The 41,145-nt window shown below is 73.4% G+C and carries 35 protein-coding genes and 3 pseudogenes; 30 read left to right on the top strand and 8 right to left on the bottom strand.

Features of this window, described 5'->3' with window-relative positions; translation table 11 throughout:
* The 5 genes and pseudogenes from BU198_RS01520 to BU198_RS01500 all read right to left on the bottom strand — a co-directional run.
* A pseudogene (locus BU198_RS01520) lies at positions 1-273 on the bottom strand (hypothetical protein); the annotation flags it as partial.
* 1 nt (position 274) lies between these two features.
* Complete coding sequence (locus BU198_RS01515) at positions 275-1,429, bottom strand: acyl-CoA dehydrogenase family protein (protein ID WP_188294973.1); 1,155 nt, start codon at positions 1,427-1,429, stop codon at positions 275-277.
* 10 nt (positions 1,430-1,439) lie between these two features.
* Entirely contained in the window at positions 1,440-5,570 is a 4,131-nt protein-coding gene (locus tag BU198_RS01510; protein ID WP_188294972.1) for a non-ribosomal peptide synthetase, read from the bottom strand.
* A complete protein-coding gene (locus tag BU198_RS01505; protein ID WP_188294971.1) occupies positions 5,567-6,691 on the bottom strand; it encodes a M20/M25/M40 family metallo-hydrolase in 1,125 nt (374 codons plus the stop codon). Before BU198_RS01505 ends, BU198_RS01510 begins: the two co-directional genes overlap by 4 nt.
* Entirely contained in the window at positions 6,688-7,563 is an 876-nt protein-coding gene (locus tag BU198_RS01500; protein ID WP_188294970.1) for a RimK family alpha-L-glutamate ligase, read from the bottom strand. Before BU198_RS01500 ends, BU198_RS01505 begins: the two co-directional genes overlap by 4 nt.
* Before the next feature lie 223 nt (positions 7,564-7,786).
* On the opposite strand from BU198_RS01500, the gene BU198_RS01495 reads away from it, so the two are divergent.
* The 7 genes from BU198_RS01495 (at position 7,787) to BU198_RS01465 (ending at position 14,820) form a co-directional block, all read left to right on the top strand.
* Positions 7,787-8,572, top strand: coding sequence for a sulfotransferase family protein (locus BU198_RS01495; RefSeq protein WP_317619909.1), 786 nt, complete (start codon positions 7,787-7,789; stop codon positions 8,570-8,572).
* A gap of 324 nt (positions 8,573-8,896) precedes the next feature.
* Positions 8,897-9,364 (top strand): hypothetical protein, encoded by a 468-nt coding sequence (locus BU198_RS01490; RefSeq protein WP_317619908.1) that lies wholly within the window; start codon positions 8,897-8,899, stop codon positions 9,362-9,364.
* Position 9,365: 1 nt separating this feature from the next.
* Entirely contained in the window at positions 9,366-10,418 is a 1,053-nt protein-coding gene (locus BU198_RS01485) for a BtrH N-terminal domain-containing protein (protein WP_188294967.1), read from the top strand.
* Between the two features lie 40 nt (positions 10,419-10,458).
* Complete coding sequence (locus BU198_RS01480) at positions 10,459-11,757, top strand: DegT/DnrJ/EryC1/StrS family aminotransferase (protein ID WP_223243764.1); 1,299 nt, start codon at positions 10,459-10,461, stop codon at positions 11,755-11,757.
* Positions 11,754-12,596 (top strand): transketolase, encoded by an 843-nt coding sequence (locus BU198_RS01475; RefSeq protein ID WP_188294966.1) that lies wholly within the window; start codon positions 11,754-11,756, stop codon positions 12,594-12,596. Before BU198_RS01480 ends, BU198_RS01475 begins: the two co-directional genes overlap by 4 nt.
* The gene (locus BU198_RS01470) at positions 12,593-13,561 is read left to right on the top strand and encodes a transketolase family protein (protein ID WP_188294965.1); all 969 of its coding nucleotides are present in this window, start codon (positions 12,593-12,595) and stop codon (positions 13,559-13,561) included. The genes BU198_RS01475 and BU198_RS01470 overlap by 4 nt, the downstream gene beginning before the upstream one ends.
* Positions 13,558-14,820 (top strand): biotin carboxylase, encoded by a 1,263-nt coding sequence (locus BU198_RS01465; RefSeq protein WP_317619907.1) that lies wholly within the window; start codon positions 13,558-13,560, stop codon positions 14,818-14,820. Before BU198_RS01470 ends, BU198_RS01465 begins: the two co-directional genes overlap by 4 nt.
* Before the next feature lie 152 nt (positions 14,821-14,972).
* Here BU198_RS01465 and BU198_RS01460 read toward each other — a convergent pair whose 3' ends face one another.
* Positions 14,973-16,178: an acetyl-CoA carboxylase biotin carboxylase subunit family protein gene (locus BU198_RS01460; RefSeq protein ID WP_188294964.1), complete on the bottom strand. Its 1,206-nt coding sequence runs from the start codon at positions 16,176-16,178 to the stop codon at positions 14,973-14,975.
* Between the two features lie 316 nt (positions 16,179-16,494).
* Here BU198_RS01460 and BU198_RS01455 point away from each other — a divergent pair, with 316 nt between their 5' ends.
* From BU198_RS01455 to BU198_RS01355, 21 genes are all read left to right on the top strand, one after another.
* Positions 16,495-16,668 carry a lysine biosynthesis protein LysW gene (locus BU198_RS01455; protein ID WP_223243763.1) on the top strand — a complete coding sequence of 58 codons (174 nt, stop codon included), beginning with the start codon at positions 16,495-16,497 and terminating at the stop codon, positions 16,666-16,668.
* Positions 16,669-16,838: 170 nt separating this feature from the next.
* The gene (locus tag BU198_RS01450) at positions 16,839-18,074 is read left to right on the top strand and encodes an ATP-grasp domain-containing protein (protein WP_317619906.1); all 1,236 of its coding nucleotides are present in this window, start codon (positions 16,839-16,841) and stop codon (positions 18,072-18,074) included.
* 47 nt (positions 18,075-18,121) lie between these two features.
* On the top strand, positions 18,122-19,363 hold the full coding sequence (locus BU198_RS01445) for an MFS transporter (RefSeq protein ID WP_188294962.1): 1,242 nt from the start codon (positions 18,122-18,124) through the stop codon (positions 19,361-19,363).
* A 192-nt stretch (positions 19,364-19,555) separates the two neighbouring features.
* A complete protein-coding gene (locus BU198_RS01440; RefSeq protein WP_188294961.1) occupies positions 19,556-20,329 on the top strand; it encodes an SDR family NAD(P)-dependent oxidoreductase in 774 nt (257 codons plus the stop codon).
* A 45-nt stretch (positions 20,330-20,374) separates the two neighbouring features.
* Entirely contained in the window at positions 20,375-21,310 is a 936-nt protein-coding gene (locus BU198_RS01435; RefSeq protein WP_188294960.1) for an alpha/beta hydrolase, read from the top strand.
* Between the two features lies 1 nt (position 21,311).
* Positions 21,312-22,262 carry a 3-oxoacyl-ACP synthase gene (locus BU198_RS01430; protein ID WP_188294959.1) on the top strand — a complete coding sequence of 317 codons (951 nt, stop codon included), beginning with the start codon at positions 21,312-21,314 and terminating at the stop codon, positions 22,260-22,262.
* A gap of 102 nt (positions 22,263-22,364) precedes the next feature.
* Positions 22,365-22,643 carry an acyl carrier protein gene (locus BU198_RS01425; RefSeq protein WP_188294958.1) on the top strand — a complete coding sequence of 93 codons (279 nt, stop codon included), beginning with the start codon at positions 22,365-22,367 and terminating at the stop codon, positions 22,641-22,643.
* A gap of 224 nt (positions 22,644-22,867) precedes the next feature.
* Entirely contained in the window at positions 22,868-23,548 is a 681-nt protein-coding gene (locus BU198_RS01420) for a 2OG-Fe dioxygenase family protein (protein WP_188294957.1), read from the top strand.
* 256 nt (positions 23,549-23,804) lie between these two features.
* Positions 23,805-24,956, top strand: coding sequence for an acyl-CoA dehydrogenase family protein (locus tag BU198_RS01415; RefSeq protein ID WP_188294956.1), 1,152 nt, complete (start codon positions 23,805-23,807; stop codon positions 24,954-24,956).
* Positions 24,957-25,021: 65 nt separating this feature from the next.
* Positions 25,022-26,362, top strand: a complete 1,341-nt coding sequence (locus BU198_RS01410) for a lysine N(6)-hydroxylase/L-ornithine N(5)-oxygenase family protein (RefSeq protein ID WP_188294955.1) — start codon at positions 25,022-25,024, stop codon at positions 26,360-26,362.
* Positions 26,350-27,417, top strand: a complete 1,068-nt coding sequence (locus tag BU198_RS01405) for an NAD(P)/FAD-dependent oxidoreductase (RefSeq protein WP_188294954.1) — start codon at positions 26,350-26,352, stop codon at positions 27,415-27,417. The genes BU198_RS01410 and BU198_RS01405 overlap by 13 nt, the downstream gene beginning before the upstream one ends.
* Complete coding sequence (locus BU198_RS01400; protein ID WP_188294953.1) at positions 27,414-29,390, top strand: class I tRNA ligase family protein; 1,977 nt, start codon at positions 27,414-27,416, stop codon at positions 29,388-29,390. The genes BU198_RS01405 and BU198_RS01400 overlap by 4 nt, the downstream gene beginning before the upstream one ends.
* 93 nt (positions 29,391-29,483) lie before the next feature.
* Positions 29,484-31,010 (top strand): AMP-binding protein, encoded by a 1,527-nt coding sequence (locus BU198_RS01395; protein WP_188294952.1) that lies wholly within the window; start codon positions 29,484-29,486, stop codon positions 31,008-31,010.
* Positions 31,000-31,263, top strand: a complete 264-nt coding sequence (locus BU198_RS01390; protein ID WP_188294951.1) for an acyl carrier protein — start codon at positions 31,000-31,002, stop codon at positions 31,261-31,263. Before BU198_RS01395 ends, BU198_RS01390 begins: the two co-directional genes overlap by 11 nt.
* Positions 31,264-31,268: 5 nt before the next feature.
* A complete protein-coding gene (locus BU198_RS01385) occupies positions 31,269-31,886 on the top strand; it encodes a GNAT family N-acetyltransferase (protein ID WP_223243762.1) in 618 nt (205 codons plus the stop codon).
* Positions 31,883-32,905: a C45 family peptidase gene (locus BU198_RS01380; RefSeq protein ID WP_317619905.1), complete on the top strand. Its 1,023-nt coding sequence runs from the start codon at positions 31,883-31,885 to the stop codon at positions 32,903-32,905. The genes BU198_RS01385 and BU198_RS01380 overlap by 4 nt, the downstream gene beginning before the upstream one ends.
* Positions 32,906-33,117: 212 nt before the next feature.
* Positions 33,118-34,149, top strand: a complete 1,032-nt coding sequence (argC, locus tag BU198_RS01375; RefSeq protein ID WP_188294948.1) for an N-acetyl-gamma-glutamyl-phosphate reductase — start codon at positions 33,118-33,120, stop codon at positions 34,147-34,149.
* Positions 34,150-34,170: 21 nt separating this feature from the next.
* Positions 34,171-35,043, top strand: coding sequence for a [LysW]-aminoadipate kinase (locus BU198_RS01370; protein ID WP_188294947.1), 873 nt, complete (start codon positions 34,171-34,173; stop codon positions 35,041-35,043).
* Complete coding sequence (gene cysC / locus BU198_RS01365; RefSeq protein ID WP_188294946.1) at positions 35,040-35,603, top strand: adenylyl-sulfate kinase; 564 nt, start codon at positions 35,040-35,042, stop codon at positions 35,601-35,603. Before BU198_RS01370 ends, cysC begins: the two co-directional genes overlap by 4 nt.
* Before the next feature lie 17 nt (positions 35,604-35,620).
* A complete protein-coding gene (gene cysD, locus BU198_RS01360) occupies positions 35,621-36,562 on the top strand; it encodes a sulfate adenylyltransferase subunit CysD (protein WP_317619910.1) in 942 nt (313 codons plus the stop codon).
* Positions 36,563-36,564: 2 nt separating this feature from the next.
* Positions 36,565-37,869 (top strand): sulfate adenylyltransferase subunit 1, encoded by a 1,305-nt coding sequence (locus BU198_RS01355; protein WP_188294945.1) that lies wholly within the window; start codon positions 36,565-36,567, stop codon positions 37,867-37,869.
* An 84-nt stretch (positions 37,870-37,953) separates the two neighbouring features.
* On the opposite strand, the gene BU198_RS01350 is transcribed toward BU198_RS01355, so the two are convergent.
* Positions 37,954-38,616, bottom strand: coding sequence for an HAD-IA family hydrolase (locus tag BU198_RS01350; RefSeq protein ID WP_188294944.1), 663 nt, complete (start codon positions 38,614-38,616; stop codon positions 37,954-37,956).
* 75 nt (positions 38,617-38,691) lie between these two features.
* A pseudogene (locus BU198_RS41715) lies at positions 38,692-39,833 on the bottom strand (dihydrofolate reductase family protein).
* Positions 39,834-39,997: 164 nt separating this feature from the next.
* Here BU198_RS41715 and BU198_RS01335 point away from each other — a divergent pair.
* On the top strand, positions 39,998-40,816 hold the full coding sequence (locus BU198_RS01335; RefSeq protein ID WP_188294941.1) for a methyltransferase domain-containing protein: 819 nt from the start codon (positions 39,998-40,000) through the stop codon (positions 40,814-40,816).
* Between the two features lie 149 nt (positions 40,817-40,965).
* Positions 40,966-41,145, top strand: a pseudogene (locus BU198_RS01330) (hypothetical protein); the annotation flags it as partial.

Here is a 41,145-nt window from a genome sequence, read left to right as displayed (position 1 = left end):
CACCGCGTCGGCCCGGTAGGAGTTCCCGCGGGCCGCGCGGCCGAGCTCCTCGCCGACGAGCACCCCGGCCGTCAGGCCGAGACCGAGGCCGCCGGCGGCGGCCGGCCGTTCGAAGGCGGCCGCGTCCAGCGCGTCGAGCACCGGCCGGGTCGGGCCGCAGGCCCCGTCGGCCACCGGCGCGCCGTGGATCCCGTCCAGGGCGGGGAGGCCGTCCAGGCCGGTGCGCAGCGCCCTGCGCAGCTGGATGAAGAGCGGGTCGGGGGTGAGGTCCATGTCAGTGCTCCTGCGGTCCGATGGAGTCGAACGCGGCGGCCGTGATCTGGAGCATCACCTCGGAGGTGCCGGCCGACAGCGTGAGCCCCGGCGCCTCCCGGAAGGCCGAGTCCAGGGTCTGCGCCGCTCGGGTGCGGTCGGCCCGCTGCTCAGGGGTGGGGACGCCGGCGGCCCAGGCCGCGACGCTCTGGGCGAGTTCGCTGCTGTGGTACTTCGCGACGGCGGCCGCGACCTGGTCGACCCGGTCCGCCGCCAGGCCGGTGAGCACCTCCCAGGCGAGGACGTGGTCGGCGGTGAGCGCGCCGTACCAGCGCCCGATCCGTTCGAGGTCCGCGTCGTGCGGGTCGTCCGCCCCGCCGTCGGCCAGGGCCTCCAGCGCGGCCTCCAGCCAGTGTTCGGCCTTGAGGTAGTAGTCGAGGCCGGTGCGCTCGATGGCCAGCGCCTGGTTGAGCAGCGGCCACCCCTCGTCGCGCGGCCCGAGGAGGGCGTCGCCCGGCACCGCGACCGCGTCCAGGTCGATCCGGTGGAAGTGCTCGTCGCCGATGCCGGGGATGACCGACACCGCGACGCCGGGAGCGGACATGTCGACCAGGAACAGGCTGATCCCCTGGTACTTCCCCGCGCCCGGCGTCGTGCGGGCCGCGCACAGGCCGAGGTCGACGAACCGGGTCTTCAGGCTGAACACCTTGGTGCCCGTGATCCGGTAGCCGTCGCCGTCCGGTTCGGCCACGGCCCGCAGCGCGCCGAGGTCGGACGCCGCGTCCGGCTCGGTGTAGAGCACCGAGGCGAAGCTCTCGCCGCGGGCCAGCGCGGGCAGGTACCGGCGCTTCTGCTCGTCGCTGCCCGCCATCAGCAGGAACTGGCCGACGATCTGGATGGTGTTGACGTGCAGGGTGTCGGGGACGCCCGCGCGCACCAGCTCCTCGGCGACGATCGCCGCGTCGGTGAGCGGACGGCCCGCTCCGCCGTACTCGGCCGGCCAGTGCACGGCGAGCAGTCCCAGCTCCCCGAGCAGGCGGTAGAGCGGGCGCTGGTCCGGCTCGACGCCGTCGGCGCCGGTGGCCGCCGCCGCGGCGGTGCGCACCTCGGGGGAGCGCAGCGTCCTCCGCACCTCCGCGCGGAACCGCTCTTGGTCCTCGGTGAACCCGTACCGCATCTGCGTCTCCTCAAGGGGCGAGCATCTCTTCGATCGCCGCGACGACCCGGTCCAGCGCCGGTTCCGTGAACAGGGTGTAGTGGTCGGCGGGCACGCTCCCGGCCCGGAACGGGCCCGTGCACACCGCCCGCCACTGCTCCTCCATGGCGGGGTGGGGCGAGGCGGTCAGCACCGTGACCGGGCCACCGTACGGGGCCGGCGGGCGGTACTCCTGCATCGACAGGGCGCAGGACCGGAAGGTGGCGAAGCGGGAGTCCAACTCCTGCTCGGTGAGCTCCAGTTCGACGCCGAGCCCGGCCAGGGTCCGGCGGACGGCGGCCACCCCGGCGGCCGGGTCGTCCAGCACCGCGTGCACCGCGGGGCCGGTGCAGCCCGCGAGCCTGGCGACGTCGTGCACGAACCGCTGCCGCACCGTCGGCTCGTCCAGGGGGACGGTGTCCTCGTCGTACGCGGCGTCCAGCAGGACGAGCGGCGGGCGCTGCCCGGTCTCCAGCTCGATCTGCCGGGCGACCTCGAAGGCGAGCACGCCGCCGTAGGACCAGCCGGCCAGGCAGAACGACCCCGGCAGACCGCTCGCGGTCAGGGACCGCGCGATCCTGGCGGCGGTGGCCGCCATCGCGTCCGGTGGAGCGACGGCGGCGTCCAGCGGGTCGGCGGCGAACCCGGCCACCCCGATGTCCGCGCGCAGCGCCCTGGCCAGCGGCATGTAGCAGAACAGCTCGCCGCCGGAGGGGTGCAGCAGGACGACCTGGGCCGGGCCCGACGCGCGCATCACCACCGGTGCCCGGTCGTCCGCCCGCGCGGCCGTCCCGGCGCCGTCCTGCCCGGACAGGCCCGCCAGCGCGTCGAGCGGGTCGCCGTCGTCGCGCCGGGCGGCGCGGTCGGCGTCGATGACGGAGGCCAGGTGCGAGACGGTCGGCGAGGCGAAGAAGTCGCCGAGCGTGATCTCCACCCCGAACCTGCGGCCGATCGCCGACATCAGCTGGACGGCCTGGAGGCTGTTGCCGCCGGCCAGGAAGAAGTCGTCGCGCACGCCGATCCGGCCGCCGCGCAGCAGGGGGGCGAGCACGTCGTCCAGCAGCCGCCGTTCCGTCACGGTGAGCGACTCGTCGCCGGGGCGGTCGTCGGTGCGGCCGCGGTCGGGCGCGGGCAGCCGGCGCCAGTCGACCTTGCCGCTGCTGGTGAGCGGCAGTTCGTCGAGGACCACGAAGTACGACGGGATCATGTACGACGGCAGGCGGGTGCCGAGGTGCTCGCGGACCGCGGGCACCTGCTGCTCGGTGATCCCGGTCAGGTAGCCGACCAGGTACTTGTCCCCGCCGTCGTCGGCGCGGGTCCGCACGCTGACCGGTCCGATGCCGTCGAAGGCGGTCAACGCCGACTCCACCTCGCCCAGTTCGATCCGCAGGCCGCGGATCTTGACCTGCTGGTCGAGCCGGCCGAGGAAGACCAGCCGGCCGTCGGCCAGCCGCTTCACCAGATCGCCGGTCCGGTACAGCCGTCCACCGGGCGCGGTGCCGAACGGGTCGGCGACGAACTTCTCGGCGGTCAGCTCGTCCCGGTCGAGGTAGCCGCGCGCCAGTCCGGCGCCGCCGATCACCAGTTCGCCGGGCACACCGACCGGCACCTGGCGCAGGTCGCGGTCCAGCACGTGCGCCACGTGGTTGGCCATCGGCAGGCCGATCGGCGGCGAGGCGTCCCAGGTGCCGGGGCACTCCTCCACGATCACCGTGACCGTGCACTCGGTCGGCCCGTAGCCGTTGAACAGCCGACGGCCGGGGTTCCACCGGTTCACCAGCTCACCGCTGAACGCCTCGCCGCCGACGAACGCGATCCGCAGGTCGGTGAACTTCTCGGGCGCCAGCAGCGGCATGACGGTCGGGGGCAGGTCGATCACGGTGATGCCGGCCCGCTCCATCAGCGCCTGGAGCCGGTCGACGGACAGCCGTTCGTCGTCGGTCGCCAGGCACAGCCGTGCTCCGGTGAGCAGCGCCGAGAACGTCTCGAAGACGGAGACGTCGAAGGTCACCGAGGCGAACCCGAGCACCCGGTCGGCCGGGGTCAGCTCGAACAGGTCCCGGGTGGAGTCGACGAAGTTGACCACGCCGCGGTGTTCGAGCAGCACGCCCTTCGGCTTGCCGGTGCTGCCCGAGGTGTAGATGACGTACGCGACGTCGTCCGGCCGCGCGGCGAGCGGCGGGTTCCCGCCGGGCATCGCCGCCAGCTCCTCGCGGACGTCGTCCAGCGTCACGACGGGCGCGCCGGCCTCGGCCACGGCCCTGCCGGTCCCGGTGTGCGCGATCACCGCGCGCAGGTCCGCGTCGGAGGCGATCTCCGCGACGCGGGCGGGCGGATGCGCCGGGTCGAGCGGCACGTAGGCCGCGCCGGTCTTGAGCACCGCGAGGATCGCGGTCGGCACGTCCACGGTCCTGTGCAGACAGAGGCCGACCCGCATGCCGGGCCCGACGCCGCGCCCGCGCAGCAGGGCGGCGAGCCGGTTCGCCCGGGTGTTGAGCTCGGCGTAGCCGGTCTCGACGCCGTCGACGAGGACCGCCACGGCGTCCGGAGCCTCCCGGACGCGCGCCTCGAACTCCGCCACGACGGTGGATTCGCGGATCGGCCGCACCGGCCCCCGGCCGACCTCGGCCAGGAACGCCAGGTCCGCCGGGCTCAGCACCTCGGCGGCGGACAACGGGGTGTCCGGGGCGGCGGTCAGGGCGCGCAGCAGCCCGTCGTAGTGCCGGGCGAACCTGGCGACGCTCGCGGCGTCGAACAGGTCGGTGTTGAACTCGACGCGCAGCACGGCGTCGGCGCCGGGAGCGGTCCGCTCCGCCAGGCTCCAGCTCATGTCGAACCGGGAGCCGCGGCCGCGGACGCTCTCGCGCGAGGTCTCGATGCCCGGCAGGGCGGTCGCGAGGTCCGGGGCCTGGTCCTGGTCCGGGTCCGGGTCCGGGGAGGCCACGCCGAACACGATCTGGAAGACGGGGGAGCGGGACGGGTCGAGGACCGGGTCCGCGGCGGCGACCAGCCTGTCGAGGGACAGGCCGCCCCTCTGGTACGCCTCGGACGTCACGCGCCCGACCCGCCGGACCAGTTCGCGGAAGGTCGGGTCGCCGGAGAGGTCCGTGCGCAGCACCCGCAGGTCGGTGAAGGGGCCGACCACCGAGGACACGGCGTCGTGCGGCCGGTCCGGGTCAGGCGAGCCGATCACCAGGTCGTCCAGGCCCGAGTAGCGGTGCAGCAGGGTGAGGAACGCGGCGGTGAGGACATCGGACGGGCTCGCGCCCTCCTCCCCGGCCAGCTTGCCCGCCCGCTGCACGCCCTCGTGCCCGACGGGGAAGCTGTCGGCGCCGCCCGCGAAGGTCCTGGCGTCGCCGCGCGGCCGGTCGGTCGGGAACTCCAGGACCTCGGAGCCGGCCAGCTTCTCCCGCCAGTACGCGGCCGCCGCGTCCAGGTCGGCGGTGCGCCGCCGGGCGCGCTGCCACACCGTGAAGTCGGGGTACTGCACCGGGAGTTCAGGAAGTCGCGGGGCGTCGCCGGCGAGCCGTGAGCGGTAGCACTCGGCGAGGTCGCGGGCCAGCACCTCCCGCGAGCGGGCGTCGCACACCACGTCGGGCAGGTCGAACAGGAAGAGGTGGTCGTCCGGCGCCACCCTGACCAGCAGCGCGCGCCACACCGGCATCCTGGCCGGGTCGAACGGTGCCCCGCTCCGCGCCTCCACCAGGGCCCGCGCGGCGGCGAGCCGCTGCCCGTGGTCCGCGCCCTCGGCCTCGACCAGCGGCAGTTCGACCGGGACCTCGGGCACGACCACCTGCATCGGGCCGCCCTCGCGCTCCACGATCACGGTCCGCAGCGCGTCGTGCCGGGCGACGACCGCGGCCAGCGCGGAGCGCAGCGCCCGCGCGTCCAGGCCGCCCCGCAGGCGCAGGCACAGCGGCATCCCGCCGACCGGGGCGTCCGGTGCCGGGCCGTCGAGGAACCGGAGGGTCTCCTGCGCGGGCGACAGCGGCACAGGCCCGGTGTCGCCGCGCGGCGTCGGGCCCCGCTCCGCCGCGGCGCGCGCCTGCTCCCGCAGCCGGGCGAGGAACCGTGTGCGGCGCTCCGCCGGCAGCGCGGCGAGGCGCTGGGTCAGGTCGGTCACCGCAGGCTCCTCTCGGGCCGGGGCGCCGCGGTCTCCGGGGTGTCCGCGCGCACGGGCAGCTGCGCCAGCTCCGTGACGGCGAGGGTCAGCACGTCGATGCCGCGCAGGTAGTCGGACAGCACGATGTGCTCGTCGTCGGCGTGGTCGAGGCTGCTGTCGCCCGGGCCGTAGGTGGCCATCGGGACGTCCCAGACCTCGGCCAGGGTGTTCATGTCCGAGGTGGCCGTCTTCACCACCAGGCGCGGCTGGGCGTGCAGTCGCCTGACCCCGGACACCAGGGCGCGGACCACCGGGTCGGACCTGCCCACCCGGCAGGCCGCCACCGAGTTCACCACGTCGAGGTCGCCGGCCGTCAGCCGCTCGCGCAGCGCGCCCACCAGGGCGTCGACGTCGAATCCCGGCGGGATGCGGATGCTGAGGTCGGCCGTCGCCGAGGTCATGTCGGCGTTGAGCCGGCAGAGCGTTGCGCCCGGCTGGGCGAACACGCCGTGGCTCGCGTCCGGGCCGAGCAGGTCGACCAGCGCGTCCCAGCAGGCGACGGCCAGTTCGGAGGCCTTCGGCGCCGGGTTGCTCGGGTGGGTGGCGGGGCACTTGACGGTGTAGCGCAGGTCGAGCTTGCCCTTGTAGCCGAGCACCACGCTCGACCAGCCGCTGGGTTCGCCGATGACCAGCGCGTCCGGCCGCTGGTGGGCGGCCCGGATCGCCATCGCGCCCCGGGAGCGCGGGGTCTCCTCCTCGACGACGCCGATCACCACCAGTCGGCCGGCGAAGTCCACCGCGCCGGCCGCGGCGCAGATCATCGCGGCGAGCGGGCCCTTGGCGTCCACCGCGCCGCGGCCGTACAGCCGGCCGTCCTCGGAGCGGACCCGGACCTGGCCCGAGACGGTGTCCATGTGCCCCAGCAGCATGACGGTCGGGCCCTCACCGCGTTCGATGACGCCGATGACGTTGCCCACGCCGTCGATGTGGGTCAGGAAGCCCAGGTCCGTCATCGCCTCGGCCAGGTAGTCGGCCAGCGCGCGCTCCTGGTAGGACGTGGAGGGGATCTCCAGCATGTTGCGCAGCAGTCCGACGGCGTACGTCTCGGTGACGCTGCCGGAGGATGTGAACGCCCAGTTCATCGTTGCGCTCGCTCCAGTAGGTGGTCGACGATGTGGTCCGCGACGTCGACCCGGTCGCCGAGCGCGGATTGGAAACCGGAGAACTCGACCCGGTGGTTGACCTCCAGCACCAGCAGCCGGCCGTCCCGGTCCTCGATCAGGTCGACACCGGCGATGTCCGCGCCGACGGAGGAGGCGGCGGCGAGCGAGAGCTTGGTGATCTCCGCCGTCGCCTCGCACGGCCGGGTCTGCCCGCCGAGGGCCACGTTGGTGCGCAGGGCCTCACCGCTCCGGTAGACGGCCCCCAGCACCTCGCCGCCGACCACGATCACCCGGATGTCCCGGTCGGGCTTGTCGATCAGCTCCTGCACGTACCCGAGGTGCGACTGCGGGCCCGGCAGCGCGGCGACGTACTCGAGCACGGCCTCCGCGGTGGCCCGGTCGGCCAGCGGGACCACCAGCCGGCCCCAGGAGCCGACCAGCGGTTTGATCAGGGCCGGGTAGCCGATGGAGTCCAGGGCCTCCAGCGTGGCCTGCGGCGTGAGGCCGAGCGCGGTGCGCGGAGTCGGCACCCCGGCCGTCAGGAAGGCCAGGGTGGTGCGCCACTTGTCGCCGCAGACCTCGGTGGCGTCCGGGCTGTTGACCACCTCGACGCCCGCGGCGTCGAGGCAGCGGGCCGCGTACTCGGCGCGGACCTGGCCGATCTCCCGGTTCAGCGCGAGCCCCCAGGGCAGGCCGTGCTGCCCGGCCGGGAACCACTGCCGGCGGGTGTCGACGTGCTCGAAGGGGACGCCGCGCCGGTCGAAGGCGTCGAACAGCCGTTTCTCGTCCGCGCCGATCCTGCTGGCGAGTACCGCGATCCCGCGGTCCCCCGGGCGCTCTGTCGCTGACACGTGACCTCCGTATTAGGGGCACTGATTGACCGGACGGTACAACCGGCCTGACGCGTGAATAGGAAACTACGAGCAGGCCGGCCCCGGGCGCGTCCGCGACAAGTTCAGGCCAGGGGACGCACCGTGATGACTTTCACCGCCGGCGACTGCGAAGTCTGCTTACCCGGGTCCGGTCGCACCCGTGCCACGCTGGACCGGATTCGCATACCTGCCGCATTGACCGGTGCGCGCTTTTCGTTCGGCTGCGTCCAGCCGCGTCGGAGACGAGGGGGAAATCGTGGGACACACATCGGACCGGATACCGGTGCTCGCATTGTGGAGCGCGCCGCGCTGCCGATCCACCGCGTTCGCGCGGATGATGACGGAACGGGACGACCGCGTCGTCGTGCACGAGCCGTTCTCCCGGGTGGTCGACTTCGGCGAGGTGGAGGTCGGCGACCGGGTCGCGCACACCGAGCAGGACGTGCTCGCGCGGCTGCGCGCCATCGCGGCGGAGAAGCCGGTGTTCTTCAAGGACACCACGGACTTCCACTACCCGGCGCTGCTCGCCGACGAGGACTTCCTCGCGGCCGCGACCCACACCTTCATCATCCGGCACCCGGCCGAGGCCATCGCGTCGCACCACGCGCTCAACCCGGACCTCGGCCGCGACGAGATCGGCTTCGCCCGGCTGTACGAGATCTTCACCGCCGTGCAGAACGCCACCGGGACCACGCCGGTCGTGGTCGACTCCGACGACCTGCTCGACCGGCCGGCCGAGACCGTGCGGGCGTACTGCGCGGCGGTGGGCATCCCCTTCGTCCCGGAGGCGCTGAACTGGGGGGCGGGGATGCGGTCGGAGTGGCGGACGACCAGCAAGTGGCACCAGTCGACCAGCGAGACCACCGGTTTCGCGCGCGGCCGCAGCGACGGCGCCGAGAAGGTCGCCGCGGACCCGGTGCTGCGGGCCCACCGCGACTTCCACCTGCCGTACTACGAGAAGCTGCGCGCCGCCGCGATCCGGCCCTAAGGCCGAGAAGCCGAGAGGCCGTGAGGCCGTGAAGGTGCGAAGTCGTGAATCCGGGAGCGGCCGGCCGGAATACCCGGCGGGACCGCCCGTCGGCCGTCCCGGTCCGGCGGCCGGGACATTCGAAGGCAATCGCGGGACGGACGGACACCGCGAGCCAGTCATCCAGTGCGGAATGCAAAAAGGCTTTCCAGTGAGGTGGGTCACTTGACGGGCATTTCGGTGTCCTCCGCCCGAGCCGGACTGTGCGAACCGGTCGACATATCCGGCCATCGCAACAACACGGCCATCTCCGCGGCGACGGAGACCAGGGCGGGGAAATTCAATGTGTGGGGAAACTCGTTCGCCGCCGAGTACCTGCCGGAGGGCAAGAGCCTCGTCCACGTGGACGGAGTCCCCTTCGAGTTCCCTCCGGTCTGCGAAGGACCGGACAACGTCCGCTGCGCCGGACAGTTCATCCGCGTCCCCGAGGGCCGCTACGACTGGGTGCACGTCCTGGCCGCGTCCGAACGGCGCTGCGAGGACACCGTCGAGCTGAACTTCGCCGACGGCTCGGTCGACGCGGAACCGCTGCGGATCTCCGACTTCTGGGCGGCGCCCGCGTGGTTCGGCGAGGTCAAGGCGTTCGAGAGCCTCGTCATGCACTACCCGCACCACGTGCAGCGGGGCGTTGCCGCGGTCATGTGGGCGCAGCGCGTGCCGGTCACCCGGCGGGCCGGCCTGACCGGCATCCTGCTGCCCCGCAACGTCGCGGTGCACGTCTTCGCGGTCACCCTCCAGCGGACGGAGCCCTGACATGACCGTCGAAGCGACGGCCCGGACGTACCACATCACCGGCCCCGAACCGGAGTTGTGGTACCGCGACCTGGTCAGCTGCCTCCAGGCCACCTTCGGCTCGCTCCTGATCCGGGAGGGCGCCGACCCGCTGGCCGTGCTCGGGGCGAGCTGGCGGTTCCTGCACCTGCCGGGGGACGTCAGGTCCGAGGAGTTCTACTACCCGTGCCCCGACCAGGAGTCCGGCGGCCCCGACCTCGGCGCCGCCCTGGCGCCGCACCACGGACTGCACTCGCGCTGGTGGCAGCCCGCCGACGAGAACGACGTCTGGCGGGAGGTGCGCGAGTCGCTGGCCGACAACCGGCCGGTCATCGCCGCCGTGGACAACTTCCACCTGCCGTTCCGGCCCGCGTACGGCGACGTGCACGCCGCCCACCTGGTGGTGGTCTACGGCCTGGACGAGACCCGCGGGGTGGTGTACGTCTCGGACGCGATGCCGCCGGCCTTCCGCGGCGCCGTCCCGATCGAGGAGTTCCTGCGCAGCTGGGGCTCGGCGAACCCGACCGACGTCCAGGACGCGTTCTTCAGCGACTCGCGGATCGGCCGGCGCTGCCTCGACGTCCGCCTCGACGCCCCGCCCGCGCCGCTGACCCCCGAACTGCTCGGCGGCTTCCTGCGCACCGACGTCGAGGGCTTCACCACGGCCGGCCCGGCCCGTACCGGCCTCGCCGGGTACGACGAGTTCGCCGCGGAACTCCTCGACCGCTGCCGGGCCGGGGACGCCGGCGCGCTGCGCGAGCTGTACCCGTTCGGCTGGGGCATGCAGGCGCAGGCCTCGCTGCACGGCGAACTGCTGCGCCGCTGCGGCCGGCAGTGGGACGACCCGGCGCTCGCCGGCGCCGGACGGGCCGTCGAGGCCGTCGCGCACGCGTGGACCGGGCTGCGGTTCACCGGCGCGCACGGCCTCCAGGACCCCCGTGCGGCCGCAGCCGACATCGCGCACCACGCCACGGTGCTGCGCGGCGCGTACGCGCGTGCGGTCGACGCCGTCGGCGCCGTGGCGGCGCGACTGTGACCGCCCGCAGTTCGACCACCGTGACGCTCTGGACGGGAGAATGATGAGCAAGCTGGCAGCATTGGGCGGTACCGCGGCCGTGCCGAGGGAGCGGCGCCGGGTGGAGTGGCCGCTGATCGAGGACGAGGACCGCAAGGCCGTCCTCGACGCGCTCGACGGCCCGCGGCTGGTGTCTGACACGGACGGCGTGAACGCCGTCTCCATCCTGGAGGAGAGCTGGGCCCGGCGCTTCGGCTTCGGGCACTGCGTGGCGGTGTCCAACGGCACCGCGGCCCTGTCCCTCGCGCTGGCCGCGCTCGGCATCGGGCCCGGGGACGAGGTGATCGTGCCCGCGCTCAGCTTCATCGCCACCGGGCTCGCCCCGGTCCACCAGATGGCCGTGCCCGTGTTCGCCGACATCGACCCGGTCACCTTCAACATCGATCCGGACGACATCGAGCGCCGGATCACCGACCGGACCAGGGCGATCATCCCCGTGCACCTGCACGGCGCGCCCGCCGACATGGACCGGATCACCGGGATCGCGGCCAGGCACGACCTCAAGGTGGTCGAGGACGCCGCCCAGGCGCCCGGGGCGACCCACCGCGGGCGGCCGGTCGGCGGGATCGGCGACGCGGGCTCGTTCAGCCTCCAGGTCAGCAAGAACATCCCGACCTGCGGCGAGGGCGGCCTGCTGGTCACCGGCGACGACGAGCTGGCCGGGGCGATGCGCCGGGGCCGGCAGTTCGGCGAGGTGATCGAGGCCGGCCGCGAGCGCGACTACGTCTCGTACGGCCTGGGCTGGAACCACAAGATGAACGCCCTCCAGGCCGCGTTCACCGTCGCGCAGCTCGCCCGGTTCGACGAGTACGAGCGCGCGCGGCAGCGGAACATCACCGGGTTCCTCGCGCGGCTCGCGAAGCTGCCGGGGCTCCAGGTGCCGACCGCGCTCCCCGACACCACCCACGCCTGGCACATCCTGCGGTTCCGGTTCGACCCGGCCGCGTTCGGTCTGGACGGGGTGCGGCCGGAGGCCCTGCGCTCGACCGTGCGGCGGCTGCTGCGCGCCGAGGGCGTGCCGATGTCGCAGTACCAGCTCATGCCGCTGCCCGACCAGAAGGTGTTCGTGGACCGCGTCGGCTTCGGCTCGGGCCACCCGTGGGCCGTGACCGGCGCGCCCGGCACGGTCGCGGGGGAGGACTACCCGGTGACCCGCGCGGTCATCGCCGACTCCCTGACCATCCAGAAGCGCCACCTCCACCCGGGTTCGGGGGACCTGCTCGCCCTGTACGCGGACGCCTTCGAGAAGGTGTGGCAGAACCTCGACATGGTGGCCACGCTCGCGAAGGCGGCGTCGTGACCACGGGTCAGCTCCTGGAGCGGGACTCGCTGGAGGCGGTCGCCGCCCGCATCCGCGCGCACGTCGTCGACATGTGCGCGGGCCCCGAGGGCGGTCACCTCGGCGGCGCGTTCTCCTGCGCCGACGTGCTCACCGCGCTGTACTTCTCGGTGCTGAACGTGGACCCGGAGCGGCCGGACGACCCGGACCGCGACCGCTTCCTGCTCAGCAAGGGCCACGCCGCCGTCGGCCTCTACGCGACGCTGGCCGAACGGGGCTTCTTCCCGGTCGCGGAACTCGCCGGATACGGCCGCCCCGGCAGCAGGCTGATGGGCCATCCGGTCCGGGCGGTGCCCGGCGTGGAGCTGCCGACCGGATCGCTCGGCCACGGCCTCGCGCTGGGCTGCGGCTTCGCGCTGGCCGCCCGCTACGCCGGCCGCGCCTCGCGCAGCTTCGTGCTGCTCGGCGACGGCGAGCTCCAGGAGGGCTCGGTGTGGGAGGCGGCCATCGCGGCCGCGTCGCTGCGGCTGGACCGGCTGGTCGCCGTGGTGGACCGCAACGGACTGCAGCTGACCGGCGCCACCGACGGCATCGCGCCGATGGAGCCGCTGGCCGACCGCTGGCGCAGCTTCGGCTGGGCGGTCCGTGACGTGGACGGGCACGACCCGGCCGCACTGGCGGAACACCTCGCCGCCGCCCCGTGGGAGCCGGGCAGGCCGAGCGTGCTGATCACCCGCACGGTCAAGGGCCAGGGGCTCCCGTTCCTCGCCGGCCGCAGCGCCAGCCACTACGTGACGCTGTCGCCGCGCAACCACGCGCGGGCGATCCGCGCCCTGCAGGCCACGGAGGCCGCCGAATGAGCCGTGCGACCCGCGAGGCCTACCGGGACAGGCTGCTCGCCCTGCTGGGCGGGCACCCCGAGCTGATGTGCCTCGATTCCGACACCGGCCTGTTCAGCGCCGAGCACGCCGCCGCGGCCGGCGACCAGTACCTCAACCTCGGCATCGCCGAGCACAACCTGATGGGCATCGCGGCCGGGATGGCCGCGTCCGGGCGGATGCCGTTCGTCAACACGATGGCCGCCTTCGCCACGTCCAGGGCCCTGGAACCGATCAAGATCGACATCGCCTACAACAAGCTGCCGGTCCGCATCGCGGCCACCCACGGCGGCCTGGCCGCGGGCCACCTCGGCCCGACCCACCAGGCCCTGGAGGACCTCGCCGTGATGCGGGTCCTGCCCGGGATGACCGTGGTGGTCCCGGCCGACGCCGCCGCCACGGAGGCGTTCGTCGAGCAGAGCCTGGAGCTGGCGGGACCGCTCTACCTCCGGCTCGGCCGCAAGCCGTCCCCGGCGCTGCCCGCCGCCCCGCCGCCGGTCATCGGGAAGGCGCAGACGCTGCGGCAGGGCGGCGACGTGGTGCTCGCGAGCTGCGGCCCGTACCCGGTGCTCGCCTGCCTCGCCGCGGCGGAGCTCCTCGCCGGGCAGGGCATCGAGGCGACCGTGCTGAACATGCACACGCTGCGGCCGTTCGACACGCGGACGCTGGTGGCCGCCGTCCGGCCGGCCTCGCTCGTGGTGACCCTCGAAGAGCACTGGTGCAGCGGCGGCCTGGGCGGCGCGGTGGCCGAGGCGGTGGCCGAGGAGGCGCCCACCCGGGTGCTGAGGCTGGGCATGCCGGACCGGTTCGTCGACGAGGTCGGCAACCAGGAACACCTGGTCGCGCACTACGGCCTCACCGCGGAGCGGGTGGTGCGGACCGTCCGCACCGCCCTCGACGCGGCGGCCCGCGCCGGGCGGACCGAGCGAGTGGACGTCACCGCGTGACCACGGCACGGGAGTCGGGGCCCGTCACGACCGAGCTGCCACCGTCGTCGCACGTCGTCGTGGTCAACCGCTGGGGTGAGCGGTACGCGGAGTACGCCGGCTACATCGACCACCGGTACCACCGGGTGACGTACGTGAGCACCGAGGTCGGGCTCGCCTCGGTGCCCGGGTCGGCGGCCGGCGTCGCCGTGGTGAAGGCCACCGACGACCTGCCCGAGGTCACCGCGGCCGTCGAGGACCTGGTCCGGCGGTACGGGCGACCCGAGCGGATCGTCGCGCTCAAGGAGGACGACCTCCTGGCCGGGGCCGCGCTGCGCGAGCGGTGGCAGGTTCCCGGGCCGCGGACCGACCAGCTGCTGCCGTTCCGGGACAAGCTGGTGATGGTCGCCAAGGTCGCCGCGGCGGGCCTGTCCGTCCCGGACTTCGCCCCGGCCCCGGACGCCGGCAGCGTGCTGTCCTTCGCACGGGTCCACGGGTGGCCGGTGGTCGTCAAACCGACGATCGGCAGCTCCAGTTCGGGCGTCGTCCGGATCGACACGCCCGAGGAGCTGGACGGACTGAGCTTCGACGACGGGCCGTACCTGGTCCAGACGTTCGACCCGAACCCGATCTTCCACGTCGACGGTTCCAGCGACGGCGACACGGTGTCCGTCGTCCGGGCATCCCGTTACCTCAACAACTGCATGGACTTCCGCGGCGGCACCGTCCTGGGCTCCGTCGAGGAGAGCGATCCGGCGCTGGAGCGGCTCGTCGCCGACTTCGCCGGGCGGGTCCTGCGCGCGCTCACGGACCGGCCCACCGTGTTCCACCTGGAGGTGTTCGTCGACCGTGCGGCGGGGACGTGCACCTTCCTGGAGATCGGCGCCAGGGTCGGGGGAGCGGAGATCCCGCTGCTGTGGCGGGAGGTCCACGGCCTCGACCTGATGGAGGTCGCGTTCCGCAACCAACTCGCCCTGCCCCCGCGGGCGTTGCCCGCGCTGCGCGGCGAGGAGGTCGGCGGCTGGCTGCTCGTCCCCGCCCCGGAGAGCAGGCCGTGCCGGATCACCGCGGTGACGTCCATGCTCGGGCGCTCGCCCGGCCCGTACGCGGAGGTGGTGCTGGAACCCGGCGAGGTGCTGCCGGAGGCCGACTCCTACTACGAGCACGTGGGCGGCAGGTTCCGCTTCCGCGGCGCGTCCACGGCCGCCGTGGAGGAGGCCGTCCAGCGCACCGCGGCGGCGTTCCGGGTGGAGGCGGAGCCGCTGATCCAGGTGTGCTGACCCGTGGACCGGCGCGTGGCCGGTGGCTCAGGGCGTGTCCCGCGGACCCGGAAGGGGCCTCGGGGCACGCCCTGTCGGCGTTCCGGGCCGGCCGGGTGCCGGACGGGCCGTGCAGCCGACGACGCCCCGGCCCGGGGCGTCGTCGCGTCGGCTCAGTCCGCCCGCGGCGGCGCGGTGATGCGGTAGTCGAGCGCGCCCAGGACGGTCTCGGCCCGGGCCCGCAACTGGCCCACGGAGTCGGCGGTCATCGCGAAGCGGATGAAGTAGTTCTCCTGCTCCAGGCTGTGGACCAGGTAGCCGTCGACCAGCTCCGCCTTGATCACGCCCGGCAGTCCGAGCAGGTCGTCCTCCGTCGTGCGCATCTCGACCCGGCCGAGCTCCTCGGCCTCCACGTCGACCCAGCCGACGATCGCCCGGTCGCGGACCGGGCCCAGCCGGTCCAGGGAGAACTCGCCCAGCGCCATGGAGACCACCGCCTCCATCGGGTCGATCCCGCTGACCTCGCGGATCGCCGTGGGGTACATGCCGCCGCCGAACCTGAGGTTGATCTCCACCAGTTCCGTGCGGCCGTCCTCGTCGGACCGGCCCTCGACGTGCAGCCAGTGCTGGTCGAGGCGCAGGTCGGCGCAGAACGCGCTGACCGCCTCGGTCAGGGCGCGCACGCCCGCCCGCACGTGGTCCTGCTGGGGCGGGTGGACCCGCAGCCCCGCGTCGTGGTGCCTGACGTCGTCGTGGTCGGGCTTCTCGACCGCCAGGACCGGGTGGAAGCGGCCGTCCACGACGGGGCCGTCCACGGAGAACTCGACGCCGGGCAGGAACTCCTCGTAGACCATCTCGGTGCCGGAGTGCCCGCCGTCGGCCAGGTGGCGCTGCCAGGCGAGGAGTTCGTCCGGGCCGTCGACCCGGTGGACCAGCCGCGAGGCCGCGGAGTCACGGGCGGGCTTGACGATGGCGGGGAAGAAGTCCACCTCCGCCGGGTCGCCGCAGTAGCGCATGGCGGACAGCCCCAGGGCCCGCATCCGGTCCCTGACCAGCGTCTTGCTGGCCAGCACCTCCAGGCCGGCGCCGGCTCCCGGCAGGCCGTAGTGGGCGGCCAGCGCGTCCTTCCAGGGGATCAGCGCCTCGATCAGGCTGACGACGGCGGTGGGGACGATCCCGCGCTCGTCGAGCCGGGCGATGAGCGCGGGCACGTCCTCGCCGTCCCAGTCCACCAGGACGTGGTCGTCGCAGTCGTCGCGGTGGCGGTTGTCCGCGAGTTCGGAGACCAGGACCGAGCGCAGGCCGCGGGCCCGCAGCTGTTCGGCGGCGAGGAGGACGCCGCCGGCCTGCCACTTGGAGAGGATGAGTACGGATTTCACGCGCCGCGACCTCCGGGCCGAGTTCCAGGGCTGGTGCCGAGAAGCACCCAGACCAGCACGAGGGTGGCACGGGCGGGTCCGCGCCGAGGTAAGCGAGGTGCGTAGCCGAAGGACGGCGAGGTCAACGCGGTGCGTCCGCACGGATGAGCTTGTCGCGGACGCACCCGGCGCCGACACGGCCGTACCGTCCTTTTCGATGCGGCAGACCGACCGGTACCGCACCGGGACACCACCGGAACCGAGGGTGCGGACCGGTCCCCACCGCCGTCGACACGGCGTTCCGCCCCGGAACAACCGATGGAAAGGAAACCGTCACATGAGCACCATGCTGGCCTGTCCGGAGTGTGAGGACGAGGTGCAGATCAGTCAAACGGCGCGGCTCAACGAGATCGTCGACTGCGCCGGCTGCCGGAGCGAGCTGGAGATCGTGGCGCTGAGCCCGGCCGTCCTCGCCCTCGCGCCCGAGGTCGAAGAGGACTGGGGCGAGTAGGCGATCAGGCAGGTGGGCGCGGTGGCGCCCCGGTTCCCCGGCAAGCGGGTCGGCGGTGCGCAGCCGCGACCAGGTCTCCGGCCCGCCAGGAACCTCCGTCCGGGGTTCGTTCCGACTCACAAGGGAAGTAGCTGACGATGCCAACCAGTTCCCGCGCGCGAACGAGGCGCGTGGCGTTCGTCGACGCGTTCTCGATGGGGCGCCACCTCCTGCCCGTGCTGCACCGGCTCGGCGTGGAGTGCGTGCACGTCCAGTCGCCGAGCCCCGACGTCCACATGGCCCGGCTGCCGTTCCCCGAGGGCTTCGTGGCCGACATCCGGCACGACGGCGACATCGACGCGACGGCGGCCGCGCTGCGCGGGCAGGAGGTCGCCTGGGTGATCGCGGCCGGCGAGTCGGGCGTCGAGCTGGCCGACCGGCTCTCCGCCGAACTCGGCACTCCCGGCAACGGGATGAGCAGGCCGACGGCCCGCCGCAACAAGTACGACATGGTCCTGGCCCTGCGCGATGCCGGACTGGAGCACGCGGACACCATGGTCTCGTCCGACGCCGACGAGATCGTCGAGTGGGCCGAGAAGACGGCGGGCTACCCGGTCGTCCTGAAGCCGGTCGCCAGCGCCGGCACCGACAACGTCGTGGCGTGTACGTCCGCGGAGCAGGTCCGCGCCGTCCACGAGAAGATCATGACCAGCACCGACCGCCACGCGATGCCCAACACCGTGGTGCTGGCGCAGGAGTTCCTGGACGGGGACGAGTACTTCGTCAACACGGTCAGCCGGGACGGCGGGCACCACACCGTGGAGATCTGGCGGTACTACAAGACCCGCCTGCCCGGCGGCAACATCATCTACGACTACAACGAGCCCCTGGCACCGGACGATCCGGTCGCCAAGGAGGTGGAGTCCTACGTCCACCGGGTGCTCGACGCCCTGGAGATCAGGAACTGGGCCGGCCACACCGAGGTCATGGTGACCGCCAGGGGGCCGGTGCTGGTCGAGTGCGCCGCACGCTTCGGCGGGGGGCAGGTCCCGGAGATCCTCGACCGCTGCTTCGGCACCAACCAGGTCGACCTGGTCGTCCGGGCGGTGACGGATCCGGACGGGTTCGACCGACTGCCCACCACCGCCTACCGGTTGCTGGAACGCCTGCGTTTCGTCCACCTCATCAACCGGAGCGAGCGCGGGGTGGTCCCGTCCGAGGAGGCGCTGGCCGCCGTCCGCGGGCTCCCGTCCCACGCCCGCACCGTCCTGTGGCACCCGGAAGGACAGCCGCTGCCCCGGACGATCGACGTCGCGACCCAGGTGGGGTACGTCCTGCTCATCTCCGAGGACCCGGCGCAACTCGACGCCGACTACCGGAAGCTGCGGGAGATCGAGCGCGACCACCTCTACGCCGAGGGGCCCTGAGGTCCGTCCCCGGTGACCGGGCAGAAGCCGCCGAGTAAGGAGTCACGTTGTCCGACAAAGCCGTACGGTCGAGCGTCGGCGAGCCGCGGTTCCGTGACACCCTGCGCGGCCTGCCCCACCGGGTCTGGATCATCAGCCTCGGCAACCTGATCCTCCAGGTCGGCACCTTCCTGCCGGTGTTCATCGTGCTCTACCTGACCAGGAGCGGCTACTCCGCCGGCTCCGCGGGGCTGGTGCTGGGCGCGTCCGGCCTGGGCAGGGTGCTCGGCAACGTCATCGGCGGCTACCTCACCGACTCCATCGGCCGGCGGCCGGCCATCCTGCTGTCGGTCGTGACCACCTCGGGGCTGACGGCGAGCGTGCCGTTCCTCGGACCGCTCCCGCTGGTCGTCGTGGTGGTCGGCCTCATCGGCGTGGTGTCGCAGATCTACCGGCCGGCCATGGCGGCGGTGCTGGTCGACTGCGTGGCACCCGGGCAGCGGCTCGCCGCCTTCGGGGTGCTCCGGTTCGCGCAGAACGTCGGCGCGGCGCTGGGCGGCGTGCTCGGCGGCGTGGTGTCGAGCATCTCCTACCGGGGGCTCTTCCTGGTGGAGGCCGCCGTACTCCTGGTGTTCGGCGCGATCGTGGCGGTGCTGCTGCGGGACACGCCCGGGGAGGGGGCCGGCTCCGACGAGGCGGCGGAGCCGGCCGTGGCGGAGCCGGCGGTCGGGTACCGGCAGGTGCTCGCCGACCGCACCCTGGTGCGGTTCCTGCTGATGACCGTGTTCTCGATGTTCGTCTACATCCAGACCAGCGTCGGCCTGCCGCTGCACGTCACCGCCGTGGGCCTGAGCGAGCGTGACTTCGGGCTCCTCATGGGGCTCAACGGCCTGCTGGTGGTGCTGCTGGAGCTGCCGCTGATCAGCGTGGTCGCCCGGTACCGGCCGGAGTACGTGCTGGCCGCCGGCAACCTGTTCACGTGCGCCGGTCTCGCGCTGACCGGGTTCGCCGACGGGATGGGCCTGCTGGTGGCGACGGTGCTGGTCTGGACGCTCGGCGAGATGGTGTCCTCCTCGATCGTCCAGGCCCACCTGGTGAGCCTGACCCCGCCGGGGCTGGTCGGGCGCTACCAGGGGCTGTACGGCGCCGCGTACACGGTCGGCACGGGCGCCGGCCCGGTGGTCGGCGGCGCCGTGTACGCGAGCAGCCCGGGGGCGCTGTGGATCCTGGTCGCCGTGCTGGGCCTGCTGAGCGTCCAGCTCAGTCTGGGGCTCCGCCGGCCGGCCGCCACGGCGGCTGTTGCCGAGTGACGACCGCCGGGTGACGGCCCCCGGGTGACGGCCCCGGGGCCGGCGCACCGGATTCCTGACCCGGGACCACGTCCCGCCGCACGAAGCAGGCGCGTCCGCACGCACGCGGTGACGCCGCGCCGAGGCATCCCCTTTTTCCGCAAGACCGTCCGCACATCGTCCGCAAACGTCCGCAATGAACAGGAGAAACCAGTGAGCGACTTCACAGGGCTGACCGCGATCGTCACCGGCGGTGCGGGGGCCATCGGCCTCGCCACGGCGAAGATGCTGAAGAGCAGGGGCGCCGACGTCGCCGTGCTCGACCTCAAGCTGGACGGCGTCCCGGACGACATCCTGGGCATCGAGGCCGACGTCACCGACGACGCCCAGGTCGAGGCCGCCGTGGCCGCCGTGGTCGAGCGGTTCGGCCGGCTGGACGTGGTGGTGAACAACGCCGGCGTCGCCGCCGTCGGGAACGTCGCCGAGAACGACGACGAGGAGTGGCGGCGCGTCCTGGACATCAACGTGGTCGGCATGGTCAGGGTCTCCCGGCACGCGCTGCCGCACCTGCGCCGCTCGCCCTCCGCGGCGATCGTCAACACCTGCTCGATCGTCGCCTGGGCCGGCCTGGAGAAGCGGGCCCTGTACTCGACCAGCAAGGGCGCGGTCTACGCGCTGACGCTGGCCATGGCGGCGGACCACGTCCGGGAGGGCATCCGGGTCAACTGTGTCGCCCCCGGCGCGGCGGACTCGCCCTGGGTGACCGGGCAGCTCAGCCGGACGCCGAACCCGGAGGCCGCGCGCGAGGCGATGAACCAGACCCTGCCGATGGGCCGGCTGGTGACGACCGACGAGATCGCCGGCGCGATCGCCTACCTGGCGAGCCCGCTGTCGGGCGCCTCGGTGGGCACGGTGCTCGCCGTGGACGGCGGCATCCACGGCCTGCGGATGCGTCCGTCGGCGCAGCAGCACCTCATCGGCCGATGAGCGTCCGGAACAGACCGTCGGAGCCGAAGGACTGGGGAAGTTCGCATGCCGCTTGATCCGACCATCGCGAGTGTCCGGGACTACCGCGTCGCGACCGGGTTCACGCCGCTCTACACGATGTCCATCGACGAGGCCAGGCGATCGGACGCGGAGACCGAGGCCACGGCCTGGGACTGGCACGAGCAGCCCGAGGAGATCTTCGAGCTGGAGATCGACGGCCCGGCCTGCCGGCTGCCGATCCGGGTGTACCGCCCGCAGAGCGACGGCCCGCTCCCGGTGCTGGTGTACTTCTTCGGCGGCGGCTGGGTCGTCGGCTCGCTGGAGACCTCGGACGCGATCTGCCGGGCGCTGGCCAAGCTGACGCCCTGCGTGGTCGTGTCGGTGGGCTACCGGCTCGCGCCCGAGCACCCGTTCCCGGCCGCGACCGACGACTGCTACGCCGGTGTGAAGTGGGTGGCGGAGCACGCCTCCGAGATCGGCGCCGACCCCGCGCGGATCGCCCTCGGCGGGGACAGCTCCGGCGGCAACCTGGCCGCGGCGATGGCCCTGATGGCCAGGGCCGACGACGACGGGCCGCAGATCGCCGCCCAGGTGCTCGTCTACCCGCCGTTCCACAACGCCGCGGACACCCGGTCGATGCGGGACAACCAGGACCCGATGTTCTTCAACGCCCACTCGTCCGCGTGGTTCTGGAGCCAGTACCTCGCCGATCCCGCCGACGGCGACTCCCCGCTGGCCTCGCCGCTCAAGGCGGACGACCTCGCCGGGCTCCCCCCGGCGCTGGTGATGACGGCCGAGTACTGCCCGCTGCACGACGAGGGCGAGGCCTTCGCGGACGCGCTGGCCCGGGCGGGCGTGCCGGTGGACTACCACCGGTACGAGAACCTGACGCACGGCTTCCTGGCCATGTCGGCGATCCTGGAGATCTCCAGGGACGCGATGGACCTGATCGCCGAGTACCTGCGCGAACGGCTGAAGTGACATGGCGCCGGACGAGACCGCAGGCGTGGTCCTGCGCGCGCCCAGGTACGTGCTCGGCGAGACCCCGGTCGACCACACCGGCATCGAGGGGTTCGCCGAGTACGTCGACCGGCAGCGGATGGTGCCCGACGCCGGGATGTGGGGCTGGGGAGCGGTCCACCGCACGGAGCTCGACCTGGCCGCCCTCGCCGTACGGACCGGCCGCGAGACCCTGCGCGCGGCCGCCGTCGAGCCGGGCGAGGTCGACGCGCTGGTGCTGTGCTCCAACGCGTTCCCCGCCGAGGTCGAGGCGCACGGCGAGCTGATCGCGTCGGTCCTCGGCGGGCTGGGGCTCGGGCCGGTCCCGGTCACCGGGATCACCCTGAACCGGTGCGCGAACCTGCTCACCGGACTCCAGGCCGCCGCCTCGGCGGTCGCCGCGGGCCGGCACCGGACCGTGCTGGTGATCACGACGGACCGGGTGTCCGCCGAGTCCGCGCGGATCGCCGACTTCGCGCTGTTCAGCGACGGCGCGGCCAGCTGCCTGGTCACCCGGCGGTCGGACGGCGCACCGGAGTCCTACACGTGGGTCGGCGACGCGTACGCCCAGGACCCGGCCACGCTCGGCCGGGGCAACGAGATCAGCGCCGATCTGGCCAGAGCGGCCAATCAGCGGCTGACCGCCGGGACCGGCATCGGGGTCGAGGCGATCGACGGCCTGCTGCACAACAACATCTACCTGCCGATCGTGACCATGAAGGAGCTCCAGGCCGGGTTCCGCCAGGCCCAGTTGGACACGTCGAACATCGCCAGGGTCGGGCACTGCTTCGCCGCGGACCCGCTGATCAACCTCGTCGACCGGCAGTCCGCCGGCGCCGTCCGTCCGGGCGGGCTCTACCTGCTGGCGTCCAGCGTGTCCGGGCTGCGGGTGTGCGTCCTGCTGCGCGCGGACTCCGCGGACCCCGCGGCCTGACCGGACGGCCGTGCCGGCGGACCGGCCGTCGCGCATCCACGAAGGAGGCACCGAAGTGCAGAACATGACCGTCACGGCCCGCACCGACCAGGGCGGGGCGCAGTGAGCGCCGCACCGGGCGGGCCCGGGACCGCCGGCGTCGACCGGGCCACGCTGGAGTGGCTGCGGACCCTGGTCCGCGAGATCGTGCAGCTGCCCGAGTCCGAGGACGTCGACCGGCGGACCCTGCGTCAGCTCGGCGCCGGATCCCTCCAGGTGGTCGCCGTGCAGTTCCGCGTCCTCCAGGAGACCTCGGTCACCGTGGAGATGGGCGAGCTGGTCGGCGAGACGCCCGTCGCGGACCTCGCCGCGCTGATCGACGCGCGCCGGCCGGCCGCGTAGTGGGCCCCGGCGGCCGGCCGGGAACGGCCGCGTCGGCCGGGTAAGCGAAATGCGCAAATGCGGAGGACGGAAGTCAACGCATCGCGTCGTCGAAGTGAACCGGCAGCGGACGCCCGGAATACCGGCGCACCCGTATCGTCCATTTCGATGTGGCAGACCGAATTCCCAGCGGGCGTTCGCCGAGGACGTCCGGCTCGACATCCCGTCCGGAGGAGACCGAAAGAATGGAAGAGCCAAACTTTTCGCTCGGCAACGTGCGTGACGACCTGCTCCAGGAAAACGACGACTGGGACAAGTTCGGCCGGTTCTGGGAGAACCTGCCGCTGGACCCGCACATGGGGGACGGCGGCGTGTACCGGCGCCGCAAGTACTCCGCGATCTCCTACGACCTCGACGCCGACACCGTCCGGGTGGTCGACCAGGAGGGCTTCCTGCAGAGCAAGGAGATCAACAAGCTGAACGGCGGAGTCGTCCGCCGCTTCGAGCCGGTCGACCCGGCGCTGCTGGACACCCCGGTGTTCCGGCGGGTGCTGGCGCACTTCGCCACCCGCATCGAGGAGGCGGCGCCCGACGGCGAACAGGTGCCCAGGGTCCGGCACGTCAACATCCACCAGCACCGCATCGTCGCCACCGAGGGGGAGGCCGGAAACCCGACCCCGGAGGGAATCCACCGGGACGGCGTCGAACACATCGTCATGATGCTGGTCGCGCGACAGGGAATCGCCGGCGGGGTCAGCACGCTCTACGACAACGCCGAGTCGTCGATTCTGAGCCGCACCCTGGCCGACCCGGGCGACTACATATTCCTGGACGACAAGACCTGCCTGCACTCGGTTTCCCCAGTGGAGGTGCTCGCGCCGAATCCGGAGGGGTACCGCGACATGTTCTTCCTGGAATTCTGCTGACGGAGACGGACCCCGTCCCGCGGTAGGCCGGTTCGCGGAGGGCCCGGTCCCACGCCGGGCTGACGCCGGCCTCCGCGACCGGCAGCGTCCACCTCGACGACGTGGCACGGCACAGCGGCGAGGAAGGGGCGCGGCGGCGGATCCGCCCGGCACGGCCGGGCCTCCGCCGCCCGCTCCCCCGACCACCGACCCGGTCGACCGGCTGGAGCCCGCTTCCGGGCCGACCACCGAGCCGACCACCCGAGTGAGGATCACGATGAGTCTCTCCGAAGTGTTCGATCCCGGCGTCCTCGCCCTGCCGCTGTACGACGACGCGCACCGCACCCTCGCCGACGGGATCGTGACGTGGTGCGGGGACCGGGCCGAGGCGTGGGCGGGCCTGGACACCACCGATCCGGCCGCCACCGGCCGGGCCGTGCTCGCCGACCTCGGCCGGTCGGGGTGGCTGAGCCACCTCGACCCCGACCGGCCCGACTCCGACCTCAGGTCCCTGTGCCTGAGGCGCCAGGCCCTGGCGTACCACGAGGACCTGGCCGACTTCGCCTACTCGATCCAGGAACTCACCGCCGCCGCGATCGCCCGCCACGGCACCGAGGAGCAGCGTCGCCGCCACCTGCCGGGCCTGGCCGCGGGGACCAGTGCGGGGGCGCTGGCCGTCTCCGAGCCCGGCGCGGGGTCCGACCTCGCCGCCGCGGTGCTCGAAGCGACCCCCGACGGGGACGGGTTCGTCCTCAACGGGACCAAGGCGTGGATCGCCCAGGGCGACATCGCCGACGTGTGCGTCGTCCTGGCCCGCACCGGGGACGGCCCGGGCCCGCTGGGCCTGACCACCTTCGTGGTCGACTGCTCCGCCCCCGGCTTCAAGGCCGAGCCCGTCGGGGCGATCGCCCCCCGCTCGTGGGCCGAACTGACGTTCACGGACTTCCGGGTGGGCCCCGAGGCCGTGCTCGGCGAACGCGGCCAGGGCCTCGTGGTCTCCCTCGACGCGCTCGAACGGGCCCGGGCCACGGTGGCCGCCGCGGCGATCGGCTTCGGCAGGCGCGCCTTCCGGCTCGCCCTCGGCCACGCCCGTACCCGCAGGGCCTACGGAGGCCGGCTCGCCGACCTCCAGCTCGTCAAGGCCTCGCTCGCCCGGATGGACGTCAAGCTCTCGGCCGCCTCCCTGCTGACCGCCCGCGCCGCCTGGGCGATGGACGCCGGACTCGACTACGCCAGGCACTCCTCGGCGGCCAAGCTCTACGGCACCGAGGCGGCCGGCGAGATCGTCGACGGCGCCGTCCAGATCTTCGGCGCCGCCGGGATCGTCGCCGGCAGCACGATGGAGCGGCTCTACCGCCAGGTCCGCTCCCTGCGCATCTACGAGGGGGCGTCCGAAGTGATCGAGATGACGATCGCCGACGCCCTGTGAACGACCGGTGCGACCGGCACCGGGACCGAGCCCAACAGCCTGCACCACCACAGGAAGGACCTGACGTGGGACCTGTACCGAAGCCAACGACGGCGTCCGGTGCCGCCGAGCAGCCCAGTCACCTCCGGCTCGTCGGCATCGGGGCGGGCCCGGCCAACCTGAGTCTGGCCGCACTGCTGCACGGTGACCCGGAGCAGCCGAACCTGTTCCTCGACCGCAAGCCGAGCTTCACCTGGCACGACGACCAGCTCATCACCGGCGCGACCCTCCAGGTGTCGATCTTCAAGGACCTGGTGAGCCTGTCCGACCCGACCAACCGCTTCTCGTTCCTGTCGTACCTGCACGAGCACGGCCGGATGTACCACTTCCTCAACGCCCAGTTCGCCGAGGTGCCGCGCACCGAGTTCCGCAACTACCTGGCCTGGGCGGCCGAGACCAACGAGAACGTGGCCTTCTCCGAGACCGTCGAGCGGGTCGACTTCGACGGGGTCTTCCGCGTCACCACCGACCGCCGCCAGGTCACCGCCGACAACATCGCGGTGGGCGTCGGCACCGTCCCGTGGGTGCCCGACTACGCCGTCCCGCACCTGGGCGCCGGCCACCTGCACGTCAGCCAGTACCTGCGGCACGCGAAGGAGCTGGCGGGCAAGCGGGTCGCCGTCATCGGCGGCGGCCAGTCCGGGGCCGAGGCGTTCCTGGACCTGATCTCGCGGTCCGACGCCGAGCGCCCGGCCTGGGTCTCCTGGGTCTCCCGGCGCCGCAACTACTTCCCGATCGACGACTCGACGTTCACCAACGACTTCTACATGCCGGAGTACTCCGAGTACTTCTACCGGCTGTCCGAGTCCAAGCGCGCCGAGCTCAACTCGGCCCACCTGCTGAGCTCGGACGGGATCTCCGAGTCGACCCTCAGGGCGATCTACCAGGTGCTGTACCGGCTCCAGTTCATCGAGCGGGACGAGCACCGGTTCGGGCTGCTGCCCAACCGGAACGTGGTGTCCGCCGACCGCACCGCGAGCGGGACGTTCGAGGTGATGCTGCGTCACAACGACGAGTCCGGCCAGAGCGAGTGCCTGCCGGTGGACGCGGTGGTGTGGGCGACCGGCTTCCGCCCCGCGCCGAAGACCTTCCTGGAGCCCCTGATGGGCCGCATCGAGACCGAGAACGGCGAGGTCAGGGTCAACGAGGACTTCGCGGTCAGCTGGGACGGCCCGCCGGACCGGAACATCTTCATGCAGAACGCGGTCCGCGGCCAGCGCGGCCTGCCCGACGTGAACCTGAGCCTGAACGCCTGGCGGGCCCAGCGCATCGTCAACTCCCTGCGCGGCAGCACCGCCCCCGAGCTGGCGATGTCGTTCATCGACTGGTCGGCCAAGAGCGGGCGGGGCACCCAATGGACACGGTAGACCTCGCCGTCGTCGGCGGCGGAGTCATCGGCGCGCTCGTCGCCCACGAGGCGGTCGCGGCCTTCCCCGGCCTGTCCGTCGCCGTCCTGGAACGCGGCCTGGTCGGCCAGGGCGCCTCCAGCCGCTCGGCCGGCGTGCACTTCCCGCGCGGTGCGACCGAGCGCGTCCGGTCCATGACCGAGCACTCCCACCGGGTCTGGGAGCGCCTGGCGGCCGAACTCGACCTGCCCATCCGGGAGGTGGCCGCGACGGTCGTCGCCACCGGCGCCGGCGACGCGGTCCCCACCACCTACCTGCGGCTCGGCGGGGAGACCGCCCCGGCCGACCCGGCCCGCGGCTGGGCGGCTCCGGCCGGAGCCCGCGCCTGGACCCTGGACGGATGCCACTACGCCGACGTCCAGGCCGTCACCGGCCGGGTCCTGGCCCGGCTGCGCGACCAGGTGGCCGTCCTGGAGGGAGCCGAGGTCACGGCGCTCGCCGCCGAGGACGGGCACCACAGGATCACCCTCGGCCAGGGGCAGGAACTGCTCGCCCGCCGGGTCGTGCTGGCCCCGGGCCCGTGGATCGCGCACCCCGCCTGGGCCGACCTGCTCGCCCCGCTCGGCCTGCGCGTCAAGAAGGTCGTCGCCACCCACCTCGAATCGGCCCCGGCGCCGGACGCCCCGCTCGCGGTCTTCCACGACGAGGACGCCTTCCTGTTGCCCCTCCACGAGCGCGGCCACTACCTGTTCAGCTACACCTGCGACCGCTGGGACGTCGCCCCCGACGACCTCGAACCCGGGCTGGAGCGCTCCGACCTCGACGACGCCCGGGCCGTCCTGGGTCGCTTCGCGCCCGGCCTGGCGGCCCGGTGCACCTCGGGCCGGGTGTTCTGCGACGCGTACAGCCCGCGCCGCGAACCCGTCGTCGCCGAACTGCGGCCCGGCCTGGTCTTCGCCGGAGCCGCCGGCGGCTCCGGATACCGCCTGGCCCCCGCCATCGCCGCCGAGACCGTCGCCGCCCTGGATCTCGCACCGGTCCGCACCCTCTCCCAGCCACCGCAGAGGCAGTCATGATCCTGAACCACTACAGCGAGTCCGAACTGACCGCGGCCTTCGGCATCGACATGTCCTCGGTCGAGGGCCTCGGGGTCGGCGCCGGCTGGGGCCGGGTCGCCCCCGGTGCCTCCACCCACACCGACCGGCACGACGAGACCGAGTTCTTCGTCATCGTCGCCGGGACGGGCGAGCTGACCGTCGACGGCCGCACCCACCGGGCCGGGCCCGGCACGGTGGTGCTGTTCGAGCCGTTCGAGTCGCACATCCTCGCCAACACCGGTGACACGGACCTGGTCTTCCTCACCCAGTACTGGCGCGACTCGGCCCGCGCCCGGGTCTCGGCGCAGTCGCGGGTCCGCCCGAACCTCACCGAGCGCCCGCAGTTCGTGTTCTCCACCCCGCCGACTCCCAACGGCGACCTCCACCTCGGCCACCTCTCCGGCCCCTACCTCGGCGCCGACGTCTACGTCCGCTACCAGCGCCTCAACGGCAACCGGGCCTGGCACCTGACCGGCAGCGACGACTTCCAGAGCTACGTCGAGGCCGTCGCGACCCGCGAGGGCACCACCGCGGCCGAGGTCGCCGCCCACTACTCGGCCGAGATCGCCGCGACGCTGAAGGCGATGGACATCGAGGTCCACCAGTACTCCGTCACCAACAAGGACGAGGGCTACGCCGAGGGCCTGCGGCGCTTCTTCTCCCGGCTGGTCGACTCCGGAAGCGTCGGCCCCAGGGCGACGCCCGCGCTCTTCGACGCCGAGACGGGCGCGTACCTCTACGAGGTCAACGTCGGCGGCGCCTGCCCCGGCTGTGCGCACGGCACCAGCGGCAACATCTGCGAGGAGTGCGGCGAGCCCAACCTGGTCGCGGACCTGGTCGACCCGGCCTCCCGGATCAGCGGCACCGCGCCGAAGCAGGACGAGGCCGAGCGCTACACGCTGCCGCTGCACGAGTTCGCCGACGCCGTCGCCGAGCACCACGGGCTCGGCCGCGTCCCGGCCCGCCTGCGCGAGCTGGCCCAGCGGGTCTTCGCCCGCGAGACGCTCGACCTGCCGGTCTCCCACCCGTCCGACTGGGGCGTGCGGCCCGCCGGCGACGACCTGGACGGCCAGGTCATCTGGGTCTGGCCGGAGATGAGCTACGGCTTCCTCCACGGCATCGAGCGGCTCGGCGCCGGCCTGGGGGAGGACTGGTCGCGCGAAGTGCCGTCCCCCGACTGGAAGATCGTGCACTTCTTCGGCTACGACAACAGCTTCTACCACTCCATCCTCTACCCGGTCCTGTACCGGCTGGCCTTCCCGGAGTGGAACCCCGACATCGACTACCACGTCAACGAGTTCTACCTGCTCGAAGGCCAGAAGTTCTCCACCAGCCGGCGGCACGCGATCTGGGGCAAGGAGATCCTCACCCCGGACACCGTCGACGCCGTCCGCTACTACCTCTCCGGGACCCGCCCCGAAGGCGAGCGCACGGACTTCCGCCGCGCCGAGTTCGACCGGGCCTGCGCCGACACCCTGGTCGGCCAGTGGCAGGAGTGGCTGACCGGTCTGGGCGAGCGCGTCGACGCCCGGTTCGACGGCGTCGTCCCCGACGCGGGCACCTGGACCGCCGAGCACACCGCCTTCCTGGCCCGGCTGTCGCTGCGGCTCGACGAGGCCACCGCCGCACTCAACCCCGAGGGGTTCTCGCTGCGGTCCGCCGCGGCCGTGCTCGACGGCATCGTCACCGACGTCCGGACCTTCTCCCGCCGGCAGTCCGCCCTGGCCGGGATCGACCGGTGGAGCTCCGAGGCCCGGACCGCCGTCGCCCTCGAACTGGCCGCGGCCCGCCTCCTCGCCACCGTCTCGGCCCCCCTGATGCCGCGCTTCTCGGCCGGGCTGGCCGCCGCCCTCGGCATCCCGGCGATCGAGACCTGGCCCGACACGGCCGACCTGGTCGAGCCCGGCAGCCGCTGCACCCTCTCGGGCACCCGCTTCTTCGGCACCGGCTGACCGCCGGAGGAGCCGACCGCCCGAGGAGACCGTGCCCGGCACGGTGCGTGCCATGGCCCACCACATCGCAGCCGCGAAGGACCGGTAGCAGCAATGACCGAATCGATCATCAACCGCATCATCGCCACCAGGCCCTCGCACGACGGCGCCATCACCGTCACCGGCCTGGGCCACCGCACCACCATGCCGCTGGCCGAGTTCCACGACCGGGCCAGGGCCGTCGCCGGAGCCCTGCGCCGCCGGGGCGTCCGCGCGGGCGACCGGATCGGCATCCTCTCGGCCAACCGGCTGGAATGGGTGCTGCTCGACGTCGCCGCCCTCATGCTCAAGGCGCAGACCGCCGGGTTCGAGCCGGGCAAGTTCCGCCCCGACGCCGACCTGGTCGAGCGCTACGGCCTCGACCTGCTCTACACCGACGTCCCGCTGTCCGACGGCTCCCCGGCCGAGGCCGTGTCGATCGCGACCGTCGCCGGCCACGCCGAGGAGGCCGCCGGTGCCGCCGGGGATCTCGACCCGGAGCAGTGGGCCGCCACGGAGTGCACCACCGTCAAGTTCACCTCCGGCTCCACCGGCGCCCCCAAGGGGCTGGAGGCCACCGCCGGCAGCATCGACTCCTCGCTGCGCGCCGTCCAGAGCCTGTTCGAACACCGCCCGGGCGACGACATCCTGACGTTCCTTCCGCTCTCGCTCCTCCAGCAGCGCTACTGGCTCTACTCGGCGCTGTACTGGGGACACGACATCACCATCACGACCTACCAGTCCGTCTTCGCCGTGATGCCGACCGTGCGCCCCACGGTCGTCATGGGGGTCCCCGCCTTCTTCGACACCGCCAGGCGGCACCTCGAAAGCAGCATCGCCGACGGCGTCGAGCCCGCCAAGGCCGCCGCCGAGCTCTTCGGCGACCGCGTCCGCTACCTGTGGACCGGCTCGGCCCCCGCCGACCAGGCGACGCTCGGGTTCTACACCGGGCTCGGGCTCCCCATCTTCGAGGGCTACGGGCTCAACGAGACCTGCATCACCACCAAGAACCACCCCGGTGCCCACCGGGAGGGCAGCGTGGGCCGGGCGCTGCCCGGCAAGGAGATCGTCATCGACGAGGAGGGCGTCGTCTGCGTCCGCAGCGACCACCCGGTCAACACGGCCTACACGTACGCCGCTCCCGGTGACAGCGAGCGGATGTTCAGGCCCGGCGGCATCGTCCGCACCGGGGACCTCGGGCGCCTCGACGAGGACGGGTTCCTGTACATCCTCGGCCGCTCCGACGACGTCATCGTCCTCGACAACGGCAAGAAGGTCATCGTCAGGCCCGTCGAGACGCGCTTCCGGGACACCGGGGCGGTGGCCGAGTGCGTGCTGTACCACCCCAGCCCGGCCGGACTGGTCGCCGTCGTCTCCCCCCACCCCGGCCCGGTCGACACCGACGCGATCGTCCGGGCGCTCGCCCTGGTCAACGCGGCCTCCGAGCCCGACGAGCGGATCTCCCGGGTGATCGTCGCCGACGAGCCCTTCGCCGTCGGCAACGGGCTCCTCACCTCCCAGTTCAAGCCGATCCGCAAGCGCATCGCCGACCGCCACCGCGACCGGATCGACGACCCGAAGGCAGGCATCCATGCCCACTGACCTCGACACCCTGGCCCGCGAACAGCTCTCCCGGGTGCTGCGCGACCACCCCGAGCCGGCGGCCCTCGACCCGGCCGAGGACCTCGTCCACACGTACGGGATCACGTCCCTGAACAAGGTCCTGTTCCTGACCTCCCTGTGCCGGGCGGCCGACGTCGGTCTCGACAACTTCACCGAGGACGACCTCGCCGGCATGCGCACCCTCGGTAACGTCGTCGACGCCCTCCGGCGCCACGCCCCCCAGAACGGATGACTTCCTTGAACCGCACCACCTGGAGCCAGCAGGCCTCCGCGCTCCTCGAGAACGAGCACGTCGAACTCCACCCGATCTCGGAGGCCGACCGGGAGCCGCTGCGCAAGATCGCGTTCGACGACCGGATCTGGACGTACTTCGTCTCCCGGGTCGGGAACGACGCCGACTACGAGCGGTTCTTCGACGCCATGCTCGCCGACCAGGCCGCCGGCAAGCGCGCGGTCTACATCGTCGTCGACAAGTGCACCGGCCAGGTCGCCGGGAGCTCCAGCTACGGCAACCTCGCCGAGGCCGACGGGCGCCTGGAGATCGGCTGGTCCTGGCTCGGCGTCGACTTCCAGGGCAAGGGCGTCAACCGGTGGGTCAAGTACCTGCTGCTGCGGCACGCGTTCGACGTCCTGGGCGCCGAGCGCGTCGAGTTCAAGACCGACGTGCTCAACGTGCAGGCCCGCGCCGGACTGCGCAACATCGGCGCGTACGAGGAAGGCGTCATGCGCAGCTTCAACCCGATGCCCGAGGGCCGGCGGCGCGACGCGATCTACTACTCGGTGCTCCGCGCCGAGTGGCCCTCGGTCGGGGAGCAGCTCAGCCGGGCCGGCAAGGCCGTCAACCCGTGCGCGTGAACGGCGCGCCGCTGCTCGAACTGTCCGGCCCGCCGCACACCCGTGGGTTCGCCCACGGGCGCGCGCTGGCCGGACGGCTCCGCGGCTTCCTGGACGACTCGCTCGCCCGCCTCGGCCACCTCAGCGACCGGCCGATGGACCTCGACGCGCTGCGGCCGTCCATCGCCGCCCACCGCGAGGCCGTCGCCACCGCGCTGCCGGACCTCGCCGAGGAGGTCGACGGCCTCGCCGCCGGCGCGGGCATCGAGCGCGACGAGGCCTGGCTGCTGCAACTGCGCCGCGAACTCCTGGGCTACAGCCGGGTCACCGCGGGGGACTGCACCACCTACGCCTCGGTCCGCGGCGGGCCGGTGCTGGCCCAGACGGTCGACCTGAACGGGAACCTCGACGACCAGATCGCCGTCCTGGCGGTCTCGGGGCCGCGGCACCGCTCCCTGGTGCTCAGCTTCGCCGGGCTCCTGGGCTACCTCGGTGTCAACGACGCCGGGATCGCCGTCGGCCTCAACCTCGTCCTCGGCGGGGAGTGGGAGCCCGGAGTGCCGCCGTACCTGGCGATCCGTCACGTGCTGGACAGCGCCGACAGCGTCGACCACGCGGTCGAGCTGCTGTGCGGGCTCCCGCTGGCCAGTTCGCGCTCGTTCACGGTGTGCGGTGAGGAACGGGCCGTGTGCGTGGAGTCCCTGGGCCGGGAACGCAGCGTCCTCGAAGACGCCGATCCGGCGCACACCAACCACTTCCTGGACGCGCGGTTCGCCGGACGGGACGAGATCAACGTCTTCGCCAAGAACTCGTCGCGGCGGCGCCTGGACGCCGTCCGGGAGGCCGGCATCCCGGCCGCGGGCGACACCGCTGGCCATCACCGGATCCTCTCGACGCCACCGGTCCTGGTGCGCGACAACGGCGACATCCGGCGCGAGCGGACCGTCGCGGCGGTGGTCCTGCGCCCGGACCTGCGGGAGCTCCGGCTCTGGCCGGGCGATCCGTCCACGGTGGCGGAGCAGGTCCACTCCCTGCGGTGACGGCCGGCGTCCGGGCGACGGCACCGGACACCGGGTAATCGGAGCGTGTAGCCGCGCGGCGGCGACGTCAGTGCGGTGCGTCCTGCGGAATGCGTTTGCCGCGGACGCGAGAGGTACGGCCGGGTACGTAGTTTCCCTGTGACGGATGGTCGGTTCGCGATGGAGGGAGTCGTGGTGGTGGGTCGGAGCATGTCGGCGAGGGGGGTGCGGTCATGATGCGGGTGGCGGTGGTCGGCGCGGCCGGCTACATCGGCGGGGAGCTGCTGCGGCTGTTGCTGGGACACCCCGGGGTCGAGCTGGTGGGCGCGGTCTCGTCCCGCTTCCCCGGCAAGCGGATCGACGGCGTGCACCCGAACCTGCGGTCCTCCACCGATCTGTCGTTCTGCGCGGCCGAGGAGGTCCCGGACTGCGACGCGGTGTTCCTGGCGCTGCCGCACCGGGTGGCGATGACCCAGGTCGAGCAGTGGACCCGGCGCTCCAAGGTCGTCGTCGACCTGACCGGGGACTTCCGGCTCGACGACACCGAGGTCTTCCGGCGCTACTACGGCGAGGAGCACCAGGCCCCGCACCTGCTGGGCGACTTCGTGCCCGGGCTGCCCGAGCTGTACCGCGAGGGCCTGCGCTCCGCGGACCTGATCAGCGTTCCCGGCTGCATGGCCACGGCCGGCGTGCTCGCCCTGCACCCCCTGGTGGCCCGCGGCCTGATCGACCTCGACCGGGGGGCCCAGTTCGACGCCCGCACCGGGTCCAGCGGCTCGGGCGCCACCGCAGGCCCGGCCAACCTGCACGCCGAACGCAGCGGTGCCATGCGGGTGTTCGCACCGACCGGGCACCGGCACGAAGCCGAGATCTCCCGGCACCTCGGCCTGTCGGCCGCGATGACCGCCACCGGCGTCGAGGCGGTCCGCGGCGTCCAGACCATCTGCCACGCCACCCTGCGCCCCGGCGTGGACCTGAAGACCGTGCGCCGGGCCTACCGCGAGCAGTACGCCGAGGAGCCCTTCGTCCGCATCGTCGCGCACCAGCGCGGCATCTTCCGCTACCCGGACCCGAAGATCCTGCTGGGGTCCAACTTCTGCGACGTGGGCTACGCCCTCGACGAGGACACCGGCCGGCTGACCACCATCGCCGCGCTGGACAACCTGGTCAAGGGCGGCTCCGGCAACGCCCTTCAGTGTTTCAACATCCGCATGGGACTACCCGAGAACCTCGGCCTGACCTTCCCCGGCCTCCACCCCCTGTAACCCCGGCCAACCGGAGCGACCGTGACCACCAAACCGCTGACCGTCGTCAAATGCGGCGGCAACCCGGCCGTGGACGCCGCGGGCATCTGCGCCGACATCGCCGGCCTCGTCCACGAGGGCCACTCGATCCTCCTCGTCCACGGCGGCTCGGGCGAGATCGGCCGCCTCGCCGGCCGACTCGGCGTCGCCCAACGCACCCTCGTCGCGCCGGACAACGTGTCCGCGCGCTACACCGACCCGGACACCCTCGAAGTGGTCGTCCTCGCCCTGGCGGGCTCGGTCAAGCCGGGACTCGTGGCGGAGCTCTCCCGCCACAAGGTGCCCGCGGTCGGCCTCACCGGCATGGACGGCGGGATGCTCCGCGCCCGCCGGAAGTCCGCCGTCCGCGCCGTCGTCGACGGCCGCACCGTGCTGATCCGCGACAACCACAGCGGCCGGATCGACACGGTCGACACCACGCTCCCCGAGACCCTCCTGCGGGCCGGCTTCGTCCCGGTGGTCTCACCGCCCGCCATCGACGAGAACGACCGGCCCGTCAACGTCGACGCCGACCGCGCCGCGGCGGCCCTGGCCGCCGCACTCGGCGCGGACCGGCTCCTGCTGCTCACCGGCGCCCCCGGGGTCCTCGCCGACCCCGGCGACCCGGCCAGCCTGCGGAGCACCCTCGGGATATCCCCGGCGGGCCCGCCCGACCCGTCCGCCACCGGCGGCATGGCGCTCAAGCTCATCGCCGCGCGCGAAGCGCTCGCCGGCGGCGTCGCCACCGTGCGCATCGCGGACGGACGCACCCCCGAACCCGTCAGCCGGGCACTCGCGGGGGCCGGCACCACGGTGCACATCTCCCACGCGGGGACGCCGACCCACAGCTCTCGTGAAAGGGAGATCCGCACATGAGCGAACCGAACGGCACGCCCGCCGAGTGGCAGGGCGGCACGGTCTGGCTGACCGGGCTGCCCAGCGCGGGCAAGACCACCATCGCGACGGGCCTCGCCGGGCGACTGCGCGCCGAGGGGCACCGGGTCCAGGTGCTCGACGGCGACGAGGTCCGCGCCGCCCTCTCCGCCGAGCTGGGGTTCTCGAAGGAGGACCGGGACGTCAACGTGCGGCGGATCGGCTACGTGGCGGCCCTGCTCGCCGAGCACGGCGTCACCGTGCTGGTGCCGGTCATCGCCCCGTACGCGCAGTCCCGCGCGGCGGTCCGCGAGCTGCACGCGGCGCGCGGCGCGCGCTACGCCGAGGTGCACGTGGCGACCCCGCTGGAGGTCTGCGCCGACCGGGACGTCAAGAGCCTCTACGCCAGGCAGGCGGCGGGCGAACTCAGCGGTCTCACCGGCGCGGACGACCCCTACGAGGTGCCGGTCGACCCCGATCTGCGCGTCCACACCCAGGACCAGACCGTCGACGAGTCGGTCCGGCAGGTGCGTGCGCTGCTCACCGCCCGGGGCCTGTCGTGACGGCCCCCGCGCGGCCGGTGGCCGCCGACCGCCCCGGGGACCCCGGCCCGCTGCCGGACCCGGCGCCCCCGCTGACGCACCTGGAGGCGCTGGAGGCCGAGGCGGCGCACATCTTCCGCGAGGTGGCGGGGGAGTTCGACCGGTCGACGCTGCTGTTCTCCGGCGGCAAGGACTCGATCGTCATGCTGCACGTGGCGCTCAAGGCGTTCGCCCCGGCCCCGCTGCCGTTCTCCCTGCTGCACGTGGACACCGGCCACAACTTCCCCGAGGTGCTCGCCTACCGCGACCGGGTCGTCGGGAAGCACGGCCTGCGGCTCGACGTGGCGTCCGTGCAGGACTACATCGACGCCGGGACGCTGCGCGAGCGGCCGGACGGCACCCGCAATCCGCTCCAGACCGTTCCGCTGCTGGACGCCATCCGGGACGGCCGCTACGGCGCGGTCTTCGGCGGCGGCCGGCGCGACGAGGAGAAGGCACGCGCCAAGGAGCGGGTGTTCAGCCTGCGGGACGAGTTCGGCGCCTGGGAGCCGCGCAGGCAGCGGCCCGAGCTGTGGCAGCTCTACAACGGCCAGCACCAGGCCGGTGAGCACTTCCGCGTCTTCCCGCTGTCCAACTGGACCGAACTGGACGTCTGGCAGTACATCGAGCACGAGGGCATCGAGCTGCCGGAGATCTACTTCGCGCACTGGCGCAAGGTGTTCCGGCGCGACGGCATGTGGCTGGCGCCCGGCGACTGGGGCGGTCCCAGGGACGGCGAGTCCGTGGTCGACCGTCAGGTCAGGTACCGCACGGTCGGCGACATGTCCTGCACCGGCGCGGTCGACTCGTCCGCCTCGACGGTGGGTGAGGTGATCGCGGAGATCTCCGCGAGCCGGGTGACCGAGCGCGGTGCGAGCAGGGCCGACGACCGGTTGTCCGAGGCAGCCATGGAGGACCGCAAGCGAGAAGGGTACTTCTAGACATGTCAACGGGCGTCGCGGAAGCGGCAGATCAGACGCGCTCCACCGGCCGGCCCTCGGGCGGCCTGCTGAGGCTGGCCACCTGCGGGTCGGTCGACGACGGCAAGTCGACCCTGGTGGGACGGCTGCTCTACGACACCAAGTCGGTCCTGGCCGACCAGGCGCTGGCCATCGAGGAGGTGTCCCGCAGGCGCGGGCAGGACAGCCCCGACCTGGCCCTGCTCACCGACGGCCTGCGGGCGGAGCGGGAACAGGGCATCACCATCGACGTGGCCTACCGCTACTTCGCGACGCCGGCGCGGCGGTTCATCCTCGCGGACACCCCGGGGCACGTGCAGTACACGCGCAACATGGTGACCGGCGCCTCCACCGCCGACCTGGCGGTGATCCTGGTCGACGCGCGCAACGGCGTGGTCGCCCAGACCATGAGGCACGGCGCGATCGCGGCCCTGCTGCGGGTGCCGCACATCGTGCTGGCGGTCAACAAGATGGACGCGGTCGACTTCCGGGAGTCCGTCTTCACCGGGATCGTGGACGAGTTCGGCCGCCGGGCCCGCGAGTTGGGCATCACCGACGTCACCGCCATCCCGATGTCCGCGCTGACCGGCGACAACGTGGTCGAACCGTCGGCCAGGATGGACTGGTACGGCGGCGAGACCCTGCTGTCCCACCTGGAGGGCGTGCCGCTCGGAGCGGAGCCGGCCGGCCGGCCGCTGCGGCTGCCGGTGCAGTACGTGGTCCGGCACCCCTCGGGCGACCGGGTGGAGCGCTGGCTGGCCGGTCAGCTCGCCTCCGGGCAGCTCAGGGTGGGCGACCCGGTGGCCGTCCAGCCGTCCGGGGAGACCAGTACGGTGGCCGGCCTCACCGTGCTCGGCAAGGAGGCCGACCGGGTGTGGGCGCCGCAGTCGGTGGCCGTCCGGCTCGCCGACGACGTCGACATCTCCCGGGGCGACATGCTGGCCGCGGGCCCGGCCCCCCGGGTCCTGCGGAACATCACCGCGAACCTGTGCCACCTGCACGAGCGCCCGCTGCGCGAGCGGCAGCGCGTCCTGCTCAAGCACACCACCAGGACGGTCCCCGCGGTGGTGGAGCGGATCGACCACCGCATCGACGTCACCGACGCCCGGCGGCTGCCCTGCGAGGACGGACTCTCCGTCAACGACATCGGCGGCGTGCGGATCCGCACCGCCGAGCCGCTCGCGGTCGACGACTACCGGGAGAACCGGCGGACCGGCTCGTTCCTGCTCATCGACCCGCAGGACGGGGCGACGCTCGCCGCCGGGATGATCGAGGCGGCGGAGCGGTAGCCCCGGTCCGCTTCGCCGTTTGCCGCCCGGGTCCCGTGTCCGTACGGGGCCCGGGCGGCCGGGTGTCCCGGGCCGGCGGCGGACTCAGCCGACGGTGACGGTCAGCATGCCGTCGGGCCCGGCGGTGACGGTGACGGCGGCGAGGGTGCCGGCCTGGGCGTCCGGCCGGTGGGGGAGGGCGCGCGGGCCGACGCCGACGACCCGGACGCCGGCCGCCCTGGCGGCGGCGATGCCGGCGCCTGAGTCCTCGAAGGCGACGCAGTCGGCGGGGGCGAAGCCGAGGGCGGCGGCGCCCTTGAGGAAGCCCTCGGGGTCGGGCTTGCTGGCGCCGACGGACTCGGCGGTGACCAGGACGGGCGGCAGCGGCAGGCCGGCGGCGGCCATCCTGACCCGGGCGAGCGGCTGGTCGGCGGAGGTGACCAGGGCGTGCGGGAGGCCGGCCAGCGAGGCGAGGAAGGCGGGCGCACCGGGCACCGGGACGACGCCCTCGGTGTCGGCGCGCTCCTCGGCGAGCATCAGCTCGTTGTCGGCCAGGTTGGCCTCGACCGGGCGCTCGGGCAGCAGGACGGCCATGGTCGCGTGGCCCTGGCGGCCGTGGGCGACGGCGAGCACCTCGGCGGGGTCCAGGCCGTGCCGCTCGGCCCAGCGGCTCCAGCAGCGCTCGACCACGGCATCGGAGTCGACCAGGGTTCCGTCCATGTCCAGGAGGACGGCGCGGGCGGTCAGCCGGACGGGGGCAGCGGACATGGGACGGCTCCTCGGGGAGAATGGCTGCGGGAGAGCCGGAAACGAAAGCTCTTTGTTTCCCGATGATACAAAAGTTCAGCCGAGCAGGTGGATGTTGACCGCCCGGGCCTCCCCGGCCAGCTCCGGCAGCTCCACCACCTCGACCCCGGCGGCCTCCAGCAGCGCGGTGCCCTGGCAGTCGGTGACGAACAGGTCCGGCTCCCGCCAGGCCACCACCACCCGCGGCACGCCCGCCGCGACGAGCAGCCGGGCGCACGGCACCGGCCGCGAGGCGCGCTGCCCGCAGGGCTCCAGCGAGCTGTAGACGGTCGCCCCGCGCAGCCGCGGGTCGCCCGCGGGCAGCTTGGCCAGGGCCGCCTCCTCGGCGTGGTCGTGCGGGTCCGTCTCCCGGCTGTACCCCTCCGCCAGCACCGTGCCGTCGGCGCCGACGACCACCGCGCCGACCGAGAACGCCGTCCCGGACGGCGGGCAGCGGCGGGAGAGTTCGACGGCCCGGCGCAGGTGGGCGAGGTCGGTGGACGCGGGCTCGGTCACGGCGCGGGCTCCTTCGGGGCGTACCTGAGCAGGACGACGTCGCCCACCGTACGTGCCCCCAGCAGCCGCATCCGCCGGGCCGGTCCGCCGGGGAACGCGGCCGGGCGGACGAACCGGGGGGCCTCGGCCTGGCCGACCAGCAGCGGGGCGACGGCGAGCTGGAGCTCGTCCGCCAGGCCCTGGGCCAGGAACTGGGTGTGCACGCCCCCGCCGCCCTCGACCATCAGCCGGCGCACCCCGCGCGCGCCCAGGTCGTCCAGCACCGCGCCGAGGTCCACCGCGCCGCCGAGCGCGACCACCTCGGCCAGTCCGTCCAGCCGGGGGCGCAGCGCCGCGGCCCCGGCGTCCGTGGTGTAGGCGAGCTTGGCGCCGCCGGTGTGCCAGAACCGCAGCCCGCCGTCGAGCGCGCCGCTCGCGCTGAGCGTCACCTTCAGCGGGTGCTCGGGCCGGCCGGCCGCCAGCCGGGCGGCCCGCCGCCCGGGGTCGTCGACCAGCAGCCGGGGGTTGTCGGCGCGCAGGGTGTTGCCGCCGACCAGGATCGCGTCGGCGGCCGCGCGCTCCTCGTCCACCCGGTCGAAGTCGGCGGCGCCGGAGAGCAGCAGCCGGTCGGGGGAGGCGTCGTCGAGGTGGCCGTCGAGCGAGACGGCGGCGCTCAGCAGGACGAAGGGGCGCTGGCCGGGCATGGGCGGGGACCGTTCTGTCGGGGGCGCCTCCACGGTACGGCCGGCCGGTCCCGCCCCGGCGCCCCCCGTTCGACATCTGAGACAGATCTTCTCGGAATGCGGGACGGCGAGTAGCGTCGGGGGCGTCGCGGAACATCGGAGCCGACCACGCCCAGGGGGACCTCATGACCGGACCGCAGCCCGCCGCCGTCTACACCCACGGCCACCAGGAGGCCGTGCTGCGCTCGCACCGCTCCCGCACCGCCGCCGACTCGGCTGGCTACCTGCTGCCCGGACTGCGGCCCGGGCAGTCCCTGCTGGACGTCGGCTGCGGGCCGGGCACGATCACCGCGGACCTGGCCGGGCTGGTCGGCCCCCAGGGGCGGGTGGTGGCGGTGGACACCTCCGCCGAGGTGCTGGAGCAGGCCGCCGGGTACGTCGCCGGGCGGGGCCTGTCCAACGTCGTCTTCGAGCGCGCCGACGTGCACCGGCTGCCGTACCGGGACGGCGAGTTCGACGTCGTGCACGCCCACCAGGTGCTGCAGCACGTGGCCGACCCGGTGGCCGCGCTGCGCGAGCTGCGGCGGGTGACGGCGCCGGGCGGGGTGGTCGCGGCCCGGGACGTCGACTACGCCTCGATGACCTGGTTCCCCGAGGTGCCCGCGCTGGACCGGTGGCTGGAGCTGTACCGGCGGACCGCCCGCGCCAACGGCGGCGAGCCGGACGCCGGCCGGCGGCTGCTGTCCTGGGCCAGGGCGGCCGGCTTCACCGAGGTCACCGCGAGCGCCACCACCTGGACGTACGCGACGCCCGGGCAGCGCGCCTGGTGGGGCGGGATGTGGGCGGACCGGGTCACCGGCACCGCGCTGGGCCGGACGGCGGTCGAGCGGGGCTTCGCGGAGCCGGACGAGCTGGACCGGATCGCGGCCGGCTGGCGGGAGTGGAGCGACGCCGGGGACGGCTGGTTCTCGATGCTGCACGGGGAGGTCCTGGCCCGCGGCTGAGCGGGCGGACGGCGGGCCGGGGAGGACGGGCAGGCGTTCGGAAAGATCGGGTAAAGTCGCGCGACCGTTCAGATCGGGCCCGTTCGGGTCCGAGCCATGGTGCCGAGTGCCGAGCCGAGTGCCCGCCGCGGCGGGTTGGGGGAGTCCACGTGTCCAAGCCTGAGTCCGAGCCGCCCGTCCCGGGGCCGGAGTCGCCCGCGGTCGCGGGGGCCGGTACGCACGCGGACCCGGCGGCGGCTGCGGCGGAGGCTGTCGAGACGGCGGCTGCCGAGACGGCGGCCGGCCAGGACCCGCGGGTGGACTTCCGCAAGCACACCGCCGCCCCGGAC

Source organism: Streptomyces sp. CBMA156 (assembly GCF_014596515.1).
GTDB lineage: Bacteria > Actinomycetota > Actinomycetes > Streptomycetales > Streptomycetaceae > Kitasatospora.
This window is presented reverse-complemented; position numbering and strand designations above follow the sequence as displayed.

What these genes read in the sequence shown, in the direction of transcription:
- BU198_RS01515 (WP_188294973.1), bottom strand. Translation starts at nt 1,429, where the DNA reads ATGCGGTACGGGTTCACCGAGGACCAAGAGCGGTTCCGCGCGGAGGTG.
- BU198_RS01505 (WP_188294971.1), bottom strand. Translation starts at nt 6,691, where the DNA reads ATGAACTGGGCGTTCACATCCTCCGGCAGCGTCACCGAGACGTACGCC.
- BU198_RS01485 (WP_188294967.1), top strand. Translation starts at nt 9,366, where the DNA reads ATGACCGTCGAAGCGACGGCCCGGACGTACCACATCACCGGCCCCGAA.
- BU198_RS01480 (WP_223243764.1), top strand. Translation starts at nt 10,459, where the DNA reads ATGATGAGCAAGCTGGCAGCATTGGGCGGTACCGCGGCCGTGCCGAGG.
- BU198_RS01470 (WP_188294965.1), top strand. Translation starts at nt 12,593, where the DNA reads ATGAGCCGTGCGACCCGCGAGGCCTACCGGGACAGGCTGCTCGCCCTG.
- BU198_RS01455 (WP_223243763.1), top strand. Translation starts at nt 16,495, where the DNA reads ATGAGCACCATGCTGGCCTGTCCGGAGTGTGAGGACGAGGTGCAGATC.
- BU198_RS01435 (WP_188294960.1), top strand. Translation starts at nt 20,375, where the DNA reads ATGCCGCTTGATCCGACCATCGCGAGTGTCCGGGACTACCGCGTCGCG.
- BU198_RS01430 (WP_188294959.1), top strand. Translation starts at nt 21,312, where the DNA reads ATGGCGCCGGACGAGACCGCAGGCGTGGTCCTGCGCGCGCCCAGGTAC.
- BU198_RS01420 (WP_188294957.1), top strand. Translation starts at nt 22,868, where the DNA reads ATGGAAGAGCCAAACTTTTCGCTCGGCAACGTGCGTGACGACCTGCTC.
- BU198_RS01415 (WP_188294956.1), top strand. Translation starts at nt 23,805, where the DNA reads ATGAGTCTCTCCGAAGTGTTCGATCCCGGCGTCCTCGCCCTGCCGCTG.
- BU198_RS01405 (WP_188294954.1), top strand. Translation starts at nt 26,350, where the DNA reads ATGGACACGGTAGACCTCGCCGTCGTCGGCGGCGGAGTCATCGGCGCG.
- BU198_RS01400 (WP_188294953.1), top strand. Translation starts at nt 27,414, where the DNA reads ATGATCCTGAACCACTACAGCGAGTCCGAACTGACCGCGGCCTTCGGC.
- BU198_RS01395 (WP_188294952.1), top strand. Translation starts at nt 29,484, where the DNA reads ATGACCGAATCGATCATCAACCGCATCATCGCCACCAGGCCCTCGCAC.
- BU198_RS01390 (WP_188294951.1), top strand. Translation starts at nt 31,000, where the DNA reads ATGCCCACTGACCTCGACACCCTGGCCCGCGAACAGCTCTCCCGGGTG.
- argC (WP_188294948.1), top strand. Translation starts at nt 33,118, where the DNA reads ATGATGCGGGTGGCGGTGGTCGGCGCGGCCGGCTACATCGGCGGGGAG.
- cysC (WP_188294946.1), top strand. Translation starts at nt 35,040, where the DNA reads ATGAGCGAACCGAACGGCACGCCCGCCGAGTGGCAGGGCGGCACGGTC.
- BU198_RS01355 (WP_188294945.1), top strand. Translation starts at nt 36,565, where the DNA reads ATGTCAACGGGCGTCGCGGAAGCGGCAGATCAGACGCGCTCCACCGGC.
- BU198_RS01350 (WP_188294944.1), bottom strand. Translation starts at nt 38,616, where the DNA reads ATGTCCGCTGCCCCCGTCCGGCTGACCGCCCGCGCCGTCCTCCTGGAC.
- BU198_RS01335 (WP_188294941.1), top strand. Translation starts at nt 39,998, where the DNA reads ATGACCGGACCGCAGCCCGCCGCCGTCTACACCCACGGCCACCAGGAG.